General features: G+C 37.0%; 61 protein-coding genes (2 of these 61 cut by a window edge). 34 read left to right on the plus strand and 27 right to left on the minus strand.

All coding sequences use genetic code 11. The features are described from left to right. Window positions 1-85, plus strand: the final stretch of a protein-coding gene (locus G8E00_RS07185) for a hypothetical protein (protein ID WP_227591407.1). 227 nt of this gene lie to the left of the window's left edge; 85 of the gene's 312 nt are visible here — the last part of the coding sequence; its start codon lies beyond the left edge, outside the window; it ends in the stop codon at window positions 83-85. A gap of 8 nt (window positions 86-93) precedes the next feature. After that, entirely contained in the window at window positions 94-405 is a 312-nt protein-coding gene (locus G8E00_RS07190) for an ankyrin repeat domain-containing protein (RefSeq protein WP_166223130.1), read from the plus strand. Between the two features lie 61 nt (window positions 406-466). On the opposite strand, the gene G8E00_RS07195 is transcribed toward G8E00_RS07190, so the two are convergent. The 8 genes from G8E00_RS07195 to G8E00_RS07230 all read right to left on the minus strand — a co-directional run bounded on the left by G8E00_RS07195 (window position 467) and on the right by G8E00_RS07230 (window position 8,283). Beyond that, complete coding sequence (locus tag G8E00_RS07195; protein WP_166223165.1) at window positions 467-964, minus strand: lytic transglycosylase domain-containing protein; 498 nt, start codon at window positions 962-964, stop codon at window positions 467-469. 653 nt (window positions 965-1,617) lie between these two features. Further along, window positions 1,618-2,205: a hypothetical protein gene (locus G8E00_RS07200; RefSeq protein ID WP_166223168.1), complete on the minus strand. Its 588-nt coding sequence runs from the start codon at window positions 2,203-2,205 to the stop codon at window positions 1,618-1,620. A gap of 69 nt (window positions 2,206-2,274) precedes the next feature. Beyond that, the gene (locus G8E00_RS07205; protein ID WP_166012858.1) at window positions 2,275-3,222 is read right to left on the minus strand and encodes a phosphatidate cytidylyltransferase; all 948 of its coding nucleotides are present in this window, start codon (window positions 3,220-3,222) and stop codon (window positions 2,275-2,277) included. Then, window positions 3,219-3,938 (minus strand): lysophospholipid acyltransferase family protein, encoded by a 720-nt coding sequence (locus G8E00_RS07210; RefSeq protein WP_166223171.1) that lies wholly within the window; start codon window positions 3,936-3,938, stop codon window positions 3,219-3,221. Before G8E00_RS07210 ends, G8E00_RS07205 begins: the two co-directional genes overlap by 4 nt. A 73-nt stretch (window positions 3,939-4,011) precedes the next feature. Beyond that, the gene (locus G8E00_RS07215) at window positions 4,012-4,437 is read right to left on the minus strand and encodes a hypothetical protein (RefSeq protein WP_166223174.1); all 426 of its coding nucleotides are present in this window, start codon (window positions 4,435-4,437) and stop codon (window positions 4,012-4,014) included. Further along, window positions 4,434-5,789 carry a phosphatase PAP2/dual specificity phosphatase family protein gene (locus tag G8E00_RS07220; protein ID WP_166223177.1) on the minus strand — a complete coding sequence of 452 codons (1,356 nt, stop codon included), beginning with the start codon at window positions 5,787-5,789 and terminating at the stop codon, window positions 4,434-4,436. The genes G8E00_RS07215 and G8E00_RS07220 overlap by 4 nt, the downstream gene beginning before the upstream one ends. Before the next feature lie 90 nt (window positions 5,790-5,879). Then, complete coding sequence (locus tag G8E00_RS07225) at window positions 5,880-7,628, minus strand: bifunctional alpha/beta hydrolase/class I SAM-dependent methyltransferase (protein WP_166223179.1); 1,749 nt, start codon at window positions 7,626-7,628, stop codon at window positions 5,880-5,882. 16 nt (window positions 7,629-7,644) lie between these two features. Continuing rightward, entirely contained in the window at window positions 7,645-8,283 is a 639-nt protein-coding gene (locus G8E00_RS07230; protein ID WP_166223181.1) for a CDP-alcohol phosphatidyltransferase family protein, read from the minus strand. Between the two features lie 139 nt (window positions 8,284-8,422). Here G8E00_RS07230 and ybaK point away from each other — a divergent pair, with 139 nt between their 5' ends. The 7 genes from ybaK to G8E00_RS07265 all read left to right on the plus strand — a co-directional run bounded on the left by ybaK (window position 8,423) and on the right by G8E00_RS07265 (window position 14,449). Beyond that, complete coding sequence (gene ybaK, locus G8E00_RS07235) at window positions 8,423-8,890, plus strand: Cys-tRNA(Pro) deacylase (protein WP_166223183.1); 468 nt, start codon at window positions 8,423-8,425, stop codon at window positions 8,888-8,890. A gap of 427 nt (window positions 8,891-9,317) precedes the next feature. Further along, complete coding sequence (locus G8E00_RS07240; RefSeq protein ID WP_166223185.1) at window positions 9,318-10,580, plus strand: MFS transporter; 1,263 nt, start codon at window positions 9,318-9,320, stop codon at window positions 10,578-10,580. Window positions 10,581-10,831: 251 nt separating this feature from the next. Beyond that, entirely contained in the window at window positions 10,832-11,461 is a 630-nt protein-coding gene (locus G8E00_RS07245; protein ID WP_406741456.1) for a 2'-5' RNA ligase family protein, read from the plus strand. Between the two features lies 1 nt (window position 11,462). Further along, on the plus strand, window positions 11,463-11,984 hold the full coding sequence (cobU, locus tag G8E00_RS07250; protein WP_166223187.1) for a bifunctional adenosylcobinamide kinase/adenosylcobinamide-phosphate guanylyltransferase: 522 nt from the start codon (window positions 11,463-11,465) through the stop codon (window positions 11,982-11,984). After that, window positions 11,981-13,033, plus strand: coding sequence for a nicotinate-nucleotide--dimethylbenzimidazole phosphoribosyltransferase (gene cobT / locus G8E00_RS07255; protein ID WP_166012867.1), 1,053 nt, complete (start codon window positions 11,981-11,983; stop codon window positions 13,031-13,033). Before cobU ends, cobT begins: the two co-directional genes overlap by 4 nt. 43 nt (window positions 13,034-13,076) lie before the next feature. Continuing rightward, entirely contained in the window at window positions 13,077-13,688 is a 612-nt protein-coding gene (locus tag G8E00_RS07260) for a histidine phosphatase family protein (RefSeq protein WP_166223189.1), read from the plus strand. Further along, on the plus strand, window positions 13,685-14,449 hold the full coding sequence (locus tag G8E00_RS07265; RefSeq protein WP_166223191.1) for an adenosylcobinamide-GDP ribazoletransferase: 765 nt from the start codon (window positions 13,685-13,687) through the stop codon (window positions 14,447-14,449). The genes G8E00_RS07260 and G8E00_RS07265 overlap by 4 nt, the downstream gene beginning before the upstream one ends. A gap of 41 nt (window positions 14,450-14,490) precedes the next feature. On the opposite strand, the gene G8E00_RS07270 is transcribed toward G8E00_RS07265, so the two are convergent. The 5 genes from G8E00_RS07270 to G8E00_RS07290 form a co-directional block, all read right to left on the minus strand. After that, complete coding sequence (locus G8E00_RS07270) at window positions 14,491-15,582, minus strand: porin (RefSeq protein ID WP_166012870.1); 1,092 nt, start codon at window positions 15,580-15,582, stop codon at window positions 14,491-14,493. 268 nt (window positions 15,583-15,850) lie between these two features. Beyond that, window positions 15,851-16,264 (minus strand): HIT family protein, encoded by a 414-nt coding sequence (locus G8E00_RS07275; RefSeq protein WP_166012871.1) that lies wholly within the window; start codon window positions 16,262-16,264, stop codon window positions 15,851-15,853. A gap of 32 nt (window positions 16,265-16,296) precedes the next feature. Next, entirely contained in the window at window positions 16,297-16,563 is a 267-nt protein-coding gene (locus G8E00_RS07280; protein ID WP_166012872.1) for a YARHG domain-containing protein, read from the minus strand. Between the two features lie 80 nt (window positions 16,564-16,643). Next, entirely contained in the window at window positions 16,644-17,513 is an 870-nt protein-coding gene (locus tag G8E00_RS07285; protein ID WP_166223193.1) for an NAD(P)-dependent oxidoreductase, read from the minus strand. A gap of 78 nt (window positions 17,514-17,591) precedes the next feature. After that, window positions 17,592-18,683 (minus strand): alpha/beta fold hydrolase, encoded by a 1,092-nt coding sequence (locus tag G8E00_RS07290; protein ID WP_166226475.1) that lies wholly within the window; start codon window positions 18,681-18,683, stop codon window positions 17,592-17,594. A gap of 140 nt (window positions 18,684-18,823) precedes the next feature. Between G8E00_RS07290 and G8E00_RS07295 the strand changes: the two genes are divergently transcribed. The 11 genes from G8E00_RS07295 to G8E00_RS07345 all read left to right on the plus strand — a co-directional run bounded on the left by G8E00_RS07295 (window position 18,824) and on the right by G8E00_RS07345 (window position 29,762). Next, window positions 18,824-20,011: an O-succinylhomoserine sulfhydrylase gene (locus tag G8E00_RS07295; RefSeq protein WP_166012874.1), complete on the plus strand. Its 1,188-nt coding sequence runs from the start codon at window positions 18,824-18,826 to the stop codon at window positions 20,009-20,011. A gap of 68 nt (window positions 20,012-20,079) precedes the next feature. Continuing rightward, window positions 20,080-20,409 (plus strand): YbaB/EbfC family nucleoid-associated protein, encoded by a 330-nt coding sequence (locus G8E00_RS07300; RefSeq protein ID WP_166012875.1) that lies wholly within the window; start codon window positions 20,080-20,082, stop codon window positions 20,407-20,409. 12 nt (window positions 20,410-20,421) lie between these two features. Further along, a complete protein-coding gene (gene recR / locus G8E00_RS07305; protein WP_166223195.1) occupies window positions 20,422-21,018 on the plus strand; it encodes a recombination mediator RecR in 597 nt (198 codons plus the stop codon). A 286-nt stretch (window positions 21,019-21,304) separates the two neighbouring features. Further along, window positions 21,305-22,447, plus strand: a complete 1,143-nt coding sequence (locus tag G8E00_RS07310; RefSeq protein ID WP_166223197.1) for a ribonuclease D — start codon at window positions 21,305-21,307, stop codon at window positions 22,445-22,447. A gap of 296 nt (window positions 22,448-22,743) precedes the next feature. Then, entirely contained in the window at window positions 22,744-23,049 is a 306-nt protein-coding gene (locus G8E00_RS07315; protein WP_166012905.1) for a YcgL domain-containing protein, read from the plus strand. Then, on the plus strand, window positions 23,042-23,455 hold the full coding sequence (locus tag G8E00_RS07320; RefSeq protein ID WP_166012878.1) for a hypothetical protein: 414 nt from the start codon (window positions 23,042-23,044) through the stop codon (window positions 23,453-23,455). The genes G8E00_RS07315 and G8E00_RS07320 overlap by 8 nt, the downstream gene beginning before the upstream one ends. 20 nt (window positions 23,456-23,475) lie before the next feature. Then, window positions 23,476-24,327, plus strand: coding sequence for an AAA family ATPase (locus G8E00_RS07325; protein ID WP_166223200.1), 852 nt, complete (start codon window positions 23,476-23,478; stop codon window positions 24,325-24,327). 13 nt (window positions 24,328-24,340) lie between these two features. Further along, window positions 24,341-25,528 carry a vWA domain-containing protein gene (locus G8E00_RS07330; protein WP_166012880.1) on the plus strand — a complete coding sequence of 396 codons (1,188 nt, stop codon included), beginning with the start codon at window positions 24,341-24,343 and terminating at the stop codon, window positions 25,526-25,528. A gap of 111 nt (window positions 25,529-25,639) precedes the next feature. Further along, a complete protein-coding gene (trpB, locus tag G8E00_RS07335) occupies window positions 25,640-26,848 on the plus strand; it encodes a tryptophan synthase subunit beta (RefSeq protein ID WP_166012881.1) in 1,209 nt (402 codons plus the stop codon). A gap of 229 nt (window positions 26,849-27,077) precedes the next feature. Then, window positions 27,078-28,265 (plus strand): NucA/NucB deoxyribonuclease domain-containing protein, encoded by a 1,188-nt coding sequence (locus G8E00_RS07340; RefSeq protein WP_166223203.1) that lies wholly within the window; start codon window positions 27,078-27,080, stop codon window positions 28,263-28,265. 60 nt (window positions 28,266-28,325) lie between these two features. Continuing rightward, window positions 28,326-29,762 (plus strand): molybdopterin-binding domain-containing protein, encoded by a 1,437-nt coding sequence (locus G8E00_RS07345; protein WP_166223206.1) that lies wholly within the window; start codon window positions 28,326-28,328, stop codon window positions 29,760-29,762. 78 nt (window positions 29,763-29,840) lie between these two features. On the opposite strand, the gene G8E00_RS07350 is transcribed toward G8E00_RS07345, so the two are convergent. The 3 genes from G8E00_RS07350 to G8E00_RS07360 form a co-directional block, all read right to left on the minus strand. Continuing rightward, on the minus strand, window positions 29,841-30,275 hold the full coding sequence (locus tag G8E00_RS07350; RefSeq protein ID WP_166223209.1) for a CBS domain-containing protein: 435 nt from the start codon (window positions 30,273-30,275) through the stop codon (window positions 29,841-29,843). Between the two features lie 132 nt (window positions 30,276-30,407). Further along, window positions 30,408-30,797, minus strand: coding sequence for a DUF2750 domain-containing protein (locus G8E00_RS07355; RefSeq protein ID WP_166223212.1), 390 nt, complete (start codon window positions 30,795-30,797; stop codon window positions 30,408-30,410). 274 nt (window positions 30,798-31,071) lie between these two features. Beyond that, window positions 31,072-31,305, minus strand: a complete 234-nt coding sequence (locus G8E00_RS07360) for an SEL1-like repeat protein (protein ID WP_166012886.1) — start codon at window positions 31,303-31,305, stop codon at window positions 31,072-31,074. A 327-nt stretch (window positions 31,306-31,632) separates the two neighbouring features. Here G8E00_RS07360 and G8E00_RS07365 point away from each other — a divergent pair, with 327 nt between their 5' ends. Together G8E00_RS07365 and G8E00_RS07370 are read left to right on the plus strand one after the other, a co-directional pair. After that, on the plus strand, window positions 31,633-31,992 hold the full coding sequence (locus tag G8E00_RS07365) for a hypothetical protein (protein WP_166012887.1): 360 nt from the start codon (window positions 31,633-31,635) through the stop codon (window positions 31,990-31,992). Window positions 31,993-32,136: 144 nt separating this feature from the next. Further along, the gene (locus G8E00_RS07370) at window positions 32,137-32,457 is read left to right on the plus strand and encodes a hypothetical protein (protein WP_166012888.1); all 321 of its coding nucleotides are present in this window, start codon (window positions 32,137-32,139) and stop codon (window positions 32,455-32,457) included. Window positions 32,458-32,721: 264 nt separating this feature from the next. Here G8E00_RS07370 and G8E00_RS07375 read toward each other — a convergent pair whose 3' ends face one another. Both G8E00_RS07375 and G8E00_RS07380 read right to left on the minus strand, forming a co-directional pair. After that, on the minus strand, window positions 32,722-34,221 hold the full coding sequence (locus G8E00_RS07375) for a M16 family metallopeptidase (protein WP_166223215.1): 1,500 nt from the start codon (window positions 34,219-34,221) through the stop codon (window positions 32,722-32,724). Window positions 34,222-34,247: 26 nt separating this feature from the next. Continuing rightward, complete coding sequence (locus tag G8E00_RS07380; RefSeq protein WP_406741419.1) at window positions 34,248-35,573, minus strand: M16 family metallopeptidase; 1,326 nt, start codon at window positions 35,571-35,573, stop codon at window positions 34,248-34,250. Window positions 35,574-35,825: 252 nt separating this feature from the next. Here G8E00_RS07380 and ftsY point away from each other — a divergent pair, with 252 nt between their 5' ends. From ftsY to G8E00_RS07400, 4 genes are all read left to right on the plus strand, one after another. After that, on the plus strand, window positions 35,826-36,920 hold the full coding sequence (ftsY, locus tag G8E00_RS07385; RefSeq protein ID WP_166223218.1) for a signal recognition particle-docking protein FtsY: 1,095 nt from the start codon (window positions 35,826-35,828) through the stop codon (window positions 36,918-36,920). Between the two features lie 315 nt (window positions 36,921-37,235). Further along, entirely contained in the window at window positions 37,236-37,925 is a 690-nt protein-coding gene (locus G8E00_RS07390; protein WP_166223220.1) for a nitroreductase family protein, read from the plus strand. Window positions 37,926-38,140: 215 nt separating this feature from the next. Further along, window positions 38,141-38,734 carry a nitroreductase family protein gene (locus tag G8E00_RS07395; protein WP_166223223.1) on the plus strand — a complete coding sequence of 198 codons (594 nt, stop codon included), beginning with the start codon at window positions 38,141-38,143 and terminating at the stop codon, window positions 38,732-38,734. A 178-nt stretch (window positions 38,735-38,912) separates the two neighbouring features. Next, window positions 38,913-39,533 (plus strand): DUF2057 family protein, encoded by a 621-nt coding sequence (locus G8E00_RS07400; protein WP_166223226.1) that lies wholly within the window; start codon window positions 38,913-38,915, stop codon window positions 39,531-39,533. A 252-nt stretch (window positions 39,534-39,785) separates the two neighbouring features. Here the strand turns inward: G8E00_RS07400 and G8E00_RS07405 are convergent, their stop codons facing one another. Then, window positions 39,786-40,037 (minus strand): lactococcin A1 precursor, encoded by a 252-nt coding sequence (locus tag G8E00_RS07405; protein WP_166223229.1) that lies wholly within the window; start codon window positions 40,035-40,037, stop codon window positions 39,786-39,788. A gap of 556 nt (window positions 40,038-40,593) precedes the next feature. Between G8E00_RS07405 and G8E00_RS07410 the strand changes: the two genes are divergently transcribed. Beyond that, the gene (locus tag G8E00_RS07410; protein WP_166012896.1) at window positions 40,594-41,148 is read left to right on the plus strand and encodes a GNAT family N-acetyltransferase; all 555 of its coding nucleotides are present in this window, start codon (window positions 40,594-40,596) and stop codon (window positions 41,146-41,148) included. 88 nt (window positions 41,149-41,236) lie between these two features. Here the strand turns inward: G8E00_RS07410 and G8E00_RS07415 are convergent, their stop codons facing one another. The 8 genes from G8E00_RS07415 to G8E00_RS07450 form a co-directional block, all read right to left on the minus strand. Continuing rightward, on the minus strand, window positions 41,237-41,533 hold the full coding sequence (locus tag G8E00_RS07415) for a cyd operon YbgE family protein (protein WP_166012897.1): 297 nt from the start codon (window positions 41,531-41,533) through the stop codon (window positions 41,237-41,239). Window positions 41,534-41,536: 3 nt separating this feature from the next. Beyond that, complete coding sequence (gene cydX, locus G8E00_RS07420; RefSeq protein WP_166012898.1) at window positions 41,537-41,638, minus strand: cytochrome bd-I oxidase subunit CydX; 102 nt, start codon at window positions 41,636-41,638, stop codon at window positions 41,537-41,539. 24 nt (window positions 41,639-41,662) lie between these two features. Continuing rightward, window positions 41,663-42,808, minus strand: a complete 1,146-nt coding sequence (cydB, locus tag G8E00_RS07425; RefSeq protein ID WP_166223232.1) for a cytochrome d ubiquinol oxidase subunit II — start codon at window positions 42,806-42,808, stop codon at window positions 41,663-41,665. Continuing rightward, on the minus strand, window positions 42,805-44,388 hold the full coding sequence (locus G8E00_RS07430) for a cytochrome ubiquinol oxidase subunit I (RefSeq protein ID WP_166223235.1): 1,584 nt from the start codon (window positions 44,386-44,388) through the stop codon (window positions 42,805-42,807). Before G8E00_RS07430 ends, cydB begins: the two co-directional genes overlap by 4 nt. After that, entirely contained in the window at window positions 44,388-44,579 is a 192-nt protein-coding gene (gene cydP / locus G8E00_RS07435; protein WP_166223238.1) for a cytochrome oxidase putative small subunit CydP, read from the minus strand. The genes G8E00_RS07430 and cydP overlap by 1 nt, the downstream gene beginning before the upstream one ends. An 843-nt stretch (window positions 44,580-45,422) precedes the next feature. Then, on the minus strand, window positions 45,423-46,037 hold the full coding sequence (locus tag G8E00_RS07440; protein ID WP_166012331.1) for an OB-fold-containig protein: 615 nt from the start codon (window positions 46,035-46,037) through the stop codon (window positions 45,423-45,425). Window positions 46,038-46,069: 32 nt separating this feature from the next. Further along, on the minus strand, window positions 46,070-46,387 hold the full coding sequence (locus G8E00_RS07445; protein WP_171522305.1) for a Rieske (2Fe-2S) protein: 318 nt from the start codon (window positions 46,385-46,387) through the stop codon (window positions 46,070-46,072). A 16-nt stretch (window positions 46,388-46,403) separates the two neighbouring features. Continuing rightward, window positions 46,404-47,408 (minus strand): adenosine kinase, encoded by a 1,005-nt coding sequence (locus tag G8E00_RS07450; protein WP_166223241.1) that lies wholly within the window; start codon window positions 47,406-47,408, stop codon window positions 46,404-46,406. 122 nt (window positions 47,409-47,530) lie between these two features. Between G8E00_RS07450 and G8E00_RS07455 the strand changes: the two genes are divergently transcribed. From G8E00_RS07455 to G8E00_RS07485, 7 genes are all read left to right on the plus strand, one after another. Then, on the plus strand, window positions 47,531-47,983 hold the full coding sequence (locus G8E00_RS07455) for a GNAT family N-acetyltransferase (RefSeq protein WP_166012334.1): 453 nt from the start codon (window positions 47,531-47,533) through the stop codon (window positions 47,981-47,983). Between the two features lie 887 nt (window positions 47,984-48,870). Beyond that, on the plus strand, window positions 48,871-49,404 hold the full coding sequence (locus G8E00_RS07460; RefSeq protein ID WP_166012335.1) for a fimbrial protein: 534 nt from the start codon (window positions 48,871-48,873) through the stop codon (window positions 49,402-49,404). An 80-nt stretch (window positions 49,405-49,484) separates the two neighbouring features. Next, entirely contained in the window at window positions 49,485-50,222 is a 738-nt protein-coding gene (locus G8E00_RS07465; RefSeq protein WP_166223244.1) for a fimbrial biogenesis chaperone, read from the plus strand. Window positions 50,223-50,288: 66 nt separating this feature from the next. Further along, on the plus strand, window positions 50,289-52,889 hold the full coding sequence (locus G8E00_RS07470) for a fimbria/pilus outer membrane usher protein (RefSeq protein WP_166223247.1): 2,601 nt from the start codon (window positions 50,289-50,291) through the stop codon (window positions 52,887-52,889). After that, window positions 52,886-53,908, plus strand: coding sequence for a fimbrial protein (locus tag G8E00_RS07475; protein ID WP_166223251.1), 1,023 nt, complete (start codon window positions 52,886-52,888; stop codon window positions 53,906-53,908). Before G8E00_RS07470 ends, G8E00_RS07475 begins: the two co-directional genes overlap by 4 nt. 870 nt (window positions 53,909-54,778) lie before the next feature. Then, entirely contained in the window at window positions 54,779-55,072 is a 294-nt protein-coding gene (locus tag G8E00_RS07480; RefSeq protein ID WP_166223255.1) for a hypothetical protein, read from the plus strand. A 455-nt stretch (window positions 55,073-55,527) separates the two neighbouring features. Then, on the plus strand, window positions 55,528-57,671 hold the 5' portion of the coding sequence (locus G8E00_RS07485) for an insulinase family protein (protein ID WP_166223258.1). 796 nt of this gene lie beyond the right edge of the window; only the first 2,144 of its 2,940 coding nucleotides appear in the window; the start codon lies at window positions 55,528-55,530; the stop codon falls past the right edge of the window.

The following is a 57,671-nucleotide window of genomic DNA, read 5'->3' on the forward strand; positions in this document are numbered from 1 at the left end:
AAGTGAGATTCATGAAGTTTTGAAAGAGCTATCTGAGCAGTTATCAGGATTACATTTTGGTTTGAAATCTGATTTAATTAGGTAATATATATTATGAAACTCAACTCATTCTCCCCAATCCCTGAAGATGATGATGAACTCCATCTTCCTGAACTGGTTTATCACGCATCATTAGGAAACCTTCCCGAAGTTGAAGCACTTCTAGAAAGTGGTACTGATGCCAATCAGACTGATGAGGAAGGTTATAGTGCATTGCAAGCAGCTGCTGAAAATGACAATTTAGATGTCGTGAAACTGCTCGTGTCAAAAGGTGCAAATGTCGCTTATAAGGGGCAATATACCGCATTAGAACTTGCTGAAATGGCAGGAAATACTCAAGTGGTTGAATATCTTAAAAGCCATTAAATACAACAAAAAAATCTAAAAAAAGCCTCTTTATAGAGGCTTTTTTATTGGTTTGGTTGAATTACAAAGCACCTTTTAAATTTTGTTTATGAACTTTCACTTGTTTAGCGTAGCGTTTACCTTGCTTACGCATTTTACGGTTTGTTTCATACCCTGTAGGACCGACATTATAATAAGCCAAAGCCTTTTTCCAGCTTCCTGCTGATTGGTTATAACGGGACAAAATATAGGTACCACAATTTACATTGGTAAATTCATCGTACAAATTGCCAGGACAAGTTTGTTGCCAATAACGTGGAATAACTTGAGTAAGACCCACAGCACCAGCTGGAGAAATCGCATTACTTCGATAACTTGATTCTTGACGAATCATTGCCGCCATTAATAATGGATCAACTTGATATTTTTCAGCACTTTGTACGATCATTGGCGCAACACGATTTGCTGTATACGGATCAACCGCATAAGCCTTTTGAATACCATTCGAAAGTTTTGCTGAACGCTTGGCAACTGAGCCCATACCTAAGGGTGAACATGCTGAAATAAGAAATGCACTCATTGAAATACAAGCGAACTTAACAAATACTGATTTTAAAAATTGATTTTGGCGAGAAGATTGTATGATCGACAAAGCAGATACCGTAGTTTCAATGATTGTGTAAGCATGTTAGTCAGCACATACATGAGCGTCAAGCTCAGATCAAACGTGTTCGGTAGAATTGTGTTAATAGCTGAAGCACAAGAATCGCTTTAAGTACATTGAGTTGAATGAGGTAGGTATTTTTGCAATATTTAGAATCTGAAGATAAAGTCGATTTGGAAAAGACGATGTAAAGAAAAACTGTTTAAAAAGAAAAAGTAAAATTTTAAACGATTCAATTTGCAAAAATTTGAAGATGACAAGGACAAGAAAAAAGCTCAATCATCCAGATTGAGCTTTTTTTCATTGAGTCGTCTATTTTAGATAGAAATCCCGTTCGATCCCACATCCTATGCTGAAACCTATCATTGTTGTTTTTCGTTTCGGAAACATCCTATTTCCTGTTGAATAAAATTTAACCCGAATGCAAAAATAATGATACTGGTCAAAAACATCTTATGATGTGAGATATAACTTACAATAAACATTCATTTATTGCGTGGTTATACAAAATAATATTGAGAATCATCATGTTGTCGATATCACTAAAAAAATAAATGCATTAATCAAAATTATTCCTGATCAGCATGTGTTTGATCAGGCAGATTTGAGTTTGAAGATTGCAAAATCCACATGGCTTGCATGATGTGAATTGGATTTTTAGCAGTATATTGAACTTGATATTCATTAGTGTTTTTCTGATGTTGAATGGCATAAATGACTGGAATATTCAACTGATCATGATCGATAATATCAACATAATGTTCACCTAGTGTTTGCTTTAATGTCTCTATTTTTTGAGCATTAATTTTATGATGAATCGTGCCTTCGCAAATCAATTCAGCATCTTGGAAGCGCTCTATTGCAGCATTTACAAGTTCATCTGCATCACTTTTGGCTTCAGATTTTGTAATATGTTGAATATCGAGATCTTGAATATATTCGAGTTCAATGTTTTTTGAAGATTGATGTGCAACAGTGTTCTGCTCATTAGATGCTTTGAGAGAAGATGTTGCTTTAAAATTTACTTGGGTCATATATAATTTTTCCACAGATGATTTGACCTGTGGAAGATTGCAATGCGATGAGGATTCGAACCAGCTACATCCATGTAGCATGAGACAAGGCGCAATCAACATTAAACGAATTTGATGTTTCATTTGTTACCTTCTAGGGTCATGTATTATTTTAAATAGAAATTTTTATATTCTATTGAAGTTTATCGTAATTTAGGCGCTCCACCAATACCTTAAAATGTGAAAGAAGATAGGTGCAGAAAAACAAATTGAGTCAATGCGATCTAACATACCACCATGTCCTTGAATCAGTTGTCCCCAATCCTTAACACCGCGATCACGTTTAATGGCTGACATGACCAGTCCACCAAAGAATCCAAAAATACAGACAATGATGCCCATATAAGCGGCTTCCCAATAGCTAAATGGCGTAAGCCACGACATTGCAACACCAAGTGCAGTCGCTAAGATAACACCACCGACTAAACCTTCAACTGTTTTGGAAGGTGAAAGTACGGGTGCAACTTTATGTTTGCCCCATAATTTTCCACACACATACTGTAAAATATCAGAAGCTTGTACCACCATGATCAGCCAGATGGCTAACCAAATGGGTTGTCCGTCAAAATCCCGCAGTTTCAAATTGAGCAAAGCAGGTACATGTGAAATACAGAAAACACTGACCATGAGTCCCCACTGGATTTTTGCACTGCGTTCTAGAAAATGCGTGGTGTCTTCTTGCTTTAAACTGGCAATAGGAATAAATAAAAACACATAAAGTGGAATAAAAATTGAATAGAGACCATACCAATCGATATAAACCAAATAATATTGATAAGGAATGACAAAATAAAAAGCCACTAACAGGGGCAGATAATCACCACGTCGCGTAGGCAATAAACTAATAAATTCTCTTAATGCAAAAAGTGAAATGAGTGCGAATAGAATAATAAAGGCAGTATTTCCAATCAAAATAGCCGTACCAATCACCAACAGCATAACCCACCATGCATTGATTCGAGCATTTAGATTATCAATAACAGGTGAAGGTGTATGACCCGCTTTACGTTTTAAAATGTACCCCACAGTAGATGCAAATATTAAAATACAGGTGAAAATACCAAATAAAAAATAGGTCTGTTGTAGATTATTGAGTGTCATTGATGTTCGACCTCTTTGAGTTTTAATAATTCTTGCTGAGCGTATTCCAGAAATTCTTTTTTATCAGGATATTTTGCTTTATCGAGTGGTGCTCCAAAAATCACCGTCGATAATAGTGGCAAAGGTATGATTGCACCCTTAGGCATTACCCGTTTTAAATTTGAGATCCAAACAGGGACAACTTCAACCTCTGGAAATTGTTGTGATAAATAATACAAACCACTTTTAAAATTTAGTAATTGAACATCATCTTCTAGATTACGTGTACCTTCTGGGAAAAAAATGATCGAATAGCCTTGTGCTAACACTTCTTTCACGGGTTGTAATGGGTCTTCTGGAACAGGATTTTCACGATTATTTGGCTGTTCCTTTTTACGTTTGATGGTCACACCATTAAACGTGTCTTGAATAAGAAATCGGCGAAAACCATCTTTTAACCAATAATCTGAAGCAGCGATGGGTCTAGTACGGCGACGTATTTCAGTTGGCAGGGAGGACCACAGCAAAATGAAATCGATATGACTATTGTGGTTGGCAAAATAGATTCTTTGATGATTAAGGGGTTGACCATAAAGCCAAAGACTTCGTGCACCAGTCAGCAGTCGAGCGCTACGTCTGGTCAAAAACGCCAAGAAACGTGCCAATGACTGGGTAATGATATTGCCTTTTCGGGGAATGATTTCTTGCTGTTGAGTTAAATCTATATCATTGCTCATTGTTCAGTTCACTTTTGCTTATTTTTGATTTTGAAGTAATCGATATCAGTTTCGATGTGTTATGTTTATTGGCTTAGAACATGGGTACTAATACGATGATTAAATACACAAACTGTAGAACCAGTAAAGAGATTTGCCATTTAAATAATTTTTGACATCCCTTCAATCTTAAATCCCAAGACCGACCTGTCCGTTGCTCAGGCATCAGTTTTAATGTCACTAAGCTCTGATCAAGTTCTTGCGTAAGTTGTTCAAGCTGTTGGGCATCTTCAGTCTTGGACAAGTATTCGAGTAGCTCAGCATCCAGTTTAACTCTAAGCGCGACATAGTGATGAATGGCAACGAGAAGCATGGCTATGATGATCAAGCTGTATTGCCAGAATGTATGGAATTTAAAGAGGATAATGAGTATTGAAAGACTAAAGACTATATAGCCTGAAAATAATTGATAGGAACCGCTGTGTAACAGTTTAGACAGAATTAAAAACTTCATTTTCATGGAGAAAGTCCTTTTAATTTAAGGACAAATAAATTTAATTGTTGAATCTGTTCAGGGTTTAATACGATCCATGGTCTTGCATGTTTGATCAGATTAATGGCTGATTCAACATTCGAGGCATGTTCTTTTTCAATGAGCCATGCACATAATATGGCCGTACTTCTCGAATAGCCTAAGGCACAAAAAATCAGTAATCGCTGTGGCTCAATTTGCATTGAAATAGAATCCCAAAGTTGATCAAACTGTTTTACAGCTTCATACAGTTGGTTGGCTTGTAAGGGAATCAAATCCAAACTTAAATAATATTGATAGAACTGTTCATGTGAGACGGTCAATTCAGCGCAACAGTCAAACAAGGCATCATATTGTTTGGCTTCTTCTGCAGTTGGTATCCGACCTAAACAGATGGTTTTATCGGCGATCTGTATGATTGTAGAATCTTCAGGATGCTTTTTAGTCCAGAGACGACTATTGATCCATGCAAACAACATATAAGGTGCAAATAAAATCCGACTCGCAGAGGTAAGTCTTCCATCAGCCTGTTTTTGAAAAAAATGTGGTCGAACCAAAACATAAGCAAATCCGACTAAACATAAGCTAATCGCAGGATAAAGCAACCATAGCCATACACCTTTAAATAAAATTGCAATAACGGCACATAGCAATGCGCCAATCCAATAATAACCTGCAAGTTTGATATGCTTTGGTGTCAAACTTTGCAATTCATCTTTTTTAAATGGTGATTTCACTGAAACTGGAAACAGCCATAAACACAGTCCACCCACTAAAATACCTGTAGGTATATCAATGAAATGATGCTGCCAAGTGGTGAGCACTGAAATCCCAATTAAGAATGACCAGATGTCAACCACGTATTTCCAATGACCAGATACATGCCGACGATAGAAATCCCATAAAATCACTAAAAGAACAATATGAAGTGAAGGGGCTTGATTAAAGGGTTTATCAAAACCCATCAGAACATCGAACCACACGCCAAAAAAGCCCGTCAGTTCAGGGCGTTCAAAAGCGAACTTTAAAGGAAATAAAATAAAACAAGCAATGCAAATCAGTTGTGCGGTGAACAATTTGAAGGCATGCTGTTTTAGTTCAAATGTGTTCCAACATAAAAGCAGCGATAATCCATAAAATAAATCAATCGACCAATAGGGCACAATGGTCCAAGGCCAAAGTGGAATAAGTTTTTCCCATTCAAAATAAAGACTAGGAACATGCTTTAGATTATGGGCATATTGATTGGCAAAACCATATGTCAAAAAGAAAAATGGGGCTAGAAATAATAAGCATAAAATTCCCCATTTCCATGTTCCAGCATGTTGATCGAGTTTCATTTTACTTCCCCATTCACCATTAAAAGCATGATTTAAATAATGTTCATTGCTTAAGATGTATTTTCGTTTTTGTTTTTGGATGTACGTTGATTATCGTTTTTGCGCAACAGATACCGTGAAAATTCCAAATTCATCGATACATTGATCAACTTTTTGAAATCCAGCTTCTTCAACCAGAGCATCCATTTCTGCTTGAGAGCGTAATCGCATGACCCATGCATCACCTTCACGATGCGAAGTTAATGCTCGAGCAATAAACTCTTGCTGAGGATGCCAAATTTGTCCTGTATAAATCAGATAGCCATCTTTAGCGACCGCTATACTGAGTCCGGTTAATGATTGACGTAACAGGTCGTTATCACTAAAGAGTTCGTATAGTCCAGAGACGACAGCAAGTGTTGGTTTCGGTTTGATAGAAGCCAAAGATGCTGTATCAAAAGCATCAGCTTGGACAAATTGTGCAATGTCAGCTAAACCGCGTTCTGCAATCATTTCCTGACCCGCCTGAACATTAATGGCGCTGTAATCTCGCAGCAAGATTGAATCAGGTTGCTTTTTGAGTTGGCTCACAGCATCCAAAATATAACGACCATGACCAGAGGCAATATCTAAAATACGAATCGGTTTACGTTTTTGCGCCAAAATATCGGCGTATTTTTGCAATAAAAATTCAATGTTTTGTTTGCGAACGCGAATACCTTTCCAACCAATTGCATTGAGATATTGTCGATCGATGATTTTACCAATTGGATTTTGACTCTCAGTTTGATTGCGATAGACGAAATCTAAAGTACTGCCTGAGTCATAACCGGTTTTTTCACCTATTTTTAGACCTTCAGAAAAGATACTGCCAATTTTCAAATTCTTTTTGGTCAATTCCCAAAAAGCATTTTTGAATGATTTTTTAGGTAGTGCCGAACTGAGTTGTTCAGCTATTGCACAGCTTGTTCCAATTTTATCGGCATTTAGTACATCTGGCGCTTGATACTGCTGAGCAAAGCATTGAGTGATAAAACGTCGTATTTTCTCTAGTGCAATTTCACGGTTTAACTCACCCAAGGTATCGTGAAAAAACCCATCCAAGATATGGAATTCTTTTTGAGGATGAGGAAGTTTTTGATAAAACTCCACTTGTGGTTTTTGATGGACGACAAAATCTGAACCTGAGCAGAGCACTTGTGTCGGTACAAAAATATTTTGAGCATCATCCACGATACGGGCTGAAGCGTCGTATAAACCTAAAAGCATACGGACAGAGATTGCACGTGCAATTTTAGGATCCGTGTCATAGCTTTTGGCACGCTCAGTGTCATGCGTCAGCATATTGGATTTGACATAACTTTGGATAAAGAAATTGCCTTTGAGTTGGCTTAAAACACGTAAACCAGGTTCGGCAAAAGGAACATATAATTTAATATCAAAAGCAGGCGATGCAAGGCATAAAGCACGAATTTTTGGGGCATAATCATGCACCCATGTCGCAGAAAGTACTGCACCAACACTTTGACCAATCACAGCGATATCTTGTTCTTGAATGCCATATTGCGCTTCAATATGCTTTACAAAATATTGAATATCTTTGACACAAGCAGAAAAACTCGGAGCATCTCCACGTTCGCCTGGAGATTCCCCATGGCCACGTGCATCCCATGCAAAAAAATCGAATTCAGGTAAATTAAGCTCATCGACCAGATGTGCTACACGATCAGAATGCTCATGTCCACGATGAAATAACAGAATCGCTTTTTTGTTTTCTGTTGCGCTACTGCTTTGCCAATGCTGGTAAAACAATTCAGTTTGATCATGGCTTATAAATGTATGTGTGGAATTTTTGTACATGATTCTTCTCATCTTTTTATATACTTGAAGCTTGAATACTATTTTTTATACGGTTATATATGGTCATCATCAGTAAGATGAGCATGATTGCAAGCACGCCATTGATAATATAACTCAGAATATCACTTCGATTTGAAATGAGACTGAACACAAAAATGAACGTGGCTAAAAAACCAAAAGCAAATGCACGGTCACTTTTCCCCATTGGACCATCGTAACGACGTTCTGCACCCACCAAAGGTGCCATAACACCTGTATATTCAGACAATATGGCAAAGAAAGTTACCAATAGCAGTAATTTTGCATCGATAAAACTAAAAGTCATTAGGCATGAATATAAAGCAGTATCCGCAATCACATCACTCAATTCATTATAAAAAGCCCCAAGTTTAGATTGGTGATGAAACTCTCGCGCCAACATGCCATCGATTGCATTGAATGCCATACGGACGAGCATCCAAATTGGAAAGAGCAACAACAGATATGATGGTGGATGAGTTAAATAATATTGATATAAAAATAATGCCAACGCGATCGATATAAACATGGCAACTAAAGTCACTTGATTGGCTGTCACCCCTAGATGATCCAGTTTTTTTACCCAAGGTCTTAATAAATTTTGAAAGGCTGGTTTTAATTGATATATAGATGGCATTCTTATCATTTATAAAATATTTGATTGTATTTTAAGCATTTTATTTGAATAAAAACAACTCAAAAAAATAGCCTAAGTAATGTGACCATATCTGATAAAACTTTTATAATAAGTTAACTTGTCAAAAGGTGATGGACAGATGACTCCGGCTTGTAAAATCCTGAAAAGTCAAAAAATACAATACTCAATACATGAATATGAACATGATGCCAATGCACAAAGCTTTGGACTCGAAGCTGCAGAAAAACTGGGTTTGAAAGTGGAAGAGGTGTTTAAAACCCTCATGGTCACAGATGAAAAGAATTATTTTGTTGCAATCTTACCAGTAGATCATCAGCTGAATCTAAAAAAAGTTGCTTCTGCCTTTGGTTGTAAAAAACTTCAAATGGCAAATCCTAAAGATGCAGAGCGTTTGTCTGGATATCTGGTCGGTGGAATAAGCCCAATTGGACAAAAGAAACGTCTGAAAACTGTCATTGATGCTTCAGCTGAAACGTTGGAAAAAATGTATGTCAGTGGGGGAAAACGTGGTTTAGATATTGGTTTAAAACCCCAAGATTTAGCACAAGTTTTAAATGCGCAATTTATTGATGTGATAGATTCCTAATTTATCACTCTATACATTTAAAAATCCTCTAAAACAATTTGAACGAGATCATAAAACTTTATGATTTCGGGTATATAAGATAAATAAAACTTTTCTAAAAACAAGAACGGTATCGGTTACAGAGTCTAATTAAATTATTGTTATGCCTTAAGTCATGCTTTAGAGCATGTTAGATGTAATGTAATGTGATGAGATGAGATGAGATGAGATGAGATGAGATGAGATGAGATGAGATGCTAAAATATGATTGAATGATTAGATAGCATAATCTTAGGAAAAAAAATTAAAGGCATAACGCTACATAATGAAATATTAATTTATAGAAATTTAGCGTAAAACGTGAAGCACCAAAGGGTGCTTTTTGTTTTTCTAAGGATTTAGTTTAAACACAGGGCATTAAAATAGTTGATCGAATAAGAAATGATGGATGAATCAAAATAAAAATATCTTTATAGCGGCCAGTTTAGCCAATGGCGCGAGTATTTCCATGATCTTGCCTTTACTTGCACCGCTGATCCGTGAATTGCACATGCAAGAGTGGCAAGGCGGAGCGCTCATTTCGGTGGGTGCATTACTCATGGTGATTTCTGCCGTGGTGATTTCAAAACAGCACGATCGTTTGAACATCTATCAACTGCTTAGTATCGGTTTTCTAGGCATGACCATTACTTGGGCTTTATTTGCAGGACTACTGTCATATGGAATGTCTGCACATATCAGTTTGATTATATTATTTTCTTTATTACTGTTGGTTAGAGCTTTATCTGGCATATTTATGGCCATGCCGCAAATTGCTTTACAGACGTATGTGATGACGAGTTTTGCTGATGAAAAGCAACGTAGTCAAACAATGTCAAAATTTGGCGCTTTGAATAGTCTCGGGCTTATATTTGGGCCATTTTTAACCACGGTTCTATTGGTATGGGGCATGCTTGCTCCGTTATGGTTGAGTTTGGTTATTTTTATTGTCATTACAATTTTAATTTTTTGGAAATTTGATCAAGAAAATCATTCCAATGTAATGACATCGTCCATTGTTTCTGAAAATAGTTCTGAATCTTTTAAGGATGATTTACTTCATTTTTCAAATGCTCAATCAACCCGAACAGATTTTTCATTTTCCAAAAGTTTTATTTGGTTCGCATTGGGATTGGTTCTATATATTGCTGTTGTAACAGTCAATTTAACTTCAGGCTTTTATATCCAAGATCAGTTTCATGTTACACCACATCAGAGTGCGGTTTATTTTTCTCAGTGTTCACTGATTGTGGGCGTTACATTGGTATTGATGCAAACCGCAATTTCTAAGTGGTTGCATTGGTCGCTGCAAAGGTTATTGTGGGTGGGACTGGTGATGATGCTCATGGGTATTACAACGACTTTGTTTGCGCAGCAGATTTGGGTCTTTCAATCAGCCTATGTGCTTTATGGTATAAGTGTGGCTTGCTTGCTGCCTGCTTTTACCACGGGCGCTGCCCAATCTGCGCCTCAGCATTTGCAAGCTAAAATCGCCAGTCTTTGCACGGCTACACAAGCTTTAAGTTTTGTGATTGGACCTGTATTGAGTACGTTGTTATATCATTGGTATAAAACTTTGCCATATATGTTGATCATGGTATTGATGCTGATTCTGAGTTTATGTTTTGTATTGAATAAAAAAGTGTTTTCAAGCTCAGCACTCAAATTGTAAAAACTGATTTATATTGTATGTTTGAAAACCATTGGGTTCTTTGCTCTATATGAATGATATGGATTTGCCTAATCTATCGTTGTATTAGAATGATAAATTTTGGTCTTCTGTGGCTATTGTTTTAAAAAACATCAGACTGAATGAAATTCAGGAAAACTTGAATAAAAGTATGTGTAGATCTATATGGATACATGCGCATCGACATTTGATTCATGTTTAAATAGCACAATGAAGTTAAATGCGAAAAATCAGTGTTTTTAAAACCCGGAATGCCTGTTGTGGCAAGCTTTGATCATGATTATCCAGAGTGGCACAAAGGGCGCTCTGATTTTTCATTGTGGTATTTGGACATTTTAGATCCTGCATTATCTGCTTATCTTCAGTACCTTCGAGATTATTTTTCAGATTTACTCTACACGCCGAATACGCGCCAATTTCATATTACCTTATTTATCTGTGGGTTTTTGACACAGCATATAAAACAGCATGATGATGATTTCACTCAAATACAATTCCAACAACATCTTCAAGATCTAGCTCAAGCCAGATTACCGAAATTCCAGCTAAGCACGGTCAATATCAACAGTTTTGAAAGTGCATTATTTGTTGAGATTGAAGATCAGCACAATGTTTTAACATTGATTCGAGAACTTTTATCCAAATCTACCGATGAAATTGCCCCCTTAGATTACTGTCCGCACATTACATTGGGGCTGTATAAAAATACTGTTAGTAGTGATGAAGTTTTTCAGCGTATCTCGACATTAAAACAGCAACAATTTCATCTTCAGATAGATCACATCACATTTGGAAGCTATCAGGCTCAAGTCTTACAAGGCCCTTTATTGAGCCGTCATCAATTTAATTTAGGAACTCATTAAAATGATGCAACTTATCTTAGGTGGTGCTCGCTCTGGCAAAAGTCGACTCGCTGAACAAATCGCCGTTGCGCTAAAAATGCCTGTGACTTATGTAGCAACAGCTCAAGCGTTTGATGATGAGATGGTCGAGCGCATTCAACACCATCAACATCAACGACCGAGTCAATGGGCATTGATTGAAGAGTCATTACATCTAGCGGATGTCCTAAAAGAGATCGATCAAGAGCAACATGTGATTTTGGTGGATTGCTTGACATTGTGGGTGAGTAATTTGCTTATGCATGAAGATGCAGAATTACAACAGCTTGAGTTTCAAAAATTATTTCAAGTTTTACCACAGCTGAAATCGAACGTGATTTTAGTCAGTAATGAAACAGGCTTAGGTGTCGTACCTATGGGACAAATCAGCCGAAAATTTGTCGATGAATCGGGACGTTTGCATCAACAGTTAGGCCAGTTGGCTGATAAAGTCATGTTCTGTGTTGCAGGGTTTCCAATGATTTTAAAAGGAGAGAAAGAATGAGTTGGTGGTTAGATGCGTGTAAAGCGCCGAGTGAAACAGCAAAAAATGTGGCAGAAGCTCGTCAATTACAATTGACCAAACCAACAGGATCTTTATCTGAACTAGAACGCACCGCAGTACTTTTAGCCAGTTTACAAAATAATCCACGTCCGAATATTGATTATCCTTGGATTACGATTTTTGCAGGCGATCATGGCGTCATGGAAGAAAATATTTCAGCTTATCCGCAAGCTGTAACACGTCAAATGTTGCAAAACTTCACGACTGGGGGCGCATGTATCAGCGTTATTGCACGTGAATACAATGCCACTTTACAAGTGATTGATTGTGGCTCTGTAGGTGATACATATGATTATAAAGGAGTAGAGCGTCATTGCATTATGCCAGGCACAGCCAATTTTGCAAAATCTGTGGCAATGACAGAAGCACAATGTGCTGAAGCAATGCGTTTAGGTGCTGAGAGTGCTGACAAAGCCTATCGTTCAGGAGCTTCAATTTATGTTGCTGGTGAAATGGGCATAGGGAATACTTGTTCGGCATCTGCTGTGGCATGTTTTTTATTGAATGAACCTGCTGAGCAATTAACAGGTGTAGGTACAGGCATTCGCGCTGAACAGCTTGCACACAAGAAAAACGTGATTGATCAAGCACTCGGACTGCACAAAGACTATGTTGGAAATGATGCATTTAGAGCCTTATGCGCCGTAGGTGGTTTAGAGATTGCAGCCATGACAGGGGCGTACATTCGCTGTGCGCAAATTGGACTGCCGATAGTGGTAGATGGCTTTATCAGTTCTGCATCAGCACTGGTTGCTGTTCGACTCAATCCGCAGGTACGTGAATGGATGCTCTTTGGGCATCAATCAGCAGAATATGGGCATGTAAGACTATTACAAGAATTGAAGGCTCAGCCACTTTTGAAATTGAATTTACGTCTGGGTGAAGGTAGTGGTGCTGGTGCTGCATTAGGATTGATTAAATTGGCATGTAGTTTACATAACAATATGGCAACGTTTGCTGAAGCCGCTGTGATTGGTGAAAAAGTCTAACTTATTCGTACGGGCTTTATTGAAAAGGATTTAGGACATTCTTATGTATAGGATTGATCTATTGCGTCATGGCGAAACCGAATTGAGCCACACTTTGCGAGGTTCAACAGATGATGCTTTGACAGCGCTGGGTTGGCAACAAATGCAACACACGATAGATCAATCCTTTGCTCTTGGATTAGATCAACCTGTGTGGGACATGGTGATCAGTTCATCCTTAAAACGCTGTGCAGTATTTGCACAGCACATCGCTGTTCAACATGCATTACCGCTTTTTATCAATGACAATTTACAGGAAATGCATTTTGGTGATTGGGAAGCGAAATCGACGCAATGGATTTATGAACAATTTCCCGAACAACTTGCACAATTTTGGCAAACTCCCACTCAATTTACCCCACCGAATGCTGAATCCATGCAGGATTTTCATGCTCGTGTCTTAATGGGATTCGCTGATTTATCAGTGCAATTGCAACAACAGCACTCCAAGCGAGCATTAGTCATTACCCATGGTGGTGTGATTAAATTTTTAAAATGTTTAGCGTTGAATCAATCTTTAGATGACTTATTGAAGATGAGTGCCGAATTAGGACAACTTAGCAGCTTCATTTTGCATGATGATTTAAGACTGGAGCTTTTGGAGGCAAAACCATGACATCATTCTGGATTGCACTTCAGTTCTTAACCACATTTCCTGTGAAACTCAAAGCCATGCCTTCAAAACAGCAAAATGCACGATCGTTGTTGTTTTATCCTTGGGTTGGATTATTGATTGGTTTAATACTGTTCGGTGTTGCCTTGGTTTTGCATGCGATACCCATCATTCTGTTGAGTAGTTTGATTTTAGTGGTGTGGATTTGGCTCACAGGGGGCTTGCATCTAGATGGATTGGCTGATACTGCGGATGCTTGGGTAGGGGGATTTGGGGATAAAGAGCGTACTTTAAGTATCATGAAAGATCCGAGTTGTGGACCGATAGGGGTGCTCAGCTTGATCATTATCTGTTTGATCAAATGGTCTGCAATATACGTTTTACTTGAACAGCACGTTTTACTGCCATTCATTATTATTCCTATGTTAGGTCGTTTAACGCCTTTATTTTTGTTTATCTCTACACCTTATGTTCGTGAAAAAGGTTTAGGGTCGTCCATCACAGAATTTTTATCGAAACCTTTGGTACTTTTGCTTCTTGTTTCAGAATTATTTCTTGGAACAATGCTTTCGTTGATTGGCTTTATATCTGTCGTCGTGGCTATTTTTACTGTGATTTATCTACGTCATAAATTTATACAAAGAATAGGTGGAATTACAGGGGATACCGTAGGAGCGAGTATTGAAATAATAGAAGCGATCGCTGTAATGACCTTTGCGATTGCGATTCAATATCTAGATTTTCAATCTTATTGGCTTGAATAAAAAAACACACCGAAGTGTGTTTTTTTAAGACATCGATCAAGTTAGAAATCGTAACGCATCCCGACAGATACGCCATACGCATTTTCACCCATTGCAGCCAAAATTGGTGATGAAGCGTTGGCATTGGCACGACCTTCACGCCATGGTGCAAGATTGGCATTGTCATCATTGAGCACGGTTGCGATATTGCCATAGACACGAAATGCTGGATCAAGTTTATGCTCTAGACCCAGGGCAATCATACTAGAGTTAGCCTCATTGGTATCGACATCTCGGTAGAGATATTGACCGCGGACTAAGGTTTTCTGTGTTATTTTATATTCGCCAGCGATACCGAAAATCTGCGCATCGACATTGTTTGCAGTATTTTTGTCGTACTTAGAATTTTGATATAGACCGCCAATATTTAATGCTTCTGAAACTTTATAAGCACCTGCAACACGCACTGCATCACGTGCGGTCGTTGCTGATGAATTGGATGCATTTTCTTCGAATTTTTCATAAGCAGCAGCTAAGTCAAACGGACCTTTTTTATAAGTTAATGCGATGTCATAAGCTTTGGTGTCGCTCAGTTCATCACCATTGGCTTGTTGATTCACTTGTACACCATTCTGCATAGATATACCCGCAAGCACGTTAAATCCGTTGCCAAATTTTGGTGATTTATATTCAACCGTGTTGTCATTACGTTCATCGAAACGAAGACTGCCTGCACGGGTTAGATTTCGCATATCTCCCAACATATCACCAAAGAAATTGATCGGGCTACGTGCAATTTTAAACGGGCCATCAAAACGACCAATTCGGATTTGACCATACTGATCACTACGAATCCCTGCAAAGGTGTCACGTGTTGCGAACGAGTTGGCTTTAGAATCATTGGTGCCTGTTGCAAAATTAATTTCTTGCTCAATTTGAGCAAAGGCGGTCATCCCATTCTGTAGTTGATGATCGACTTTAAAACCAAGTCGAGATGCGTTTGATGTAACCGTAAATACATCGTAGTTTTTGCCATCATCTAAATAGTCTAAGGTAATATTCGCGCGCCCATAAATTTTCACATCTGCAGCTTGAGCCAACACAGGTGAAAGTAAAACAGCCCCAGTTACCAACATATAAATTGTTTTATTCATACTTGCTCCATTAAACCTTTTTTCTTCATTTGAAGTTGGTGAAATCATTTGCTGTTCATATTTGTCAGCATTTCGATAGGCTTAGTATTGGGAACAAATAAGTCATAAAGATTAAGAAAATATTTCAGATTTATTAAATATTTAGATGAATAGTATTGGTTTTATTGAGTGCTTATTTGTGGAGCATGGATTGATTATCATGAGATTTTTCATATTTTTTTGCACATAAAAAATGGAGCCTAAGCTCCATTTTGTCTACATCTACTCATTAAAGTGCTGCTTTGATTTTCTCAGCGAGTGCTTTAATTTTATCTTGATCACCCATTGCAGCTGCATGTTTTCCAAGTTCGTGCACTGAACTTGGAATGAGGTGGAAATGTACATGAGGTACAGTTTGACCTGCTGATGCACCTGAGAGTTGCATCAAAACAATCCCTTTGGCATCGAGTGTTTTTTCAATGGCCTGGGCAATTTTTTGCACAATTTGAATCGTGTATGCCGCAACTTGTGGATCTAAATCCAACAAGGTGACAGCAGGTGATTTTGGAATCACCAGAGTGTGACCTTCTGCTTGTGGCATAATATCCATAAAAGCGAGTACTTGATCGTCTTCATACACTTTGATTGCAGGAAGTTCACCACGTAAAATTCGTGCAAATATGTTTTGATCATCGTAGGTCATTGTTAAATCCTTGCTCACAGTCTTGAACCTTATTATTTACAGTTCAATTCTTTCTGACGAGCTTTGATCGAGTCAAGCTTTTGTTGCTCTTTCTCTGAAAATTTTGGTTTAGTTGTATTACAATTTTCATTACCAAATTTTGCTTTGGCGTCTGCATCTTTAAAACAGAAACCTTTGGCAGCATAAATCAGGTTGTATTCGTCTTTGAGTTTTTCACAATCTTTTGCATTATCAGCAAAAGCACTTACCCCGAAAGACATTGAAAATGCAGTAATTAAACCAATAAATAATTTGTTCATGAGTTACCCTCAATAGGACATATACGATTGTCACTTAAATACATTATATGTCCAAGTCTAAGGATTTCAATGATTAAAAATTATTCGAGTGTAATATTACTCCATAATTCATACATCTTTACTGCCGCAGAGAAGTCGCTGTCAGGCTCAGAAGTATCATTTGCAGCCTGTATAAGACTTTGGGTCAGCCCAATAACAGGTGCTGATAATTTAGCCTGACGGATTAAGTCAACCGCAATGCCAGTATCTTTCGCTAGGAGTGGGAGGGCAAATGTCAGTGGAAATTTACGATTAAGCACGCGTTGTGGGAGTACATTTTCTGTGACTCCACTTTTACCACTTGATGCATTAATACAATCCAATGCCTCAGTTAAGTTAACGCCGTGAGCTTTTAACGTGGTAAAACCTTCAGCAGCAGCACAAAGGTGAACGGCCATCATCATATTATTCACGGCTTTCACTGCAAATCCTGCACCCGATGCACCCACATGTTTAATGAGTTTACCCATGGCTTGCATTGCAGGTAGCGCTTGATTAAATGCAGCCTCTGATCCACCGACCATAAACGTTAAAGTCGCATTTTCAGCACCAATGGTTTGACCACTCACAGGTGCATCTAAAAAGGCAATATTACGCTGTTTCAAGAGCGCTTCTAACTCACGTGCAGCATCGGGGACACCGCTGGTACAGTCTACCCAAATTGAACCTGATTTGATCTGAAGCGGTTGAATGAGATGAATAATATCTTGGCTGGTGGGTAAGCAAGAGAAAATGATGTCTGCTTGAACAGCTTGCTCCAATGATACAGCCTGAGTACCAAACTCAGTTGCATGTTGTTTGGCTTTTTCAAAATTACGGTTCCATACCAAAACTTGGTCAAAGTGCTTTGGTAAATGAGCTGCCATACGATAGCCCATTGCCCCTAAACCGATAAATGCAACTGTTGTCATGTTTTTTCTCTATTTCACTATTCAATTTAATTCAAATCAGGAAGTTGATTCTGTTTAGGATCTTAGTCTGAATCAAAATTAAATTGGTGTTGAACGTTCAGCCAACCAATTTGCAAGTTTTGGCCAAAATTCATCCGCACTATTTTGATTTGACATGAGACCTAAATGCCCGCCAGGGATAAGAGTAAACGTGACATCTGGGCTATTTGTCAATTCAGTCAATGGTCTAACAGCATCCGCAGTCACCATTTGATCGCTGCGACCTGCACCCACCAAGAGCGAACAGCGTATATTTTTTAATTCGATTTTCTTATCTTGTAATTCGATAACGCCGTTTTTGAGTGGATTTCTTAACCAAATATTTAACAGCATGTCCTGATTAACTCCGCCAGGGTAGTCAATCATATGGTTTAAGAAAAATCCCAATGTGGCATGTTCATGGAGTAATTTAGTATTGTCCAAATTCATCAACAATTGCTTATGACCTTCATACCAACCTTTTGGATCCAAAATTTTAAAGCCAATCGCATTTAAAATGCCGGGCGTATGTGTCAGTCGTTTTGGAATAGCACCTTGATAAATTTTATGCTGTAAAAGATGATGGCGTTCTAATAGTGTGTTGACCCGTTCATAAAGTCGACCAATACTGCCAGACGCATAGCTGTCTACAGGTGAACCCAGCACAATCAAATTTTTCACATAGTTTGGTTCACGTAATGCGGTATACAACATCACGAAAACCCCAGCCATACTCCAACCGTGTAAAGAAACCTGATCTGACTTTGAATGGCTACGGATTTGATCGATACAACTTGGGATGGCTTCATCAATGAAATGGATAAAACTTAAATGATGATCTTTATAACCAAATTTGCCCCAATCAACTAAATAAACATCAAAACCTTGCTCGGTATAGTATTTAACCAGTGATCGATAAGGATATAAATCATAAATATCCATTTTGATTGCCAGTGGTGCGACAAAAACTAAGGGTTCTTGGTATTTTTTATTTTCAGCAGCGTAGTAGCGAATTTTACTTTGTTTGTACTCACCAATCACGTCATAGCTTGTGGCTTGTGACAAAACCAGAGACTTGCCATAAAAAATACGGGTAGACAGATTCTTTAACTTAAGCCGTTGGTTTCTAAATTTACGTTTAAGGTGATGCATGGGGTGGGAGTGACTCATATTGGTGTGATTTGCTCGAAGTGTAAGCGATATTTTCACATTATACCTTGACCTTAAATACTGTAGACGCTCAAAATGTTGGCAATTATTTACAAAGGCAGTCGACAGACTGATAAATGACAATGAGCCAGCAAAACGACATTGAATATCACATTGATACCTTAGCTATTCGTACTGGTCATGATCGCACATTTGAAGGCGAGCACAGCGAACCAATTTTCTTAACTTCTTCTTTCGTATGTGAAAATGCAGCCGATGCCGCTGCAAAATTCTCGGGTGAAATTGAGGGCAATACTTATTCTCGTTATACCAATCCAACTGTACATACTTTTGAAAAGCGCTTAGCCGTGCTCGATGGCGCAGAACGTGCTGTTGCAACGAGTTCAGGTATGGCAGCGGTTCATGCCGTGACCTTGGCCTATCTCAAATCTGGTGATCATGTTGTATGTTCACGTGCTGTATTTGGTTCAATTATTTCACTGTTCGAAAAGTACGTTGTTAAATTTGGTGTCGATGTCACTTTTGTTGATTTAGAAGATTTGGATGCTTGGAAACAAGCCATTCGACCAAACACTCGCTTATTGTTTATCGAAACACCGTCTAACCCATTGGCTCAAGTCGGTGATATGCAAGCCATTGCAGATATTGCACATGCCCACGGTGCATTGTTTGCTGTAGATAACACGTTCTGTACGCCCATTTTGCAGCAACCAATCAAATTTGGCGCTGATTTAATTGTATATTCATCAACCAAATATATTGATGGTCAAGGTCGTGCATTAGGTGGTGCTGTTGTCGGTAACCATAAGTTGCTTGAGGAAATCAACGGTGTAATTCGTACTTTGGGTAACTCTATGAGTCCATTCAATGCTTGGGTGTTCTTGAAAGGCTTAGAAACTTTAAGTTTGCGTATGAAGGCGCATTGTGCGAGTGCACAAAAATTGGCTGAATGGTTAGATGCTCATCCAAAAGTTGAAAAAGTATACTACGCAGGTTTACCTAACCATGCAGGTCATGAGCTAGCGAAAAAACAACAGTCAGGCTTTGGTGGTGTGGTGTCATTTGTTGTTAAAGGTGAGCGCCAAGGTGCTTGGACAGTGATTGACAATACTCAGTTCTTATCTATTACCAGTAACTTGGGTGATGTTAAATCAACAATTACTCATCCAGCGACGACTTCTCATGGCAGAATGTCAGCGGAAGCAAAACAAGCTGCAGGAATTTCTGAAGGTTTAATTCGTGTTTCTGTTGGTTTGGAAGATATTGATGATATTATTCGTGATATTCAACGTGGTCTAGACCTAATTTAAAAAAACGGGTCAATTGAAAATACGTTATATATTGATTTTAAAATTGAAATTTATGTTCGGAGATTTTTATGAACATTAATATGTTGATGCAGCAAGCTCAGCGCATGCAAAAAGACATGGAAGCAAATGTCAAGAAAGCTAAAGAAGAACTTGCACAAACTGAAGTTCATGCTGAAGCAGGTGGCGGTTTAGTTAAAGTGACCATGACATGCCGTAATGTCGTAAAACGTATCGAAATCAATCCTGATCTTTTACAAGATGATCCTGACATGATTGAAGACTTAATTGCAGCAGCAATGAATGATGCTGCGCGTCAAGCAGAAGCAGTTTCTGAAGAAAGAATGAAGAGTGCAAACTCAGGTATGGGCTTACCACCTGGTCTTTCAGGCTTATTCTAAGGAATTCTATCGGTGTTTAGCGATCGTTTTGATCAACTGGTTCAAGCACTGCGAATTTTACCAAGCGTTGGGCCGAAATCGGCTCAGCGTATGGCATTGCATCTGATTATGAAGAATAAGGAAGGTGCAGTGGGTTTGGCGCATGCGCTCAATGAAGCGACTTCATATATTCATGAATGTCAAATTTGTCATTCATTAACTGAAGATGAAGTGTGCCATATTTGCACATCCAACGATCGAGATAATACCTTACTTTGTGTCGTAGAATCTCCTGCTGATGTTATGGCGATTGAGCAAAGTGGTAGTTTTCGAGGGAAATATCATGTTTTGGGTGGGCATTTGTCGCCACTTGATGGTATAGGGCCTGAAGAAATTGGCATTCCATTTTTAATTCAGCGTTTAACCAATACTGATATTCAAGAAGTCATTTTGGCAACCAATGCAACGGTTGAAGGGCAAGCTACAGCGCATTATTTGCTTGAAGCAACAAAACACATGCCTATTCAGATGACGCGTATTGCACAAGGTGTACCTCAAGGCGGGGAATTGGAATATGTCGATAGTCATACTTTGAGTCAGGCTGTGCATAATCGGATGAAAATGAAATAACAAGCACACTCCGTGCTTTTTATTTTTTATAAAGTTAAAAAAAATATTATATTTTATTTATTTATGTTATTGATTAAGTTATGTTGGCTATAATAAGTGTGATATGAAATATAATATTTAATACTTGAATAATTTAAAAAAACTATTAATAAATGAATAATTAATTTTAAAATTTGTTGATAGCTCATGATTTTGGTGTGAATGTTTCAAAATATTATATTTATATTATATTTAATACGCTAAAATTAAACTTACTTTAACCCTACGGTTTTGACTTAAATACGGTATGTTTCAATATATTCATCAACAAACTGATCTAGAAAATGTACTGATGCTGATGCGTCAACATAGTGTTTTTGGTTTAGACACTGAATTTATAAAAGTTGATACCTTTTGGCCAAAGTTGGGGCTTTTTCAAATCAATATTGCTGATCAAGTGTTTTTACTTGATGGTACATCGCTCAATTTAAAGGAATTTTGGCAACAAATATTTTCAGCACAGCAGAACATTTTTCATGCTTGTGGCGAAGATATTGACCTGATTTATCATTATTCAAATCAAAAAAAATTAGCCAATGTCTTTGACACGCAAGTTGCCATGTCTTTTTTGGGGCATGGGCTTCAGGTGAGTTATCAAAATGCTTTAAAAGACGTGTTAAATATTGATATTGATAAAGATCAAACACGTTCTGATTGGTTAGCACGACCATTAAGCAATGAACAAATGAATTATGCAGCCAATGATGTGCTTTATATTGTCGAATTGGCTGAAAAGTTGAAGTTTGAACTAGACCAAAAAAATCTGTACCAACAAGTGCTTGAAGATTGTTCTCATTTGACCATTGAAATTGGTACTGAAACGCCTAAAGATAAGCTTTATACAGAGGTCGGAAACTACCGTCATTCTCGTAAGCAGCTGATGCAACTGCAATTGTTAAGCGTATGGCGTGAAGAAATGGTCAAAGCTTTGAATCAACCACGCAGTTTTTTACTTAAAAATTCAACGATGATTGATTTAATCGAAAAAAATCCTAAGAATAATTTTCAACTTTCACAAGTCAAAGATATTCGACCAAACGTTGTACGTGAATTTGGCAAAACAATTTTAGATATTATTAAATTTCTTCCAGATCCAGAAGAATGGCCTTTGCGAATGGCTCGACCAATCCGTCATTCATCAAAAGATATTACTCAAAATGTCGATGATCTTATTTTAAAAATATCTGAAGAAGTACATGTTCCTAAAGAAGTATTGATCCGTAAAAAGTGGCTTACAGCGTTGTATCAACATATTGCTTTTCAAGGGAATGAGAAAGATCTCCCTGGCTATTTGCTCGGCTGGCGCTATGATTTACTTACGCAGCCACTTATCCAACTTTTAAGTAAAGATGCCGAATATTTAAGTATGCAAATGAAGGTCGACCAATAAGTATTTTTATATTATTGAAAGATTTAAATTAAATATTTTCAATGGGTTTAGATCATTGCGTTTTTAGTACATTACATACATTTTAATTAACCAGTTTTGACCTGTTGATTGAAGTGTTCTTACGCAATGCTCAAGACCAAATCATCATGCATGACTGAACCAGAATTTTTCAATATAGCACTGATCAAAGAACTGACAATTGTCTAAAACTCGACTGTAGCGTTAACAAACCTTAATGTTTCAAATGCTATTTTGCTGTATGATTTAGCATGAGTTTTATGGATGTTGTTTTAAAGATGTTGTGTGAAATTTACAAGTCAAGTAAAAAAGATGAGATGTATCTATATGTTCCTTTTATTGAACAAATTGAAGGTCAAGAACCTGTAGATCCACTCTCAGTACTTTCCGATGCTTTACGTCAAGCATTTGGACGTGCAACTTTTGTGATGAAATTAGAACTCCATGAAAATCGAAAATTAGCACGTGCAAATGTGCTACATGTGATGGATTCAATCCAAAACAGAGGTTTTTTTATTCAAATGCCTCCAGAAGGTTTAATTAATCCAAATGCAGTAGAGCCAGAGGGTTTACGTGGTGCGTGAAGATCAAACAGGAATATGGGCAAATTTGGAATCATTGATCAATTCAATTCCAGAAGACAGTATTGCAATCACAGTCTATATTCTTGGTAGTTTGATTATTCTATGGTGCTGGTATGGTATTGCAAAGCGCTTACCAGCACTTTTAGGCTCAATCACATGGATTATTATCTTTGCTATTTTATTAACACCGACCATTTCTGCTGGGCCGAACTCGGGAATTGCGCCTGCATTTTTTGGCTTGGTTTTTGGTGTCCTGACCAAAGATAGTACTTTGGTCTGGTCAAATTTATCGCTTATTTCTTTTGTGATTGGGCTTGCTATGGTAGTCGGATATTTCTGGTCTAAGTTTAAAGTAAGTAAACCAGCTCAATCGATTAAAGTTGAAAAGAAAACATCCCCACTTTAAATAAAAATTAAGGTTTCATCATGTCAACTGATGTTCAACAATTTACAGGTACAGCGCAGTACATTGCTACGGATAGTTTAAAACTTGCTGTAAAAGCAGCACGTGCATTACAAAAGCCACTTTTAGTCAAAGGTGAGCCAGGTACAGGAAAAACCTTACTGGCTGAGCAAGTTGCACAAAGTTTAGGTCTTAAACTCATTACATGGCACATCAAATCGACGACTAAAGCGCAACAAGGTTTGTATGAATATGATGCTGTATCTCGTTTACGTGATAGCCAGTTGGGTGATGAGCGTGTATATGACATCAGTAATTACATCAAGCCGGGTAAATTGTGGGAAGCATTTACCAGTGAAGAGCGTTGTGTATTGTTGATTGATGAAATTGATAAAGCTGATATTGAGTTCCCGAACGACTTGTTGCATGAATTAGATAAGATGTCATTCTTTGTCTATGAAACAAGTGAAACCATTACGGCGACTCAACGTCCAATCGTCATTATTACCTCAAATAATGAAAAAGAACTTCCAGATGCGTTCTTACGCCGTTGTTTCTTCCATTATATCGAGTTCCCAGATGAAGCCACCATGCGTGAAATTATCGCGGTGCATTTCCCGAATATTTCCAATTCATTGGTGAGTGAAGCATTGCAAGTCTTCTTCAAACTTCGTCAAGTTCCGGGCTTAAAGAAACCACCTTCAACTTCAGAACTAATAGATTGGTTAAGTTTGCTCATGGCAGATGATTTGCCTGAAGATATTTTGCGTAATCACGATAAATCGAAAGCGATTCCGCCTTTGTACGGGGCTTTAATTAAAAATGAACAAGATGTGCAGTTGCTTGAACGTCTAGCATTCATGTCACGTCGTTGATAGGTGATCGCCCATGTTTGTGCGATTATTTTATACCTTAAGAAAATACGGGATACCCGTTACTACACGTGAACTGATTGATCTAAATCAAGCAATTAGTCAAGGTCTGGTTTTTGCCGATCAAGATGATTTTTATCAGCTTGTTAAAACGGTCATGATCAAAGACGAACGTTACTTTGATAAATATGATCGTGCTATGAAAGATTATTTTCAAGGCATACATACTTTTGATTTGGATGATCTGCTCAGTAAAGTCAGTCAATTGCCTAAAGATTGGTTTGATTTAGAGTTACTTGAAAAACATTTGACACCAGAGCAGCGTGAAGCGCTGCAAAAGGCAGGCTCACTTGAAGAGCTGATGAAAATGCTTGAAGAGCGCTTACGTGAGCAACATAAAAAACATCAGGGTGGCAACCGTATGGTGGGCACAGGTGGAACTTCACCTTTTGGTGCTTATGGGGATCATCCTGAAGGGGTTCGTATTGGTGGTCCTGGGCGAAAACGCTCTGCTGTTAAAGTTTGGGAACAACGTAAGTATCAAAATTTAGACGACGATCAGATTTTGGGAACACGTCAAATGCAATTGGCACTACGTCGATTGCGTAAATTTGCTCGTCAAGGCGCAGCCGAAGAGTTAGACATCAATCAAACGATTCGAGAAACGGCAAAACAAGGCATTTTGGATGTACAAATGGTGCCTGAACGTCGTAATCGTATTAAAGTACTGATGCTTTTTGATGTCGGTGGTTCGATGGATGCCTATATTGCACAGTGTGAAAAATTATTTAGTGCGGCTAAAACTGAGTTCAAAACCTTAGAGTATTTCTATTTTCATAACTGTCTGTACGACTATGTCTGGAAAGACAACCATCGCCGTACTTCCACAAAAATGAACACGCAAGATTTATTCAATACCTATGGTAAAGACTATCGAGTGATTGTGGTTGGAGATGCCAGTATGGCACCATATGAGCTTCGTTCTGTAGGTGGGTCTGTCGAATATATGAATGAAGAGGCAGGTGAAGTTTGGTTGCGACGTTTGCGACAGCATTATGAAAAAACCGCTTGGCTTAATCCAGAATCAGAAGGTTATTGGAACTATACTCAGACCATAGGGCTCATTAAGCAACTATTTGAAGATCATATGTACCCGATGAGTCTTAAGGGTATTGAAGATATGACTAAATATCTAAGTCGTTGAGTTGTTATTTATCTAAGCTATTCACAGAAATTACCAACTGCTTATTGCTGATGTATATTCATAGGGTGATGAAACATCGTAATAACTCATTTTATGTCCAGGGGATCAATTATGGATCATCAAATTAATGGCATTGCACTACCCAATGAAGATGGTTTCTTTGGTGAATATGGTGGTCAATTTATTCCTCCACATTTAAAAGAGGCAATGGATGCGATTAATGTGGCTTATGAAGAAATTCGTCATACAGAAGAATTTCAAAATGAGTTGTCAGAGCTATTTGCACATTATGTTGGTCGTCCTAGTCCATTATTTCATGCCAAACGGTTGTCTGAACAATTGGGTGGAGCGCAGATCTATTTAAAACGTGAAGATTTAAACCATACTGGCGCACATAAAATTAACCATTGTTTAGGCGAAGCTTTGCTTGCTAAATATATGGGGAAAAAGAAAGTGATTGCTGAAACAGGTGCAGGCCAACATGGCGTGGCTTTGGCAACAGCATGTGCACTTGTTGGTATTCCATGTGAAATTCATATGGGACAAGTCGATATTGAAAAAGAACATCCTAATGTCGTGAAAATGAAAATTTTGGGTGCGAATTTGATTTCAGTGACACGTGGTACAGCAACCTTAAAAGATGCAGTCGATAGTGCTTTTGAAGAATATTTAAAAGACCCAGATCAATTTATCTATGCGATTGGTTCTGTGGTAGGTCCACATCCATTCCCAAAAATGGTACGTGATTTCCAAGCGATTATTGGCACAGAAATTAAAGCCCAAACCCAAGACCGTTTTGGGTCAAACCCAGACTATGTGGTGGCGTGTGTAGGTGGTGGTTCAAATGCCATGGGTGCATTCACGGCATTTTTGAATGATGCTGATGTGAAACTGGTAGGCGTTGAACCTGCGGGGCATGGTTTAGATACCAATCAACATTCAGCGACTTTAACGTTGGGCAAACCAAGTCAACTTCATGGTATGGCATGTTATGTCCTAGAAGATGAAAATGGTGAGCCATTGCCAGTACATTCCATTGCTTCTGGTCTAGATTACCCAGGGGTTGGACCACAACATAGCTTCTTAAAAGATTTAGGTCGTGTGGAATATAGCACGGCAACAGACAAAGAATGTTTAGATGCCTTTATGACGTTGTCTCGTGTTGAGGGCATTGTTCCAGCATTGGAAAGTTCTCATGCTGTGGCTTGGGCAATTCGTGAAGCACCGAAACTAGCTAAAGACATTAAAATTGTGGTGAATTTGTCTGGTCGTGGTGACAAAGACTCAGACTATGTAGCTGAAAAATTAGGATTAAATTAATTTAATTCTGATTTATATAAAAACCCAGTCTTTGTGCTGGGTTTTTTAATAAAAGTTGTTTTAAACAATTAAGTAGAAAAAATTAATAATAAGTAAAAACATGTGAATATTATATGGAAAAGTGTATCAATAAAATTTTATTTTATTTAGCTAAACTATAGTGGCTGGGCAGTTTTTATTCTGCATATAAAACTTGAGTAATAATAATATCACTTTATAAGGTCACATAATGAATAAATTCATCTATATAAGTTCAGCATTGCTGTGTCTGTCTATTGGACAAGCCACTTACGCGACAAATGAACCCAATCACATATCAGCATCAAATGAAAACAATGTGAAAAATCCAATTTTGCTTGGTGCATTAAATACAATTATAACAACTGCTCAGGCAGTTCAGTTATGGAGTGAAGAGAGTGCACCAGACGTTTCACCTGCCTGTGAAGTCGTTGGTCAACCTAATAATAGATTGCGTAGCCGTAATTCATTTTGTCAGAATTTTGATAAAACGTTGGATCTTTATGATGAACAGGGTGCTTATGTAAATACAGCACACGTCATTGGTTATGCTTATACAGATGATGACCAACCGACAAATACGCTTGATTGGCCATTAAAATTCAAATTTAGAACAACCTATACAAATCCTGCTGGACCTCTTGCTCAAATTTCTCCATTTTTAGAATGCGGCACTGCTGATAATGATAATCTTTGCACGACTTTGGTTCGATCTACGACAATTCTTAACCCCGGTTTATCTGGTGAAATTCAAGTGGTAACACGTTTAAATATGCGAGGGCTGAATAAGTATACTTTTGACACTATGGAGTTACGTGCCAATTACAGTGTACTGAGTCAACCTGTTGAAGCTAGTACACATTATCTGATTGATAGTAATATTCCAGCGTTGCGTTGTGATGTAAATTTAGCGCGTTCGAATTCTAAAGGTTGTATTTTTGAAGAAGCGCCTGCTGTACTGACGCGTATTAGCATTTATGATCCAGATGTAGATGAGTCTGCATTACACATTCGAGATGCATTGGCTTCAGGCAAACCTGGTCTTTATGTATCAGAGGATTATAACATTCAGCCTAATTGGCAATCCAGTCCTCTAACTCGCTTACGTGATATATCTGCACGTACTCAAAATCGAAAGTACTCACTGGACAAATGTTTAGCACAATACAACTCATATAGCCCAACTTGTGCACCTAGTGGTGATCCTGAAGACCCTGAAGTGAACTGCGATTGTGATGAATATCCATTTGCGGCAACAAATGAGGGCGGTGAATCTTCAGATGCATCCGTGAGAAAAATTGACCCGAGTGACAATAGACGTGCTGGTGCTTATTTAGGTGCTTTCTTTACACAGCAGCGTGTTATAGATGGTGAAAAATTTTATATCAAAGTAGAATAAATTTTTAATTTTTTGGCTGAAGACGTCGAATCATGCGTCTTCAGTACCTTTGGTTATGATATGAATATAAAAAACGAAAAATTCATGGCAGAAATATATTTACAATGCAGATCATTTGTAAAAAATATGCCAAATCCTAGACATACAGAAGTTATCCCTTTGGAACAGGCACTTGGACGACGTTTGGCAGAGGATGTCTTTGCACAGACTGAATATCCAAATATTGCTTTGTCAGCTGTAGCGGGTAGTATGCTGATGCTTAAAGAAAATATAACGAATGTAGAGCATTATCAAACTCTCCTTCATTCAAGACCATCAGTAGATTGGAATGTGCTCAATTGGGGCGGGAATCCTTATAAAATTGAAGCAGAAGGCGAATATAAGTTGCCGACAGATATTTATATGCCGATTGGACGTATTGCGAATACTGTAATCTCAAAACAACAAGAGTCACCTTGGCTCGATGCAAGTTTGGGCACCAATGAAAATTTAGATCCTTTAGAAGAAATAAGAATAGGGTCTGGATTGATTGAGGTGGGCTCAGACTATAAAGCAAATGATTTGATTTTAAAGCGTGAAGAAATGATCACTGCCTCTAAAAAAGCGTTGTTGAGACAAGCTGATGTAAAAGAGGTCACGGTATTTAAAAAGGTGAGAGTTGCAATTGCTCTTGTTGATTATGACTTAGAGGAAACAAATAAAGACATTGAGTTGGAATATGTTCAAGATTGTTTAAGCACTTGGGGGTTCGACTATGACGTTTTTAAAATAAAGCCTTTTAAACGACAAATTCCGCAAGGAAAAATAGTGGAAGATGCAGGGATTGCAACGGATTATCCTGAATTCAAAGAAAAAATTGAACAGCTTACACATGATTATGATTATGTGATTGCTTGTGGTTTAGAAGATAAACAAATTTATGGAAATTTGGGTCTTTTAGCATCATTTAGAACACTTGCTGATCATGGTTATCCAACTAAGAATCGTTTAGTTGGAAATAGATTTAAAATGATTATAGGCGAAGCGCGAAGTCCGGCGATTAAAGAAGACATTAGGCTTTATAATGAAAAGGGTATTCCGCAGGTCACTATTGGGAAGTTGTATCAAGACTTTGGTTTGATTGGTTATATCCCAGGTCGAACGCTTGATATTATTGTAAACATGCACTTATATATTAAACCGACATTGCTGAGTTTAATTTCAGTAAAAGTTAAAGAACCAGAGTGGAAGGTAGGTAGATTGGTTCATGATTATACGCTTAAAAAGAACGATAAATTTACTGAGACAATAATTTGGGCGCATGTTTTGCATGAAGATACCTATGAACTATCTGGACCAAGAAATGCTGGAATTTATCCAGAATTGACTATCGTAGATATTGAAAAAGAGCGACCAGATTTTCTAAAATTACTGAATCAATGTAATTGTTTTATTCCTGTTCGTAATAATGAAACAGAATTTAAAAATGGCGATTTCTTCTTTTATTTAGAGATTTAGATTAAGTCTGTATTTGAAATAGAAAATTTGAACTCGATAAGAAAAACCCTCTTCTACTAGAGGGTTTTTAAATGGTGTTTAACCAGTTATATATTGCTGTAATTGTTCAATTAATTGTCTCTGGTCTTCCATTGCAGCTTTCACTAAGTCACCAATGGAAACAAGTCCGACCAATTGTTCATTTTCAACTACAGGTAAGTGGCGAATATGACGATCCGTCATTAAACCTAGACATTCATCTACAGTGTTATTCCGACTTACCGTTAGCACTTGACTGGTCATAATTTCCGAAACCGTGGTGTGATCTGAACTACGTTGCATCAACGCAATTTTTCGTGTGTAATCACGCTCAGAGATAATACCGACAACTTTTCTTTCTTCAGTGGTCACAATAACAGCGCCAATCCCTTTATTGGCCATGACGGAAATAGCATCAAGTACAGTTGCATCAGGCGTAATCGTAGAAACTTCATTTGATTTTTTGCTATTTAAAACTTGAGCTACAGTTGTCATATGGAATCCCTCTTATTGTTGTCCTTTATCTTTTAAATTAACTGAATTTCAAAAGAATGCAATGTATATTCATATCACAACACTTCAGATTTTAAAACTTGTAATGATTTAAAACGAGCAAGTCACATTATTTTACGCTTCACGTACATCAAGAACTGAAGGGTGAAAGAAAAAATGATACATCTGATGGGGTGAGAATTGAAAGCGACGACCTTTATGACTAAATAAAGTCGGAACGACATTAAAGCGCTTTAAGGTCGGCAGTAATGATTCCCTAAAATCTTGCGGTGAGATTTTACGCGCTGAATAACTTGGCCAATGAAGTTTTGCATATTTATTGGCTTGAGCTGAGCTGATCCAAAATGGGAAAATATTAATTTCATCTTCAGCTTTAATGGCCCAGCCTTTATGCATTGGATTGTATAAGCCCCAAAGTACACCACCATAAGTCATGGTTTTTAATACAGAAAATTTAAATCTATATTCTTTGTTGATGGGGTGGAATTTTAGATACTTCTTCATTTTTTCTTTGCTACAGCTTGAAACTAATGACAGATTTATTGTAAACGAGCTTTATTAAAAAACAGTTAAAAATTTGATCTTAAACGTAAGAAAGTATTTGTAATGATGAAAGCATGTAAGCTGTGTACATGAATGCGGAGAAAGTTTGAAAAAGCTGTTACTGAGTAGCTTTTGCACAGTGGCAATGTGACTGATCAAACAAGAAATGTTGTTTAAATGATGGTGGAGTAAGAATAAGTCAGATATAAAAAAACGCCACCTAAGTGACGTTGTTCTATGCTTTCATGGTGGCCATTTTCTGCCAGTATTGTGCTTTGATTGAATCTCGTTCTACACGGAAACCTTGATAATAAAGTTCAGCTAAGAACATTGCTGCTTTACCGTGACCCGCACGTGCCACATTTTCAAGTTCAAGGACCGCATCTGCAAAATTCATTTCAAATTGAATGGTATTTACTGCATTTGAGTAAACATGCTCTAAGTGTTGTGAAGAGCTTTGATTAATCATATAAAACTCCTTATTCTAGTTATGATGATTATTACAACTTAAATGACCGCTATAGTGACTCAGATCCAGTGGATCTTATATAAAAGTATCAAAGTATTATTAAACTAATATTACAAATTATAGATTTTGTCAACATTTATATTTGAAATTTCAATTAATCTTGAGTAAAAAATATACCAATAGACGGCTATTTTATCTACAAAAAAAATGGCGTATAGTAAAACTAATGAATGTTTTTACGAGATTTTAAGCGAGTATGCATCATTATACATAATTTTAAGCGTAAAGGCATAGAAAAGTAGAACAGTGACATAAGGAGAAACGCGCATGTCAAATACAATAGATGGATTTAATTTTGATTTGCCACCTGTTCAGTCGCAAGTGGCGGCTTTAGCTCAACATCACCGCAAATTACTTGATGAGGCAATTTTTCATCAGGAAATACATTTGGGTAACTATTGTTTAGCACAACGCAAACGGGTTTATGATTTCACTCGTACTTTAGATCCTGATCAAAAATCAAAATTTTATGATTATTACGATGGTGAGCTAAGAAGAATTGCAGATGATGATGAATTACATCCTCCACATGCCGAAGCTGGTGTGAGTGTTTTTGCAATTGTACTTGCACTCGGTATTATTGCTGCAATTTTATATTTTTCTTTTATACAGCCGACTGTGTCATAAATTTTCTTTTATAAACAAAGCGTCAGCTTTATGGAATCATGGATGTTTTTTTCATCCATGATTTCTTTAATATTTATAGACGTTCATTTAATACTGTTTTTTTCTTCAAAGCGCGATTAAACTACCTTTAATTAGAGGTCGTGCATGTTAACCAAAGAAAATCTTTTAAAATTTAAATCTGAGTTTGAAGCTGAATATGTATTGAACATAGTCGTGTCAGTCATTATTGCTGTCATATTGGTTTTAGCATGTCTAGCGATGTATAGACCGATTAATACCACTCAATATCAAGAAGTTAGAAAACTGGCAAAACAAGAACTATATCCAAAAACTCAGGCGATGGCGGTAGAACTTACGCATCAAGATGAGATTCGATCATCAGATTATTATCGTCTAATCTATGCCAAACATTATGAATCATCCAAAGTAAAAATTTATCCAGCAGCAACTATCGATGGTCAATAAGTTGAATTTTCACTTTTTAGCGATCAAATAAAGTTTAGAGTTGTGATTAAGACACCATATCCTAGCGCTATTTTTAAACTCATTGGTTCGATAGATCAATGCAAAATTCATTGACCAAAGACACCATTAAACGCATTGGCTGAAAAATGCTCTCATTCGTAATCTAACTAAAACTAATTCAAAGGGTTTATGTTGAATAGAAGATTCACTCATTTGCGTTGTTCAAAATTCATTTGTTTGGTTTAGTATTGAGTTCTGGCGTGCTTAAAATTTGGTTTGAGGGTTGCCCAAGTGACTATTGAACAGATCAAGCAAAGCTTGTTTATCTAAAGTATTTGCGACCACCACAATGGTTAAATCATTTGCATGTAGATATTTTTTGATGACTTGTTCAATGTCGTTGCTGGTCAATGCATTAACCTTTTGCTGATATTGGTTTAAGTAATCTGTAGGCAGGCCATAGAAACCGATTGATGCAATTTGTGCATTAATGTTGGCATTACTACTAAAAGTCATAGGGAAAGCCCTGAGCATACCTTCTTTTGTTTCTTCTAAGAGTGATTTATTAATTGGTTTATTCACAAATGAAATGAGCGTTTGATGGGTAATCTTTAAACTTTCCATGAGTTGATCTTGTTGAGTTGAATAACTCATGTTGAATACTCCAGGACTTTGCGTCGTGCTCAAGCCACTTGAAGCGTGATATGTCAATCCGCGCTTAATTCTGAGTTCTTTAGATAAAATAGAATTAAAACTACCTCCGCCAAACATTTGATTGGCAACTTCTAGGGCAATCCGATCAGGATTATTGTGTGTAATACCCAAATGACCCAATGTGACATAAGCTTGAGAAGCCTGATGCGGAATAAAATGGATACTAAAACCCGATTTGATTTCAGGTGCCTTCAAAGGTTTTGGCTTTTCACCTTGTAATAAACCAGTGCTAATTTTGTCGGCGATTTCAGTTGCATCTATAGTGCTTAGTTTTCCTGTGATGGCGATATTTGAATTTTGGGCAACTAAAAATTTGTTTTTAAATTGCACCAATAAGTCAGGATTAATTTTTTTAATACTCGCTTGCGTCCCAACAGTCGGCTCCGCATAGGGATGCTGTCCATAAACCGCACGATAAAATCGAATACCCATGAGACGATTTGGATTTTCTTGTACCTGTTTTTGTCCTACTTTTGTATTGCTCAATACCAGTTTGAGGCCACTGTCATTAAATGTGGCATGATTCAGCAGGTGTAGCATTAAGTTGAGTGCTGCATCCAGTTTGTTGGGATCTGACACTACACGTAAGCGCACAATAAACATATCTCGATATGCATTGACGCTGAATTTTGCACCTAGAGCATCAAAAGTGTTGGCCAGTTGTTTTGCAGAGTATTGATCTGTACCTTCAGTCAACAATTTTGCCGCCATATTTGAGAGTCCAAAAAGCCCTTGGCCCATTTCTTCATCGCGTGCTGAGCCAGCATTGAAAGTGAGTTGTATATCAACGATGGGTAAGTCATTGGTTGCCACAAATAGCGTTCTTACATGATCTTTATTGGGCAACTCTTGGACAAAAGGTGCTTGGTACTGCTCAGACTTAGGGAGATTTTTTAAACTTTGTAGCGTGGTTAATGCTTTGAGCGGACGTTGATCTTCAACCAATGGAAGTTCAATTTCACCAATCTGTTCGATGTTGGCATGTGCCGTGTGATTCAGCGCAGTAATGCATAATGCAAAGGGAATAATAAAGTAAGCCGTTTTATTCATAGGTTCCATCCAGATAATCTCGTGATTTATTCTTGTTGTTCAGGGGTTAAATACATCACACTTAAATTATCTTTGACAAAATAAATATTGGCGATACGCTGTAAATCTTGTGGAGTCACTGTCTCATAATGTTTAGGTAAATCATCAATTAAACGGTAATCCAGCCCATTGACTTCAAGTTGACCAATCATATGAGCCTGCCCAACTAAATCATCTTGGCTGTAGATTAAATTTGATACGAAGTTGGATTTGATCGCTTCCAATTCGTTGCTATTGACCAATTCATTTTTAAATAAATCCATTTCCGCTTGGATCATCTCTTGAGCTTTTTGCAAGCTGACACCTTCAGCAGGTAATGCAGAAATTGTAAATAAACTGTCACCTCGATTATAAGGGTCATAACTGACACTTATTGCTGTCAGTATTTTTTTATCTCGAACAAGACGATCTTGCAGGCGTGATGAAATTCCACCATCTAGCAAAGATTGAATAATCGTGAGTGCATAAGCGTCTTGAGGATTTTTTGCTGTTTTAATCGAGCGTACATTCCATGCCATAAAAATATTCGGCACCTGTACACCCAAACTCAATTCCATGGTTCGATATCCAACACGATCAAATTCTAAAACATCATTACGTTCAGGGGTAAGCCGCTGTGGAATTTTGCCAAAGTATTTCTCAACTTGCTGGCTGGCCACTTCAGCATTGACATCGCCTACAATGACTAAAGTTGCATTATTCGGGGTGTACCAGGTCTGATACCAATGCTTTAAGTCTTTGAGTTGAATATTTTGTAAATTTTTCATGAAGCCAATGATCGGCTGACGATAATGACTGGTGGGATAGGCGATCCATTTAAAACGTTCAAAGGCTAAATTTCGTGGGTTGTCATCAGTTCTTTGCCGGCGTTCTTCCATGACTACTTTTATTTCAGGGTCAAAATCTTGTTGACGCAAAACCAGATTGGTCATGCGATCGGCTTCGAGTTCTAAAGCCATAGGAAAGTATTTTTTGGGATAAAGCTGATAATAATTGGTGTAATTGGCTGAAGTAAACGCATTGATTCGTCCACCATAGATACGACTTAGGCGAGTAAATTCATCATCAGGCACTTTTTGAGTACCTTTAAACATCATGTGTTCAAGTACATGGGAAATCCCAAGTAAATTGCCCGATTCGTCACTACTTCCTACGCCGTACCAAATTTGACTCATCACAATAGGCGAACGATGATCTTCTCGAATAATCACTTTCATCCCATTTTTAAGTGTAGTTTCGATGGTATTGCGAATCAGATGCGTGTCATTGTTGGCATGACTTAAACTTACAGAAAAGACAATAGATAAAACCAGTGTGGCTTGTTTTAAACGTTGGAGGGGTGAGCGAGATGTATATTTTAAATCTTTATAATGAATCACATGAGGACCATTCAAATTTTTATTGTTCACCATTTTTTCAAATAATGAGGTGGAAACGCAACCCAGTCCTGTAGGTTTTTGGTTCCAGCGCTGAACTTGTTGTTAAAAAATGGATTACAGCATGAAATAAGGGTAATTTATGTTAAACTTATTTCTTTTAATCGCTATGCTTTTCAAGGAATCGGCATGCAAGAACAGCAAAATAAATTCTTGATTGATGCGGATATCGGTGATGACGATGTCACTTTACCAAGCTTACCCGCCGTTGATGTGCCTATTATTGAAAATAATAAAGTCGATACTGCTGTAAATTCGACAATTGAACAAACTTCTGAACCTGAAGAACCTAAGTCTAAAGGTGGTTTCTTCAGTCGAATGAAAGAGGGCTTAAGTAAATCTCGTAAAAACTTAGCTGATGGAATGGTGAACATTCTCATTGGGGGTAAAGAGATTGATGATGAGTTACTCGAAGAAGTTGAAGAACAGTTATTGGTTGCAGATATTGGTGTTGAGGCAACAAAAACCATTATTACCAATTTAACCGAACGTACTGCTCGTGGTGATTTAATTTATTCACACTCGTTGTATAAAGCATTACAAGAAGAATTGGTAGCCTTACTGGCACCTCGTGTGAAGCCTTTGCATATCGATCCCAATAAAAATCCCTATGTGATTTTGGTGGTTGGGGTCAATGGTGTAGGTAAAACCACAACCATTGGTAAATTGGCTAAACGCTTGCAAGGTGAAGGTAAAAAAGTGATGTTGGCTGCAGGGGATACATTCCGTGCAGCAGCTACAGAACAACTCCAAATTTGGGGTGAACGTAACAATATCGCCGTTGTCGCACAAGGTCATGGTGCAGACAGTGCATCTGTTATTTTTGATGCATTTGAAAGTGCTCGTGCCAAAGGTGTTGATGTTCTGATTGCAGATACAGCAGGGCGTTTGCATAACAAAGGTCATCTGATGAATGAGTTGACCAAAGTTAAACGTGTTATGCAGAAAATTGATGCGACTGCGCCGCATGAAGTGATGCTTGTGGTCGATGCAGGTACAGGTCAAAATGCGATTAATCAAGTTGAAATGTTTGATGAAGCTGTAGGTTTAACAGGCTTAACCATTACCAAACTTGATGGTACAGCTAAAGGTGGTGTTTTATTCAATATTGCCAGCAGAACGCATGTACCAATTCGCTTTATTGGTGTGGGTGAAAAAATTGATGACTTACGTCCATTCTCAGCCAAATCATTTGTTGCGGCATTGTTTGAAACAGACAAATAACGTTTATTTTGTCTTTTTATGACAATTCAATATGCTCAGTTTCGACTGGGCATTTTTGATGTATAAACAATGGGTATTTGATTTTATCATGAAGATCAGCCATCCCCACATAAGTACTTCATTTAGAGATAAAACATAATAAATATGAACTCTATAACGTAATCCATAATTTTTGTGTGGTTTTTCATTTTGCTTAAGTTTAACTGTACTTTATATGGGCAATTAACTTGAAAAATAAATCCGTTTTTACGCTGAACACTTTAGAATCCCATACATAAATTATGTATTTCAATTTTTGTTTTTTGGGGATGAATCATGACAATCTTGACGAAATTAGGTAAAGCATTAAAAACTGATATTTCTAAAGATTTTAAATTTAAAAAAAGTGATGATCTTGATGCTCAAAAAAACCTACTCGATTATATGAAACAACGCCGAACAGTAAAGAGTCTTGGGAAAAAAGTGATTTATAGCCGTGATTATTTAACGAGGCTGATCAAAGAAGCAGTGCATTGTTGTCCATCAGCATTGAATTCTCAAAGTGTTCGTGTCGTGATTTTAAATGATAAGGCGCATTATAAGTTTTGGAAAATGGTGAAAGCAGTCCAAAAAAATCATGTCCCAGAACATATTTATGAGAGTGCAGTACTGCGTATAGAAATGTGTGAAGAAGCATTTGGAACGGTGTTGTTTTTTGAAGATGCTCAAGTGGTAAAAGCCTTACAAAAACAAAAACCCCTACAAGCGGCAGATTTTGAGGTTTGGTCGGAGCAAACTTCAGGGATGGCGCAGTTTGCTGTATGGACTGCGATTTCAAGTGTAGGCTTAGGTGCTGCACTTCAACATTATAATCCAATGATTGATGTAGAAACCAAAGCACTGCTGAATCTGCCAGATTCATGGGATTTAAAGGCCCAATTGGTGTTTGGTTCAATTCAAAAAACTGCTGATGAAAAATCCTATGAGGATGATGATACTTTATTTCGTGTATTCAGTGAAATTTGAGTTAATTCAGTCTTAGTTTCAATTGTGATCCATACAAAACTGGATCAACACGCAATGATTCAGATCAGAATGCTTGATGCATTGTGATCTGCAAATTTTATTTATACGTTCTAAATTTAGAACACTTTGTTATATAGATCATACTGACGAAATCACATAAAGTTTATAAGATGGTTCTATCTTAAATATTCACATATATCAAAAAAGGAATCGTCATGTCATTTTTAGATCAAATTAAACAACGTCGTACTATTTATGCAATTGGTAAAAATGTCTCGTTAGACAATGCGAAAGTTGAAGGCATCATTAAAGAAGCAGTAAAGCACAGTCCATCTTCATTTAACTCTCAAACTTCACGTGTTGTGACTTTATTTGGTCAGTCACATGAAAAATTCTGGACCATTGTTTTAGAAACTTTACGTAAAATTGTTCCAAGTGATGCATTTCAAGGTACTCAAGACAAAATTAATAGTTTTAAAAATGGTCATGCGACAGTTTTATTCTATGAGGATCAAGCTGTAGTTAAAGGTTTACAAGAACAATTCCCATTGTATGCTGACAATTTCCCAGTTTGGTCTGAACATTCTACTGCAATCGCACAATTTGCAGTTTGGACGGCTTTAGCTGAACAAAATATTGGCGCATCATTACAACACTATAATCCAATCGTGGATGAAGAAGTTGCACAAACTTTTAATATTCCTGAAAACTGGAAATTACGTGCACAACTTGTACTTGGCTCTATTGAAGCTCCAGCAGGCGATAAAACATTTATGGATGATGCTGTTCGTTTCAAAACATTTAACTAATTTGAATTGAACGTATTATAGATTTTTAAAAGAACGCTTCGGCGTTCTTTTTTTGCTTGTATATCACGTTTTTTGTCATAAAAATGACATCAGCACATAGCATAGTGCTGTTAAACAGAATAAGGCATGAGCTAAACAAATGATTTTCAAATATTCAATTTTGGTTATAGGGCTGACATTGAGCGCACTTACTGATGCTGCAGTAACCATTGTTGCGCCAGAAGAGATAGTGGTTATGCAAATCAATGATCAAGATGTGAATGCGGGATTTTTAAGAAAACAGAAAAGTTATCAAGTTCAATCAGGAGCAGTTACTTTACAAGTACGTTATCAGCAATATTTTGATCATGGGAATAATCAACACGATGTCCTAAAATCGGGAAGCTTGAACTTGACTGCTCAGAATTTACAAGACCAGCATAGTTATACTTTGAAGTTAATAAATCCACCTAAAGATTTTGAGCAAGCGAAAAAATATCTAGATCATCCTGTGATCGCGTTGCTGGATCAACAGCAAATTATAGTTGCACAGCAAGATAGTGTGAATTTTCAGGAAAAGCGTGGATTAAGTGAGTTGCTTCATTTGAATTTTGAGCGTAATCGTTCAGATGCAATTGTTCAATCGCAGCAATCCAACCCCAATACCAAAACCATTGAAAATGCATCCATTCAGGACCATCAGGCTTCAAATAAATCAAACATATCTAATTTGACTAGAGATCAGCAATTGATAGAACTATGGCGAAAGTCATCAAAAGTAGAGCGACAAAAATTTATGACATGGCTAGCGGAGCAATAACGGTTTTTGTGTTCTAGAAAGTTATTTGAAAATTGTATAAATCAGATAGCCAATCAAAGGTAATATGATGAAAAGCCCTTGATAAAGTCTTAATAATAAAACAGAGCCATCACTTAGTCGCTTCGCATGAATGAAAAAATAAACCCCAATCAGAAAAAGTGCTGCAAATAACAAGTAAGTAATCATTCTCGCTCCTTATAAATAAAAAGGTATCCCAAGATAGATCTTGAGGATACCTTTATTTTGATTCTTTTATTTAAAGAGTTGGTAAACGCCTGCGCCAACAAGAGCACCACCAACGCCACCAGCAACGGCACCTACAGGACCAGCAAATGCGCCTAATCTAGCACCCCATGATGCACCACGAAGTGTAGCGCCTCCAGCACCTCCAGCAATCATTCCTGCAACTGCTGCATCACCACGGTCACCACCTGAAACAAGTTCGAGTTCAGCATCGGTTAAAGTTGTTAATGTTGTATTCAAATTTGCTTGATTGTTCTTCATAAAAAACCTCTTTTGAGTTCATTTTTGAGACACCCTTCAGTGCAAACCCAATACAACATGGATGAAGCAAAATTAATGTAAAAGTAGTGTGATTGTTTTATAATGTAATGTAATTTAATATAATTAAATAACTGTTTTTAAATAATAAAATATATTTTTTTAAAAATTAATTCATGTGAAATCTCTGTTGAAATATGTTAGAAAGGTGATTGTTTAAGTTGTTAAATGTAGAGCAAAGTAAACTTTCATTAATGCATGAGTGTGTTTGCAAAAGTTCAGAAGGTGACATGTCTTGAGAACGGTAAAATCCTCATTCTATATGCAATAAATCAGGGTCTATTGTGCACAATTAAATTGCCAATTCATGATGTTCTTTAAGCTTTGGTGGTGTTCTGTTGTAACGAAATTTGCAGATTTAACAGATAAAAAGAGCTGATAAAATTTTGCAATGATAAGAATATAAACACATCTTTTTTATTAAAATTTATTATTCAATGGATTATTTTATAAAACAATATGCTACAACAGTAGTGATCATATCTTCAAGAATGTTGAGATGCAGACAATAAAATTTCGATTGGCTGAAATCAAAGATGTTTTAGACTTACATCTTTTAATTAACCGTGCTTATCGTTTTGAAGTGTCAAGAAGTTGGACCAATGAAAATCAAGTGGTTGCAGGAGATCGCATTTCACTTATAGATTTGGAAAAAATCATACAAAATCAGCAAGTATCACGTGACAAATCACAGTTTTTGGTTGTTGAACTGAATGACCAATTAGAAAAAGGCATCATTGGATGTATTACACTGAACTATGACAATCATGATGTGGAAATTGGCACATTTTGTATATCACCAGATTTGCAAAATTATGGCTATGGTAAACAAGTCTTAAACGCAGCTGAATTGTATGCAACAAAATTTCATCCAAATTTAAAAACATTTTCAATGTGGGTATTAAGTACACGTCAAGAGTTGATCGCTTTTTATGAGCGCCGTGGTTATATCCGAACCGATCAAACAGCTGAATATCCTATTCAAGATAATGTTGGTCAGCCCATGGTCGATCTTCATTTAATACAATTGGTGAAATCAATTGGATCATGTTGAGTGTTTTAACTTTTGAACAGACTCAAAATCATCTAAGACATAAAAAACCCTCCGAAGAGGGTTATGTCATATTGATGATGAATGTTGCTTATGTGAAAAGCCAAGTGAAATAGCCTAAGCTCATCAATGGCCAAGCGATGAATGGGCTAAATAACCATTTCCAGAGCCAAAATTTGGGGATAAAACCAACCCCATAAATAAAACCGCCAGAAATCCCAATCATAATCAACATCATCGTTCTGTGGCTATAATGACCATTGTCATCCAGCATGAGCGCAGGATGTACAAGTAAAACTGCTGCAAGTGGCAATGCCATCATCAAAGAAATGAACATTACCAAGCGGTTTGGTTTTGAGTTTTCATCAGGCATTGCGACTTCAGACATCGATCATTCCTCATCTAAATCATGGTGTTGTTCCATGTAAATCGCACTGAGTACACCTGCGAAACATGCCATTAAAATGCCTAAAATCCAAGCAAAGTACCACATATTGTTCCTCCTAGTTGCTCATGCTTAATACAAGCTATGTGAATTGTCTTGTACATGTTTGTTGGTGATCACACCCCACATTTTGTAGTAGCACCAAGTGGTGTAGCACAAAATAATGGGTACAAAGATACATGCAGCAATGGTCATTACAGTGAGTGTATTTTGACTAGATACTGCATCCCACATGGTCAAGCTGAACTTAGGATCAATACTAGACGGCATTAGAAATGGGAATAAAGCAAAACCAGCGGTTAAAATAGCACCTGTGACTGCAAGGGATGAACCTGTAAATGCAATACCAGCTTTATTTTTAGCCCCACCCAGAATGACAATTATTGCACCCAAAATGGCCGCGATAGGCGCTATAACAGTGATTGGATATTTCGAATAGTTATTCATCCAACCGTGGTTTTCACCCACAATCACATCCTTTGCCAAAGGGTTTGCTGCAGCATTGGTGTTGAAAGGTTCTGCTAAAGTGAAGCCTTCAATTCCACCAAAATACAACCAAGCACCAGCACCTAAAAAGCTCGCTAAAAATACAATACCCATGTATTGAGTGGCTTTTGATGAGCGTTCACGCAGTGCTGAGTCTGTTCGAAGCATTAACCATGCCCCCCCGTGTGCGCACAGCATTGATAAGCTAACTACACCACAAACCAAAGCAAATGGGTTAAGTAGGGCAAAGAAACTGCCTGTATAGGTTGAACGAACAGTTTCATCTAAAGTAAATGGAACGCCTAGGAACATATTTCCGAATGCCACGCCAAACACTAAAGCAGGAACAGCACCACCGACACATAAGCCCCAGTCCCAAGCTTTTCGCCACTGGGTGTTTTCCAGTTTAGAGCGGTAATCAAATCCGACAGGTCTTAAAAATAGCGCAAACAGAACCAGTAAAAGTGCCCAATACATACCTGAAAATGCAGTCGCATAGACTACAGGCCATGCAGCAAAGAGAGCACCACCAGCCGTAATGAACCAGACTTGGTTACCATCCCAATGCGGTGCAATAGTATTGATGGCAGCACGACGCTCTTCGTCTTTTTTTCCTACAAATGGCATGAGTGCCATAGATCCCATATCGAAACCATCTGTTAGCGCAAAACCAATCAGTAGTACGCCTACAAGGACCCACCAGATGATTTTGAGTAATTCATATTCAATCATGATTGAGCCTCCGGTGTACTTTGAACTGTTTCATTTTTTTCAAAATGGTATTTGCCAGTATGTAATGAGCTAGGTCCAAGACGAGCAAATTTGATCATTAAATACATTTCAATAATGAGCAGAACGGTATAGAACGCTGCTAATGCAATGATTGAACCCCAAACATCACCTGCACTTAAACTTGAAGCAGATAAATGTGTTGGTAAAACTTCACCAATGGTCCATGGTTGACGACCACCTTCTGCAACATACCAACCTGTTTGAGCTGCAATCCACGGTAAAGGGAGTGCATAGAGTGCAAATTTGAGTAACCATGGTTTGTTTTCTGCATTACGTTTAGCAACGGCATAAGTGGCTAAAATAAACAACAGCAACATCAAGAATCCAGATGCCACCATGGCACGGAAAGAAAAGAACAATGCCGATACGTTAGGAATCGTATCCTTGGTTGCAGCTTGAATATGTTCTTCAGTTGCATCTACAACATTTGTCGTATATTTTTTCAGTAAAAGCCCATAACCTAAGTCTTTTTGCGTTTGTTCAAAAGCAGCTTTAAGTTCAGGAGATGTGTCACCAGCACGTAGTTTTTCTAACTGTGAGTAAGCCACCATACCATTACGAATACGCTGTTCGTGTTGCACCATGAGGTCTTTAATGCCTGTTACTTCTTTATCTAAAGAGCGCGTAGCAATAATGCCCATGACATATGGAATTTTAATGGCATAGTCGGTTCGTTGTTCTTCTTGGTTAGGAATACCAAACAAAGTAAAAGGCGCAGGTGCAGGGTGTGTATCCCATTCTGCTTCAATTGCAGCAAGTTTGGTTTTTTGTACATCACCTAACTCATAACCCGATTCATCACCGAGTAAAATGACCGAAAGTGTTGATGCCAAACCGAATATTGCAGCAATCGCAAAAGAACGGCGAGCAAACGGTAAGTCACGTTTTTTCAGTAAGTAAAAGCTTGAGATGGCTAGAACGAAAATGGCACCAGTGACATACCCAGCTGAAACTGTATGGACAAATTTCACTTGCGCAACTGGGTTAAAAATCAATGCACCAAAATCAACCAACTCCATACGCATGGTTTCATAGTTAAATGCAGCACCGACAGGATTTTGCATCCAACCATTCGCCACCAAAATCCAAAGTGCAGACATGTTGGAGCCTATTGCCACTAACCAAGTCACACCTAAGTGTTGGACTTTGGAGAGTCGATCCCAACCAAAGAAAAACAATCCAATAAAGGTTGATTCCAGGAAGAAGGCCATTAAACCTTCAATTGCCAATGGTGCACCAAAAATATCACCCACGTAGTGTGAGTAATACGCCCAGTTTGTTCCAAACTGGAATTCCATGGTTAAGCCAGTGGTCACACCTAGAGCAAAGTTAATACCAAAAAGCTTGCCCCAAAACTTGGTCATGTCTCTATAGATTTCTTTGCCTGTAATCACATACGTGGTTTCCATAATGGCAAGAATAAAAGCCAAACCTAAAGTCAGTGGTACGAAAATAAAGTGATACATTGCGGTCATTGCAAATTGAAACCGCGAAAGATCGACCACGCTTTCTGAAATCATCAACGTGTCTCCTTAATTTGGGATGGATTGCCAGCAATACGCTCAGCAACTTGGTCATTAAAATCTTTGGGAATAGTTGGTGCGTCAAACCAAATATTTTTAATCACGATTAAAATAATAACTTTAATAATTAAAATGAAAGTTATTTCTTTAATGAGATTTTTATTTAAGTCTATTTTGTTTAAGCTCATAAATAGAAGCCTAATTAATTTAACTGTACTTGTATTATTAAACATGAGAATAATAAAAATAAATAGACTTGAGAGTCATTAAATTTAAATTAATTAAAATTATAAAAAACAATGACTTGAAATATAAAAATATATTTAACTAAATGAAAATATACATATTAATAAAACCTAGTAAAATAGTATAATTAATCATTTAAAGTATATTAAAATGGTTGGTGTTTAGTTTTATTTAAACATAACTAAAATAGTTGGATTTATTATTAAAGTGGAATAATAAAGTAATAAATCTGGTGAATATTAAAGTTTTATTAATAATCATGATCCATTGATGTTAAGAAAGATGAATAAAAGGAAAGGATGAATAAATAGGTAGTATGATCTGTATCGAAATAAGATATTTGACGTGATTTGAATAGTATTATGCATGCTCGTTTCATTATTTTATTGTAGAAAATAACGAATCATTTTAATTTGAGAAGATGTTCTATTGCAGACTTTAAATCCGAAAGCATTTTGAACAATTTTGAAGCTGATAAATGTCATCTGGGGCTTTTACTGATGGTCAAATATACTAAGCAGCATAAAAAAAGCTATTAGAGCAACAGAGCCTCACCATTAGACCAATTTAATAAACGTTATTTGTCCATTTAAAATTCATGACAAAAGTTTATCTTCTTTAAGGAGCCGGTTGGGTAGAGATTATTTTAAATTATAGTCCTTCTCATCCTAACGATCTTGCTGAGGTAGATACGATCTAGGAGAGGGGAAATTTCATTGATTATTGCGAATACGAGTCAATGCTCATATTTTGATTTTTGGAAGAACGCTATTGCACAATTTTGATTAAAATTGATCCACTGTAAATAGCTGGTTTGAGGCTGAGATTCTTTTTGCAATATAGTGCGATTGTTTAAAACGAATAAGTAAAATCTGAGATTTAAATTCAAGTTCACCAAATTCAGGTTCAACTTGCACATAATGGATTTGGCCAAACTCATCTCGTACACGTGCTTCTGCTGAAAATCCAGGACGGGCATTACCGCTTGAAATGGTGGCTAATCGACCTACCAGATTAATCTGGGTCTGTTTGAATTTTGGCTTGATCACTTGATCTAAGCAATGAATCATAAAAACAGTAAAGAAAACAGCAAAGATGAAGGCAGGTAAAATGACATAGTACCACGGAGCAAAACTGCCTTTTGAAGCAAAGATACTCAATTGAATCAGGTAACCTGCTGAACTGAAATTGATCAATAGAAAGACAAAAATTAAAACTTTGGAAAATTTAACTTGAAGTAAGGGGGTATTGATCAGCCAAGATGGTGTAGTACGTTTAAAAAAGGTACTTGGTCTTAAACCAATATAATAGCCGAGAGTTTCAGCCATGCTCAGCAAAATTAAAAGTAATACGCTCAAATGAAAAGGCATCAAATCGTATTCTAAAAAAAATGCAAGCATGGCAATCTCAATATTTAAGTTTTATCGCAAAACTATTCTTGTTCTGTCTCTAAGTAAATTCCACCATCGGAATGCACTTGAATTTGAACTTTCTCAAGTGAATCACCTTGGCAAGGACCTGAGATACAGAGTCCAGTTTCGACATCAAAGAGCGCACCATGCGTTGAGCATTCGATAAACTCTTGATCTCGATCTAAAAACTGATTTTCGAGAAATTCGAGTTCAACTTGCAAATGGGGGCATAAGTTCTGATAAGCGAAAAATGCTCCATCTCTTTGAGTAATGAAAATGGTATCGCCATCCTCAGTCTCAAATGAACGAGCTTCACGTTCTGGAATATCTTCCATCATGCAAATTCTTTTCATATCAAGCAGTTTCCAATTGGAATGAATTCAATAAAGTTGCATATTCAGTGTTTTCTAAGCGTGGACCAAATTTTGAAACCACTTCGCTGGAAATTAAGATAGCCAATTTCGCTGCAGTTTGTAAATCTTTACCTGCATTTAATGCATAAAGGAAAGCACCCGCAAATGCATCGCCGGCGCCATTGGTATCAACAGCAACAACACGACGACCAGGAACAGTGAAGATTTCATCATGATGTGCAATCAATGCACCATTTGCACTGAGTGTGATGACGATAGTTTTGCTCAGCGACTTTAGCTTGTCCAATGCATCTTCAATCGAATCTGTTTGGGTGTACATCAGCGCTTCTTGTTCATTACAGAACAATAGATCCACGCCATCATCTAACATTTCATCTAAACCTGCACGTGCATATTGAACCATCGCAGGATCAGATAACGTTAGCGCAATTTTAACATCATTGTCACGGGCAATTTGTCGCGCTTGCTTTACTGCTTGACGTGCAGTATCACTTGTCGATAAATAACCTTCAATATAAAGCCATTGAGCTGTTTGTAATGATGAAAAATCAATTTCAGTATTTGATAATTCAGCTGTAATACCTAAATAAGTATGCATGGTACGTTCAGAGTCAGGGCTGACCAACACCATACATGTGCCTGTAACACCTTGGCTAATCGACTGTGTTGAGGTTTGAATACCTGCATCGTTTAAACCTTGTAAATAAAGTGCACCAAGGTCATCGTTACCAACACGGCAGCCATAAAAAGCTTTACCACCTAAAGCGCTAAAAGCCACAGTGGTATTTGCAGCTGAGCCACCTGATGCTTGACCTTTATATATTTGAGTTTCTTTTAACTTTGAAAACAGTTGAGATTGCGTTTCACCATCTGTCAGTTGCATTGTACCTTTTTGCAAATTTTGAAGTGTCAAAAAATCATCAGAAACTTTAAATTCTTGATCAATCAGTGCATTACCAATTGCAAAAAGATCAACTGTAGCCATGGCTTTCATCACATTAAATAAAAAAGAGAAGTGTACACCAATCTAATTGTTTACTATATATTATTGAATAAAATTCAGTATCAAAGATTGCTTAATTAGTACTGCATACAACTGGGAATAATATGAATATTCAGATCCAAGACGTTACGCATTTGCCAGAAGATATTCGCACATTAGGGAAAAAAGCTCAGTCTGAAGGTTACCTCTTTATCAATCGCATGATTGAAGAGTTTGAAAATGGGGTCAACAAATTTGATCAGAATGGTGAATTTTTATTGATGGTTTATGATGACCAAAAACTGATTGGATGCGGAGGACTCAATCAACAAAAAGCTGAAGATGATGATCCAAGAAAAATTGGACGTTTGAGACGTTTCTATATATTGCCTAAATATAGAAAGAAGGGGATCGGTAAAATATTACTTCAGCATTTGGAAAAACGTGCAGTAAAGGATTTCTCGGCATTATGTTTAAAGACGGATACCCAGTCCGCAGCGCACTTTTATCAAAAAATGAACTATGTACATGTGGAAAATTACGATAATTATAATTATTTCAAATACTTGATTAAATAAAAAATACATTGTAGAGCATTTATGATCGGTTTTTAATACAGATCTTTTATTCACATACACATATTATACATTTCAACTATTGAGCACTGGGTTTTTGCACAAATCCCAGTGCTTTTGGCAAAACTCTTGCTATGTGTGGTTTTATTGCAAAATGTAAGTATCGTGGCACTATCATTAATGAATATAAGGTTTGTGAGAACTTTAAATTACGTTTAGTTAAACGAATAATTCAATAAAAAATGCTGAACAGCGTTTAATTGATTATATTTTTACAAATCGAAAAATTGTAAATCATCATGAATATTAAATTAAAAGAAAGACTTCATTATTCATCTGCTACCTAATAACCAACAAATGTTGGAAAATTGTACTAAACAAGTAAATTCAGCTTTTTTGAAGAAATAAAACATGAAAAATTATAAAAAGAATGAATAAAACACGAGAATCGAACGCGAATTTACAAATGGATAGACATAATAATGTATGTTTTATGTGTATTTTGAATTAAAACTTACAAATCAAAAAACCAACATAAGTGTGTTTTTTACGAATAAATCTTTAATAAAACAATATTATAATAATTTTGATTAAGAAATTTTAACAAATATACAAATGTTGTTTAATGTAATTAAAAAGTAATTCAATGTAAACTTATATTAATTTTGATTAAAGAAAACAAAAAAAATGGCGTTTTGAAGGTTTTTTTTGCAAAATGTAACGAAGTAATTTATCAAGCGATTTAATTAAATATTTGAAAAATAATAATAAATTTTATTGTCAACAAAAACACCCATAAACTGTGACAGAATTCGCATAATGTAAATAAAACGTGATAAGATTCTCATACCCAAACAAGGGTGCACAATAATTTTTTACGGATATTTATGATGAATAAAATAACTCTAGCTTCTTCTTTACTGGTTTTGGGCGTATCAAGTGCATTCGCAGCTGATGGCACAATCACAATCAATGGCTTAGTAACAGACAAAACTTGTGACATCGTTACTCCACAAGGTAAAGATTTTACAGTTACGCTTCCAACAGTATCTCGTCAAACTTTAGCTCAAACTGGTGATGTTGCTGGTCGTACTCCTTTCACTATTAACTTAGCGAATTGTTCAGAAGGTAAAGTAGCAACTTACTTCGAACCAGGTGCTACAGTTGATTTCAACACTGGTCGTTTAAACAACCAAGTTGCTGGTGGCGCAACAAACGTACAAGTTCAATTGTTAGGTTCTAACAACCAATTCTTGCCTGTACGTGCTGCTGGTGCAACTGGTGCTCAAGATAATTCACAATGGGTTGACGTTACTGACGGTGGTAGCGCAGATCTAAACTACTATGCTGAATACTATGCAACTAATGCATCTACAGCTGGTCGTGTTTCAACTTCAGTTCAATATACAATTATTTATCAATAATTTGTATTGAGTTTAGTGGAGCTAAGATGCTGTGTCTTAGCTCTCTTGATCCAATAAAATACGTTGTATAGAGAAATGCTATGTCGTTGAATCTTTCCATTTTTAAAAAAGGTTTAATTGCCGCTTTAATACCTTTTAGCGCTGTTAATGCTGAAATTATTATTCATGGTACGCGCGCAATATATCCATCAGACGCAAGAGAAATTACATTACAACTGAGTAATAATGGTAATAATCCTGCGTTGGTACAAGCATGGATTGATGAAGGCAATGCTAAATCTACGCCAGACCAATCAAAAGCACCATTTATGATTAGTCCACCTATTTCTCGTGTAGATCCGAAAAAAGGGCAGTCTTTACGTATTACCAGTTTGCCGAAAGCAAATGAATTGAGTAAGACACAGGAAACTTTATTTTGGTTGAATGTTTTAGATATTCCACCAAAGCCTACAGCAACCGAAAAGGAAAAAGATGCTGTTCCTGATAACTTTTTACAGTTGGCTATTCGCTCACGTATTAAATTTTTTTATAGACCTAGCACAATCAAAGATGATGTGAATTTAGCACCTGAAAAAATTCAGTGGAAGAATGTGGGTTCAGGATTAAAAATAAAAAATCCAACACCATTTTATATTACGGTCACTTCAATTATTCAGGACAATGCGGGTAAAAAAGTAGATCTTTTATCTGAAGGCTTAATGTTAAAACCCCACTCAGAAGAGACGGTGACATTGAAGCATAAAAATTTAGACAAAATGACCTTTACAACAATTAATGACTACGGCGGTCGAGTAGTAAGCAATATTAAATTGCAATAATTTTTTAATTTACCCCAAAACTAATTGAATAAAACACCTATTCATTTGTCAATAGGCGGCTAACTTATGCACAAAAAAATTCAAAAATATAAGTGGATTATCAAACGAGTTAATTACTATTTAGCTTTTGGTGTTATTACGCTTAGTGTTCCAATGATGGTTGAAGCGAATGACACAAATTTCTCAAATGTAGAAGAGCTAAAAGTCGCTAAACCTAAAACGGCTGTAGAAAATGCACCTAAAGAGGCAGCATTTGATCCTGCTTTCTTGATGGGTGATGCTGAAAAAATTGACATCGACCGTTTTAAATACGGAAACCCTGTACTGCCTGGTGACTATAATGTTGATGTTTATGTCAATGGTAATTGGTTCGGTAAACGCAGAGTTGTTTTTAAAGCCACTGAAAAAGATCAAAATGCATTTACATGCTTCAATACTGATCAGTTAATTGAATACGGTGTCAAAGTTAATGCGATCAACGATTATAAAGAAAATAAAGTCATTGGTTGTCGCCGACTTGATGAATGGGTTGAAGATTCATTTTATGAGTTTGATACATCTAAATTACGTCTAGATATTTCTATCCCGCAATTATCCATGCAAAAAAATGCACAAGGTTATGTAGATCCAAGTGTGTGGAATCGTGGAATTAATGCTGGATTCTTGTCTTATAACGCAAGTGCATACAAAACTTTTGATCGTTTTAACGGTAATAATGAAAAAACCAATGCATTTATGTCTTTAAATACGGGTCTGAATTTGGCTGGCTGGCAATTACGTCATAACGGTCAATGGCAGTGGCGTGATAAAGATGCACAGAATGACTCTGAAAACAGTTATGAGTCGATCAGTACATATGTGCAACGTGCATTTCCAAAATATCGTGGTGTTTTAACCATTGGTGATAGTTATACCAATGGTGAAGTTTTTGATACATTTGGTTATCGTGGTGTGGATTTCTCGAGTGATGACCGCATGCTACCAAACAGTATGTTGGGTTACGCACCTCGTATCCGTGGTAATGCAAAAACCAATGCAAAAGTTGAAGTTCGCCAACAAGGTCAATTGATTTATCAAACGACTGTTTCTCCTGGTAGTTTTGAAATCAACGATTTATATCCTACAGGCTTTGGTGGTGAACTCGAAGTTTCGGTAATTGAAGCTACAGGTGAAGTTCAACGTTATGCTGTGCCATATTCTTCAGTGGTACAAATGCTACGACCAGGTATTAGTCGTTATGCATTAACCATTGGTGAATTCCGTGAGCGTGACATCGACTTAACACCTTTTATTGTTCAAGGTAAATATCAACTCGGTATCAATAACTATTTGACTGGTTATGGTGGTGTTCAAGCGGCTGAAAAATATGTAGGTGTGACTGCAGGTGCTGCATTTGCAACACCAATTGGTGCATTTGCTTTAGATGTCACACATTCGAATGCTGAATTTGACCGTCGTAAAACCAAAAGTGGTCAAAGTTACCGTATTAGCTACAGTAAATTGGTTTCACCAACAAATACCAATTTAACCTTAGCCGCTTATCGCTACTCAACTGAAAACTTCTTAAAACTACGTGATGCCATTTTAACGCGTGATCTAGATAATAGAGGCATTAGCTCAGAATATGTGGGTCAACAACGTAGTGAATTCCAAGTCACGCTAAATCAGTCATTACCTCAGGGCTGGGGTAATATTTATGCGACGGGTTCATGGCTGGATTATTGGAACCGTGATGAAAGTACACGCCAATATCAAGTTGGTTATAGCAACAGTTATGCTGGCTTAACCTATGGTTTGTCTGCAATTAAACGTGTTGTTACCGATGATCGCTATAACCGTCGTAATGACGATACTGAATATATGTTAACGCTTTCATTGCCTTTAACATTTAAGAAAACATCAGTGAATTTCAACTCAATTACAACGCAAGACAACATCACCATGGGTGTGAGCGGAATTGTGGGTGATCGATTCAACTATGGTGCTTCATTCAGTGATGAATATGGTGAAAATCCAAGTATGAACTTGAATGCGCAGTACCGTAGTAACTACGCAACAGTAGGTGGTTCATATAGTTTGGCGGATAAATATCAACAGGCAATGGTAACTGCGCGCGGTAATATTGTGGCACATTCCAAAGGCTTGTTATTTGGTCCTGATCAAGGTCAAACCATGGTGTTGGTACATGCTCCAGAAGCTGCTGGTGCTAAAGTCAACAATACAACTGGTTTAACCATTAATAAAGCTGGTTATGCAGTTATTCCATATGTGACGCCATATCGTTTAAATGACATTACGCTTGATCCTCAAGGAATGTCTACAGATGTTGAATTAGATGGTACGAGTCAACGTATTGCGCCTTATGCAGGGGCCATCACGAAAGTCGACTTTGCAACTAAATCTGGTAAAGCAATTTATATCACTTCTAATGGTGTCGATGGAAAACCGTTACCTTTTGCTGCTCAAGTCTTTGATTCTAAAGGTGAGTATGTAGGTATGGTTGCTCAAGGTAGTTTGGTCTATCTTCGTACAGACACTTTAGCGGATACAGTTGTAGTGAAATGGGGTGAGGCGGAAACTGAACAATGCAAAATTCAATATGATGTTTCTGGTCAAGTTTCTGATTCTAAGCAAAATATGATTACGGCTGAAGCGACATGTCAATGAAATATAAAATCTTAAGCGGAACTTTATTACTTGTAGGCTATGCGCTAAGTTCGGAAGCCTATGCAGTATGTACTCAATCCAACTTTACACCTCAAGATGTAAGTATGGCCGTGGGACGTGTAGTGGTAAGACCAAGTGATGCCGTAGGTGCAGTTTTAAGAAGAGCTGTATTTCCAATGAACCGAGTCAGTGATGCTGTAGTTTGTGATCGTGGCGCACCTGACACGGTAACCAACACATTGGTTCAAAATTATCCATTAAGTGGTCTCGGTGATTCGATCTATACCACAAATATTGAAGGTATTGGTATTCGTTTATATCGTGAAGTTACCTCAGAAGTCGGTTCATCTTTCTCAGGTTATTATCCATATACGCGTACATTGGCAAGTAATACTCGATACGATGTAGGTAATGGTAATTTTATCGTTGAAATTATTAAAATCGCACCTAGTACAGGTTCTGGAGCTTTGGTACCAGGGCGTTATAGTAGTTACTATTTGACTAAATCACCTGATCGACCATTATTGACCAGTAGTGTGTATGGTAATGCCATCACGATTGCTTCATCTTCATGTGAAATTCGTGGTCAAATTAGTCAGGTTGTTAATTTACCTACGGTCAATAAAGTTGACTTTAGAGGTGTTGGAACAACACAAGGTGAAAGAGACTTTAATCTCAATATCTTATGTAACGGTGGTGGTAATAGCACCAGTGTTATAGAAAACAACAACATCAGTTTATCGTTTGATTATAATTTAGTTCCTAACACCACTAACGTGATTGAAAATGCAGCACCTGCAGCAACCAAAGCAAATGGTGTAGGTGTACAGTTGGTGTCTAAGTATCAAAATTCAGATCGAATTGTGGTAAAAGGTGAAAAGATCCCACTTGGAAGTGTCAACTCTAATCAAACTATTGAATATAATGTTCCAATGTTGGCTCGTTATTATCAAACAGAACAAAACGTATCGGCAGGTCGTGTATCCAGTGTTTCAACTGTAACGATCAACTATGACTAATACAAAACAACGCTCTAGAAAAGCCCAATAATCATTATTGGGCTTTTTTTTGGTCTATTTTTTAGAGATTAAGCTTTAGTGTTTTGTTTGGCATGCAATTAACAAGATCAATGAAAGCTATATTGTGGATAGAAAACTCAAAAACGAAGACGAAAAACAAGCACTATGCATGCTTGATGAGCAAGCCTAGATGATGTGAGATAATAGAAAGAACTTGTTACATATAATAAAAATTACAAAAATTGATTAAAATTACTAAAATTTACATAAATAAAAAATAAGTAGTTTGATTTTACTTAAGTTTACATTTTACAAGTCAACTGATAAATCCATGATTCAATTTTCAACAGGCTAAAAATAACTTGTCTGTTCATAATGGTCTGTATATAAATAACTTGTATGCAATTTTCCGAGCTAGGAGTGTATTTATTGATTATTTGTAGTATTGAAATAGCAAACTGTTTTTGACTTGACTAGATACAATCCATTACATAGTTGAGATTCATCTAAATGAGCGAATCATTCTGACAGGAAAAATTTTAGTTCGGACAAATAAAAAAATAAATTTAGGAATAGCTGCTGAAGGGCAATTTATTCAAAAAAACAAAAAATGTAAAAACAACATCGTACTTTTAGAACAAGCGTGACTGCCAAATTTTGATCATATCCGAGTTTGAATAATGTGAAATTATTTTTTCGATTAAAAAATGTTTTGTTTAGTTCTACACATTGATCATTTTTTATGTGATTTATAACACGTTTAACATTGATTATTTTTTGTAAATTAATTGTTAAGGTATTGTCAATTTACGTTAATGGTGTAAATTATGAGCAACCAAACTAATAGCTCAAATGTCTGAGAGGGTTGTAATGAAAACTTTATCTAAAACTATTTTAATCGCAATTTTAACTGGTTTTGCTGCACATTCTGTAAATGCAGAAGAGATCACATTCCATGGAAATATTGCTGAATTTAGTTGCTCACAAGATTCATTAGATAAAGATTGCAAAGATGTTGCAGGCTTGGTAAATCGTTTAAAGAATACAGAAAGTAGTTTAAAACTTACTCAATTAGTGAATGGTAATACACAACGCGCTGCAAAATTATCAATACAAGATATTGATAATAAAGAACATAAAGTTGTGGTGGTGAATTATAATTAATCTTATACAGGTTTAAGTTGAAAAACTTAAAGTGTTTTAAGTAGTTCGGTTTTATTATAAACAAGAGTGAAGTGGGTCTCTATTTCACTCTTGTTTTGAAACCTTAATCACGCATCTTAAATTATAATTAAAACGCTTTTATAATCCTTTTAAAATTTCTTAGAAAAATCATTTATCTGATTAAACGCTATTTTATTTTATATATTTTAAGTCTTAATGATTGTCATTTTTTGATATTTAAAACAAACTTTAATTTAAGCTACATATTGTTAACTTATGTAAATTAGCAGTCAATTTCCTGCATTATAATGACCAAAAAACACGATTATTCCCCAAAAAACCAATCTTGATAAAAATACTCGGATAAAAGTGCTTCTCAGCCGATTTGCAGATGAATTGTGCTAAACAATCGGTATAATAGATTTATGTTAAAAAATTTATATGTAGGAGCTCACATGACAGTAGATGTTACTGAAACCATTTCCCAAACCATCCATCCTGCGTTTCAGTTGGTACGTCAACATCATGTAGCTGCATTAGATATTCAGGTGACTGAATATCGTCATAAAGTGACCAATGCTGTGCATTATCATTTGGCAACTGAACATGATGAAAACGTCTTTTTGGTTGCTTTTCGAACTCAACCAATGGATTCAAAGGGTGAAGCTCATATTTTAGAACACACAGCTTTATGTGGTTCTGAAAAATTCCCAGTACGTGATCCATTCTTTTTAATGATTCGTCGTTCACTCAATACCTTTATGAATGCTTTCACTGCAGCAGATTGGACGGCGTATCCTTTTGCGACTCAAAATAAAAAAGATTTCCAAAATTTACTGTCTGTTTATTTAGATGCTGCCTTTGCTGCCAATTTAAATCCGCTTGATTTTGCTCAAGAAGGGATTCGTATTGAGTTGGAAAATGGTGAACCTGTCTATAAAGGTGTGGTGTTTAACGAAATGAAAGGGGCGATGAGCTCACCTTCAGATCAGCTTTATCATCAATTGGCGCATCATTTATTCCCGAAAACCACATATCACTATAATTCTGGTGGTGATCCTAAAGATATCCCTGACTTAAGCTATGAAGAGTTGGTCGATTTTTATAAATCGCATTATCATCCAAGTAATGCGATTTTTATGACTTTTGGTAACCAATCTGCTTATGAACTTCAAGAGCAGTTTGAAACGTTAGCATTGTCAAAATTTGAAAAAGGTCAAACCATCTATTCTGTTGCAGAAGAGCGATTAACTGCACCCAAAGAAGTAACAGAAACCTATGCGGTTGATGCTGAAGATTTAAAAGACAAGACTTATCATATTTTGTCTTGGTTATTGCCTGAATCGAGTGACATTAAGCTACGTTTAGGGATGCGTTTGGCAGAAGGAATTTTGTTGGAAGATTCTGCTTCGCCCCTTCGTCATTATTTAGAAACTTGTGGTTATGCACAATCTACAGGTCCAATTATGGGCTTGGACGATTCAAACTTTGAAATGACTTTCTATTGTGGTATTCAAGGTTCTAACCCAGAACATGCTGAAACATTTAAAAATGGCGTATTAACAGTTTTAAATGATGTTGCATCAAAGCCTGTTGACCCTGCATTAATTGATGCAATTTTGCATCAAATTGAATTGCATCAACGCGAAATTGGTGGAGATGGCACGCCGTATGGTTTAAGCCTGATTTTAAATGGTCTGGGCAGTGCAATTCATCATAATGATCCGATCCAAGTATGGGATGTAGACGCTGCAATTGAGCAAGTGAAAATTGAGCTGAAAGATCCAATGTGGATTTCAAATCTGATCAAAACGCATTTAATTGATAATCCACATCGTGTACAAATGACCCTTGTACCCGATGCAACCAAATCTGCCAAAGAGGCGGAAGAGGAAAAACAACGTTTAGCCCATATTGGTGCCAACTTAACAGAAGAAGATCGTTTAGAGATTATTCGCCAAACTGAAGCGCTGAATGAACGCCAAGCGACTCCAGATAATTTAGATCTTTTACCAAAAGTTGGCTTGGAGGATATTCCTGCTGAGTTAGCGATCGTTCAAGGTCAGCTTCGTGAAATTATTTCAAATGGTTTGGATACGCCGTTGAATTTGTATCATGCAGGCACCAACGGTATTTATTATCAACAAGTGTTGATCCAAATTCCGGATGACATTATTCAATCACCTTATTTTAATCTCTTGTCTATTTTGATGGGCGAAGTGGGTGCGGGTGAATATGGTTATTTGGAGTTGCAACAACTTCAAACTGCGGTAAGTGGTGGTTTGGGTATGGGGGCATCTTTGCGTAGTCATGTTGATGATAAAGGTCGTATTTCAGGTTGGTTAACACTGACCACAAAATCATTAGCAGATAAGCTAGACACCATCCAATTGCTTAAATTGGCATTTGAACAGCTTCGCTTTGATGAAAAAGATCGCATCATCGAGCTTTTACAACAACGTAAAACACGTTGGGCTTCACGTTTATCGGGTTCTGGTCACAGTTATGCAATGCAAGTTGCTTCAAGAAACACCAGTGCGCTAGCTCAACGTGATTACAACACAACGGGTTTAGGTGCATTGAACTGGTTAAGTCAGCT

The organism is Acinetobacter shaoyimingii (assembly GCF_011578045.1).
Taxonomy (GTDB): Bacteria; Pseudomonadota; Gammaproteobacteria; order Pseudomonadales; family Moraxellaceae; genus Acinetobacter; species Acinetobacter shaoyimingii.

What these genes read in the sequence shown, in the direction of transcription:
- G8E00_RS07195 (WP_166223165.1), bottom strand. Translation starts at nt 964, where the DNA reads ATGAGTGCATTTCTTATTTCAGCATGTTCACCCTTAGGTATGGGCTCA.
- trpB (WP_166012881.1), top strand. Translation starts at nt 25,640, where the DNA reads ATGGATCATCAAATTAATGGCATTGCACTACCCAATGAAGATGGTTTC.
- G8E00_RS07430 (WP_166223235.1), bottom strand. Translation starts at nt 44,388, where the DNA reads ATGATTTCAGAAAGCGTGGTCGATCTTTCGCGGTTTCAATTTGCAATG.
- G8E00_RS07190 (WP_166223130.1), top strand. Translation starts at nt 94, where the DNA reads ATGAAACTCAACTCATTCTCCCCAATCCCTGAAGATGATGATGAACTC.
- cydB (WP_166223232.1), bottom strand. Translation starts at nt 42,808, where the DNA reads ATGATTGAATATGAATTACTCAAAATCATCTGGTGGGTCCTTGTAGGC.
- G8E00_RS07450 (WP_166223241.1), bottom strand. Translation starts at nt 47,408, where the DNA reads ATGGCTACAGTTGATCTTTTTGCAATTGGTAATGCACTGATTGATCAA.
- G8E00_RS07465 (WP_166223244.1), top strand. Translation starts at nt 49,485, where the DNA reads ATGTCGTTGAATCTTTCCATTTTTAAAAAAGGTTTAATTGCCGCTTTA.
- G8E00_RS07205 (WP_166012858.1), bottom strand. Translation starts at nt 3,222, where the DNA reads ATGACACTCAATAATCTACAACAGACCTATTTTTTATTTGGTATTTTC.
- G8E00_RS07355 (WP_166223212.1), bottom strand. Translation starts at nt 30,797, where the DNA reads ATGAAGAAGTATCTAAAATTCCACCCCATCAACAAAGAATATAGATTT.
- G8E00_RS07240 (WP_166223185.1), top strand. Translation starts at nt 9,318, where the DNA reads ATGAATCAAAATAAAAATATCTTTATAGCGGCCAGTTTAGCCAATGGC.
- G8E00_RS07440 (WP_166012331.1), bottom strand. Translation starts at nt 46,037, where the DNA reads ATGCTTGCATTTTTTTTAGAATACGATTTGATGCCTTTTCATTTGAGC.
- G8E00_RS07455 (WP_166012334.1), top strand. Translation starts at nt 47,531, where the DNA reads ATGAATATTCAGATCCAAGACGTTACGCATTTGCCAGAAGATATTCGC.
- cydX (WP_166012898.1), bottom strand. Translation starts at nt 41,638, where the DNA reads ATGTGGTACTTTGCTTGGATTTTAGGCATTTTAATGGCATGTTTCGCA.
- G8E00_RS07270 (WP_166012870.1), bottom strand. Translation starts at nt 15,582, where the DNA reads ATGAATAAAACAATTTATATGTTGGTAACTGGGGCTGTTTTACTTTCA.
- G8E00_RS07300 (WP_166012875.1), top strand. Translation starts at nt 20,080, where the DNA reads ATGAACATTAATATGTTGATGCAGCAAGCTCAGCGCATGCAAAAAGAC.
- G8E00_RS07220 (WP_166223177.1), bottom strand. Translation starts at nt 5,789, where the DNA reads ATGAAACTCGATCAACATGCTGGAACATGGAAATGGGGAATTTTATGC.
- G8E00_RS07405 (WP_166223229.1), bottom strand. Translation starts at nt 40,037, where the DNA reads ATGAAGAACAATCAAGCAAATTTGAATACAACATTAACAACTTTAACC.
- G8E00_RS07280 (WP_166012872.1), bottom strand. Translation starts at nt 16,563, where the DNA reads ATGAACAAATTATTTATTGGTTTAATTACTGCATTTTCAATGTCTTTC.
- G8E00_RS07210 (WP_166223171.1), bottom strand. Translation starts at nt 3,938, where the DNA reads ATGAGCAATGATATAGATTTAACTCAACAGCAAGAAATCATTCCCCGA.
- G8E00_RS07260 (WP_166223189.1), top strand. Translation starts at nt 13,077, where the DNA reads ATGTATAGGATTGATCTATTGCGTCATGGCGAAACCGAATTGAGCCAC.
- G8E00_RS07375 (WP_166223215.1), bottom strand. Translation starts at nt 34,221, where the DNA reads ATGAATAAAACGGCTTACTTTATTATTCCCTTTGCATTATGCATTACT.
- G8E00_RS07470 (WP_166223247.1), top strand. Translation starts at nt 50,289, where the DNA reads ATGCACAAAAAAATTCAAAAATATAAGTGGATTATCAAACGAGTTAAT.
- G8E00_RS07415 (WP_166012897.1), bottom strand. Translation starts at nt 41,533, where the DNA reads ATGTCTGAAGTCGCAATGCCTGATGAAAACTCAAAACCAAACCGCTTG.
- G8E00_RS07285 (WP_166223193.1), bottom strand. Translation starts at nt 17,513, where the DNA reads ATGACAACAGTTGCATTTATCGGTTTAGGGGCAATGGGCTATCGTATG.
- G8E00_RS07365 (WP_166012887.1), top strand. Translation starts at nt 31,633, where the DNA reads ATGTCAAATACAATAGATGGATTTAATTTTGATTTGCCACCTGTTCAG.
- G8E00_RS07325 (WP_166223200.1), top strand. Translation starts at nt 23,476, where the DNA reads ATGTCAACTGATGTTCAACAATTTACAGGTACAGCGCAGTACATTGCT.
- ftsY (WP_166223218.1), top strand. Translation starts at nt 35,826, where the DNA reads ATGCAAGAACAGCAAAATAAATTCTTGATTGATGCGGATATCGGTGAT.
- G8E00_RS07275 (WP_166012871.1), bottom strand. Translation starts at nt 16,264, where the DNA reads ATGACCTACGATGATCAAAACATATTTGCACGAATTTTACGTGGTGAA.
- cobU (WP_166223187.1), top strand. Translation starts at nt 11,463, where the DNA reads ATGATGCAACTTATCTTAGGTGGTGCTCGCTCTGGCAAAAGTCGACTC.
- G8E00_RS07215 (WP_166223174.1), bottom strand. Translation starts at nt 4,437, where the DNA reads ATGAAAATGAAGTTTTTAATTCTGTCTAAACTGTTACACAGCGGTTCC.
- G8E00_RS07265 (WP_166223191.1), top strand. Translation starts at nt 13,685, where the DNA reads ATGACATCATTCTGGATTGCACTTCAGTTCTTAACCACATTTCCTGTG.
- G8E00_RS07340 (WP_166223203.1), top strand. Translation starts at nt 27,078, where the DNA reads ATGAATAAATTCATCTATATAAGTTCAGCATTGCTGTGTCTGTCTATT.
- G8E00_RS07310 (WP_166223197.1), top strand. Translation starts at nt 21,305, where the DNA reads ATGTTTCAATATATTCATCAACAAACTGATCTAGAAAATGTACTGATG.
- G8E00_RS07295 (WP_166012874.1), top strand. Translation starts at nt 18,824, where the DNA reads ATGAGCCAGCAAAACGACATTGAATATCACATTGATACCTTAGCTATT.
- G8E00_RS07460 (WP_166012335.1), top strand. Translation starts at nt 48,871, where the DNA reads ATGAATAAAATAACTCTAGCTTCTTCTTTACTGGTTTTGGGCGTATCA.
- G8E00_RS07290 (WP_166226475.1), bottom strand. Translation starts at nt 18,683, where the DNA reads ATGCATCACCTTAAACGTAAATTTAGAAACCAACGGCTTAAGTTAAAG.
- cydP (WP_166223238.1), bottom strand. Translation starts at nt 44,579, where the DNA reads ATGAGCTTAAACAAAATAGACTTAAATAAAAATCTCATTAAAGAAATA.
- G8E00_RS07225 (WP_166223179.1), bottom strand. Translation starts at nt 7,628, where the DNA reads ATGTACAAAAATTCCACACATACATTTATAAGCCATGATCAAACTGAA.
- G8E00_RS07395 (WP_166223223.1), top strand. Translation starts at nt 38,141, where the DNA reads ATGTCATTTTTAGATCAAATTAAACAACGTCGTACTATTTATGCAATT.
- G8E00_RS07370 (WP_166012888.1), top strand. Translation starts at nt 32,137, where the DNA reads ATGTTAACCAAAGAAAATCTTTTAAAATTTAAATCTGAGTTTGAAGCT.
- G8E00_RS07445 (WP_171522305.1), bottom strand. Translation starts at nt 46,387, where the DNA reads ATGATGGAAGATATTCCAGAACGTGAAGCTCGTTCATTTGAGACTGAG.
- G8E00_RS07330 (WP_166012880.1), top strand. Translation starts at nt 24,341, where the DNA reads ATGTTTGTGCGATTATTTTATACCTTAAGAAAATACGGGATACCCGTT.
- G8E00_RS07200 (WP_166223168.1), bottom strand. Translation starts at nt 2,205, where the DNA reads ATGAAACATCAAATTCGTTTAATGTTGATTGCGCCTTGTCTCATGCTA.
- G8E00_RS07410 (WP_166012896.1), top strand. Translation starts at nt 40,594, where the DNA reads ATGCAGACAATAAAATTTCGATTGGCTGAAATCAAAGATGTTTTAGAC.
- G8E00_RS07230 (WP_166223181.1), bottom strand. Translation starts at nt 8,283, where the DNA reads ATGCCATCTATATATCAATTAAAACCAGCCTTTCAAAATTTATTAAGA.
- G8E00_RS07350 (WP_166223209.1), bottom strand. Translation starts at nt 30,275, where the DNA reads ATGACAACTGTAGCTCAAGTTTTAAATAGCAAAAAATCAAATGAAGTT.
- G8E00_RS07475 (WP_166223251.1), top strand. Translation starts at nt 52,886, where the DNA reads ATGAAATATAAAATCTTAAGCGGAACTTTATTACTTGTAGGCTATGCG.
- G8E00_RS07480 (WP_166223255.1), top strand. Translation starts at nt 54,779, where the DNA reads ATGAAAACTTTATCTAAAACTATTTTAATCGCAATTTTAACTGGTTTT.
- cobT (WP_166012867.1), top strand. Translation starts at nt 11,981, where the DNA reads ATGAGTTGGTGGTTAGATGCGTGTAAAGCGCCGAGTGAAACAGCAAAA.
- G8E00_RS07315 (WP_166012905.1), top strand. Translation starts at nt 22,744, where the DNA reads ATGTTGTGTGAAATTTACAAGTCAAGTAAAAAAGATGAGATGTATCTA.
- G8E00_RS07390 (WP_166223220.1), top strand. Translation starts at nt 37,236, where the DNA reads ATGACAATCTTGACGAAATTAGGTAAAGCATTAAAAACTGATATTTCT.
- ybaK (WP_166223183.1), top strand. Translation starts at nt 8,423, where the DNA reads ATGACTCCGGCTTGTAAAATCCTGAAAAGTCAAAAAATACAATACTCA.
- G8E00_RS07360 (WP_166012886.1), bottom strand. Translation starts at nt 31,305, where the DNA reads ATGATTAATCAAAGCTCTTCACAACACTTAGAGCATGTTTACTCAAAT.
- G8E00_RS07345 (WP_166223206.1), top strand. Translation starts at nt 28,326, where the DNA reads ATGAATATAAAAAACGAAAAATTCATGGCAGAAATATATTTACAATGC.